The organism is Pectobacterium sp. F1-1 (assembly GCF_025643735.1).
Classification (GTDB): Bacteria; Pseudomonadota; Gammaproteobacteria; order Enterobacterales; family Enterobacteriaceae; genus Pectobacterium; species Pectobacterium colocasium.
Map to the genome: position 1 here is coordinate 1,730,144 of NZ_CP104733.1, position 57,671 is coordinate 1,787,814.

51 protein-coding genes, 2 tRNA genes, 4 pseudogenes and 1 riboswitch (2 of these 58 running past the window's edge) are annotated in these 57,671 nt (G+C 53.5%); of the genes and pseudogenes, 36 read left to right on the plus strand and 21 right to left on the minus strand.

Features of this window, described 5'->3' with window-relative positions; all coding sequences use genetic code 11:
- The 7 genes and pseudogenes from NAL19_RS07535 to NAL19_RS07565 form a co-directional block, all read left to right on the plus strand.
- Positions 1–605: the 3' portion of a DUF1365 domain-containing protein gene (locus NAL19_RS07535; RefSeq protein WP_263059296.1), read on the plus strand. The gene continues 133 nt to the left of window position 1, outside the view; only the last 605 of its 738 coding nucleotides appear in the window; its start codon lies off the left edge, out of view; its stop codon occupies positions 603–605.
- On the plus strand, positions 602–1,822 hold the full coding sequence (locus NAL19_RS07540) for an SAM-dependent methyltransferase (protein ID WP_263059297.1): 1,221 nt from the start codon (positions 602–604) through the stop codon (positions 1,820–1,822). The genes NAL19_RS07535 and NAL19_RS07540 overlap by 4 nt, the downstream gene beginning before the upstream one ends.
- Complete coding sequence (locus tag NAL19_RS07545) at positions 1,819–2,304, plus strand: DUF2878 domain-containing protein (RefSeq protein ID WP_263059298.1); 486 nt, start codon at positions 1,819–1,821, stop codon at positions 2,302–2,304. The genes NAL19_RS07540 and NAL19_RS07545 overlap by 4 nt, the downstream gene beginning before the upstream one ends.
- A complete protein-coding gene (locus NAL19_RS07550) occupies positions 2,301–2,828 on the plus strand; it encodes a hypothetical protein (RefSeq protein ID WP_263059299.1) in 528 nt (175 codons plus the stop codon). The genes NAL19_RS07545 and NAL19_RS07550 overlap by 4 nt, the downstream gene beginning before the upstream one ends.
- Positions 2,825–3,352 carry a DUF3833 domain-containing protein gene (locus NAL19_RS07555; protein ID WP_263059300.1) on the plus strand — a complete coding sequence of 176 codons (528 nt, stop codon included), beginning with the start codon at positions 2,825–2,827 and terminating at the stop codon, positions 3,350–3,352. The genes NAL19_RS07550 and NAL19_RS07555 overlap by 4 nt, the downstream gene beginning before the upstream one ends.
- A 13-nt stretch (positions 3,353–3,365) precedes the next feature.
- Positions 3,366–4,325, plus strand: a complete 960-nt coding sequence (locus tag NAL19_RS07560) for a YbgA family protein (protein WP_263059301.1) — start codon at positions 3,366–3,368, stop codon at positions 4,323–4,325.
- A gap of 92 nt (positions 4,326–4,417) precedes the next feature.
- Positions 4,418–5,226 (plus strand): annotated as a pseudogene (locus tag NAL19_RS07565) (IS5 family transposase).
- Between the two features lie 193 nt (positions 5,227–5,419).
- On the opposite strand, the gene NAL19_RS07570 reads toward NAL19_RS07565, so the two are convergent.
- Both NAL19_RS07570 and mtfA read right to left on the minus strand, forming a co-directional pair.
- Positions 5,420–5,495 (minus strand) — tRNA-Asn (locus NAL19_RS07570).
- A 110-nt stretch (positions 5,496–5,605) separates the two neighbouring features.
- Entirely contained in the window at positions 5,606–6,403 is a 798-nt protein-coding gene (mtfA, locus tag NAL19_RS07575; RefSeq protein ID WP_263059302.1) for a DgsA anti-repressor MtfA, read from the minus strand.
- Positions 6,404–6,512: 109 nt separating this feature from the next.
- Between mtfA and NAL19_RS07580 the strand changes: the two genes are divergently transcribed.
- A tRNA-Ser gene (locus tag NAL19_RS07580) sits at positions 6,513–6,602 on the plus strand.
- 57 nt (positions 6,603–6,659) lie between these two features.
- On the opposite strand, the gene NAL19_RS07585 is transcribed toward NAL19_RS07580, so the two are convergent.
- Positions 6,660–7,046 carry a lysozyme inhibitor LprI family protein gene (locus NAL19_RS07585; RefSeq protein ID WP_263059680.1) on the minus strand — a complete coding sequence of 129 codons (387 nt, stop codon included), beginning with the start codon at positions 7,044–7,046 and terminating at the stop codon, positions 6,660–6,662.
- Positions 7,047–7,289: 243 nt separating this feature from the next.
- On the opposite strand from NAL19_RS07585, the gene NAL19_RS07590 reads away from it, so the two are divergent.
- Positions 7,290–7,769 carry a hypothetical protein gene (locus NAL19_RS07590; RefSeq protein ID WP_263059303.1) on the plus strand — a complete coding sequence of 160 codons (480 nt, stop codon included), beginning with the start codon at positions 7,290–7,292 and terminating at the stop codon, positions 7,767–7,769.
- Between the two features lie 194 nt (positions 7,770–7,963).
- Here the strand turns inward: NAL19_RS07590 and NAL19_RS07595 are convergent, their stop codons facing one another.
- Positions 7,964–8,560, minus strand: a complete 597-nt coding sequence (locus NAL19_RS07595; protein WP_263059304.1) for a YolA family protein — start codon at positions 8,558–8,560, stop codon at positions 7,964–7,966.
- A gap of 442 nt (positions 8,561–9,002) precedes the next feature.
- Here NAL19_RS07595 and NAL19_RS07600 point away from each other — a divergent pair, with 442 nt between their 5' ends.
- A complete protein-coding gene (locus NAL19_RS07600) occupies positions 9,003–9,170 on the plus strand; it encodes a YqaE/Pmp3 family membrane protein (RefSeq protein WP_225087661.1) in 168 nt (55 codons plus the stop codon).
- A 90-nt stretch (positions 9,171–9,260) separates the two neighbouring features.
- Here NAL19_RS07600 and NAL19_RS07605 read toward each other — a convergent pair whose 3' ends face one another.
- Complete coding sequence (locus tag NAL19_RS07605; RefSeq protein ID WP_263059305.1) at positions 9,261–10,682, minus strand: anion permease; 1,422 nt, start codon at positions 10,680–10,682, stop codon at positions 9,261–9,263.
- 147 nt (positions 10,683–10,829) lie between these two features.
- Positions 10,830–11,303: pseudogene (locus tag NAL19_RS07610) on the minus strand (3-carboxy-cis,cis-muconate cycloisomerase); the annotation flags it as partial.
- 84 nt (positions 11,304–11,387) lie between these two features.
- Here NAL19_RS07610 and NAL19_RS07615 point away from each other — a divergent pair.
- The 3 genes and pseudogenes from NAL19_RS07615 (at position 11,388) to NAL19_RS07630 (ending at position 14,425) form a co-directional block, all read left to right on the plus strand.
- Positions 11,388–12,231, plus strand: a pseudogene (locus NAL19_RS07615) (IS5 family transposase).
- 212 nt (positions 12,232–12,443) lie between these two features.
- Positions 12,444–13,178: pseudogene (locus NAL19_RS07625) on the plus strand (GntR family transcriptional regulator).
- A 332-nt stretch (positions 13,179–13,510) separates the two neighbouring features.
- On the plus strand, positions 13,511–14,425 hold the full coding sequence (locus tag NAL19_RS07630) for a lipid kinase (protein ID WP_225087664.1): 915 nt from the start codon (positions 13,511–13,513) through the stop codon (positions 14,423–14,425).
- A gap of 223 nt (positions 14,426–14,648) precedes the next feature.
- Here NAL19_RS07630 and NAL19_RS07635 read toward each other — a convergent pair whose 3' ends face one another.
- The 3 genes from NAL19_RS07635 to moeA form a co-directional block, all read right to left on the minus strand.
- Positions 14,649–15,248 (minus strand): nitroreductase family protein, encoded by a 600-nt coding sequence (locus NAL19_RS07635; protein WP_225087665.1) that lies wholly within the window; start codon positions 15,246–15,248, stop codon positions 14,649–14,651.
- 70 nt (positions 15,249–15,318) lie between these two features.
- Positions 15,319–16,107, minus strand: coding sequence for a molybdopterin-synthase adenylyltransferase MoeB (gene moeB, locus NAL19_RS07640; protein ID WP_263059308.1), 789 nt, complete (start codon positions 16,105–16,107; stop codon positions 15,319–15,321).
- 2 nt (positions 16,108–16,109) lie between these two features.
- Positions 16,110–17,345: a molybdopterin molybdotransferase MoeA gene (gene moeA / locus NAL19_RS07645; protein ID WP_263059309.1), complete on the minus strand. Its 1,236-nt coding sequence runs from the start codon at positions 17,343–17,345 to the stop codon at positions 16,110–16,112.
- Between the two features lie 493 nt (positions 17,346–17,838).
- Here moeA and NAL19_RS07650 point away from each other — a divergent pair, with 493 nt between their 5' ends.
- The 4 genes from NAL19_RS07650 to gsiD all read left to right on the plus strand — a co-directional run bounded on the left by NAL19_RS07650 (position 17,839) and on the right by gsiD (position 23,254).
- Positions 17,839–19,740, plus strand: coding sequence for a dipeptide ABC transporter ATP-binding protein (locus NAL19_RS07650; protein ID WP_263059310.1), 1,902 nt, complete (start codon positions 17,839–17,841; stop codon positions 19,738–19,740).
- Between the two features lie 25 nt (positions 19,741–19,765).
- On the plus strand, positions 19,766–21,310 hold the full coding sequence (gsiB, locus tag NAL19_RS07655; RefSeq protein ID WP_225087669.1) for a glutathione ABC transporter substrate-binding protein GsiB: 1,545 nt from the start codon (positions 19,766–19,768) through the stop codon (positions 21,308–21,310).
- A 108-nt stretch (positions 21,311–21,418) separates the two neighbouring features.
- Positions 21,419–22,339 carry a glutathione ABC transporter permease GsiC gene (gene gsiC / locus NAL19_RS07660; RefSeq protein ID WP_015839762.1) on the plus strand — a complete coding sequence of 307 codons (921 nt, stop codon included), beginning with the start codon at positions 21,419–21,421 and terminating at the stop codon, positions 22,337–22,339.
- Positions 22,340–22,348: 9 nt separating this feature from the next.
- Positions 22,349–23,254 (plus strand): glutathione ABC transporter permease GsiD, encoded by a 906-nt coding sequence (gene gsiD / locus NAL19_RS07665; protein ID WP_225087670.1) that lies wholly within the window; start codon positions 22,349–22,351, stop codon positions 23,252–23,254.
- A 54-nt stretch (positions 23,255–23,308) separates the two neighbouring features.
- Here the strand turns inward: gsiD and NAL19_RS07670 are convergent, their stop codons facing one another.
- From NAL19_RS07670 to bioA, 6 genes are all read right to left on the minus strand, one after another.
- Complete coding sequence (locus tag NAL19_RS07670; RefSeq protein WP_263059311.1) at positions 23,309–25,006, minus strand: NAD-dependent malic enzyme; 1,698 nt, start codon at positions 25,004–25,006, stop codon at positions 23,309–23,311.
- Between the two features lie 211 nt (positions 25,007–25,217).
- Positions 25,218–26,108 carry a cytidine deaminase gene (cdd, locus tag NAL19_RS07675; RefSeq protein WP_263059312.1) on the minus strand — a complete coding sequence of 297 codons (891 nt, stop codon included), beginning with the start codon at positions 26,106–26,108 and terminating at the stop codon, positions 25,218–25,220.
- A 172-nt stretch (positions 26,109–26,280) separates the two neighbouring features.
- Positions 26,281–26,976, minus strand: coding sequence for a CidB/LrgB family autolysis modulator (locus NAL19_RS07680; RefSeq protein ID WP_263059313.1), 696 nt, complete (start codon positions 26,974–26,976; stop codon positions 26,281–26,283).
- Entirely contained in the window at positions 26,976–27,383 is a 408-nt protein-coding gene (locus NAL19_RS07685) for a CidA/LrgA family protein (RefSeq protein ID WP_015839768.1), read from the minus strand. Before NAL19_RS07685 ends, NAL19_RS07680 begins: the two co-directional genes overlap by 1 nt.
- 224 nt (positions 27,384–27,607) lie before the next feature.
- Positions 27,608–28,402: a GH12 family glycosyl hydrolase domain-containing protein gene (locus NAL19_RS07690; protein ID WP_263059314.1), complete on the minus strand. Its 795-nt coding sequence runs from the start codon at positions 28,400–28,402 to the stop codon at positions 27,608–27,610.
- Between the two features lie 314 nt (positions 28,403–28,716).
- A complete protein-coding gene (gene bioA, locus NAL19_RS07695; RefSeq protein ID WP_263059315.1) occupies positions 28,717–30,021 on the minus strand; it encodes an adenosylmethionine--8-amino-7-oxononanoate transaminase in 1,305 nt (434 codons plus the stop codon).
- Between the two features lie 95 nt (positions 30,022–30,116).
- On the opposite strand from bioA, the gene bioB reads away from it, so the two are divergent.
- The 6 genes from bioB to NAL19_RS07725 all read left to right on the plus strand — a co-directional run bounded on the left by bioB (position 30,117) and on the right by NAL19_RS07725 (position 37,036).
- Entirely contained in the window at positions 30,117–31,154 is a 1,038-nt protein-coding gene (gene bioB / locus NAL19_RS07700) for a biotin synthase BioB (protein WP_263059316.1), read from the plus strand.
- A 39-nt stretch (positions 31,155–31,193) separates the two neighbouring features.
- Complete coding sequence (gene bioF, locus NAL19_RS07705) at positions 31,194–32,351, plus strand: 8-amino-7-oxononanoate synthase (RefSeq protein ID WP_263059317.1); 1,158 nt, start codon at positions 31,194–31,196, stop codon at positions 32,349–32,351.
- Entirely contained in the window at positions 32,332–33,093 is a 762-nt protein-coding gene (gene bioC / locus NAL19_RS07710) for a malonyl-ACP O-methyltransferase BioC (protein ID WP_263059318.1), read from the plus strand. The genes bioF and bioC overlap by 20 nt, the downstream gene beginning before the upstream one ends.
- A complete protein-coding gene (gene bioD, locus NAL19_RS07715; RefSeq protein ID WP_263059319.1) occupies positions 33,086–33,766 on the plus strand; it encodes a dethiobiotin synthase in 681 nt (226 codons plus the stop codon). The genes bioC and bioD overlap by 8 nt, the downstream gene beginning before the upstream one ends.
- 797 nt (positions 33,767–34,563) lie before the next feature.
- A complete protein-coding gene (uvrB, locus tag NAL19_RS07720) occupies positions 34,564–36,576 on the plus strand; it encodes an excinuclease ABC subunit UvrB (protein ID WP_225087681.1) in 2,013 nt (670 codons plus the stop codon).
- Positions 36,577–36,604: 28 nt separating this feature from the next.
- Entirely contained in the window at positions 36,605–37,036 is a 432-nt protein-coding gene (locus tag NAL19_RS07725) for a glyoxalase (RefSeq protein ID WP_263059681.1), read from the plus strand.
- On the opposite strand, the gene yvcK is transcribed toward NAL19_RS07725, so the two are convergent.
- Complete coding sequence (yvcK, locus tag NAL19_RS07730) at positions 37,012–37,944, minus strand: uridine diphosphate-N-acetylglucosamine-binding protein YvcK (RefSeq protein ID WP_263059320.1); 933 nt, start codon at positions 37,942–37,944, stop codon at positions 37,012–37,014. The genes NAL19_RS07725 and yvcK overlap by 25 nt on opposite strands.
- A gap of 286 nt (positions 37,945–38,230) precedes the next feature.
- Positions 38,231–38,379, plus strand: a riboswitch (molybdenum cofactor riboswitch).
- Here yvcK and moaA point away from each other — a divergent pair.
- The 6 genes from moaA (at position 38,367) to NAL19_RS07760 (ending at position 41,960) form a co-directional block, all read left to right on the plus strand.
- Positions 38,367–39,356 (plus strand): GTP 3',8-cyclase MoaA, encoded by a 990-nt coding sequence (gene moaA / locus NAL19_RS07735; protein ID WP_225087683.1) that lies wholly within the window; start codon positions 38,367–38,369, stop codon positions 39,354–39,356. (Overlaps the previous riboswitch by 13 nt.)
- A gap of 34 nt (positions 39,357–39,390) precedes the next feature.
- Complete coding sequence (gene moaB, locus NAL19_RS07740; protein ID WP_263059321.1) at positions 39,391–39,909, plus strand: molybdenum cofactor biosynthesis protein B; 519 nt, start codon at positions 39,391–39,393, stop codon at positions 39,907–39,909.
- A gap of 18 nt (positions 39,910–39,927) precedes the next feature.
- Positions 39,928–40,443: a cyclic pyranopterin monophosphate synthase MoaC gene (gene moaC, locus NAL19_RS07745; RefSeq protein ID WP_263059322.1), complete on the plus strand. Its 516-nt coding sequence runs from the start codon at positions 39,928–39,930 to the stop codon at positions 40,441–40,443.
- On the plus strand, positions 40,440–40,685 hold the full coding sequence (gene moaD / locus NAL19_RS07750; protein WP_263059323.1) for a molybdopterin synthase sulfur carrier subunit: 246 nt from the start codon (positions 40,440–40,442) through the stop codon (positions 40,683–40,685). The genes moaC and moaD overlap by 4 nt, the downstream gene beginning before the upstream one ends.
- Positions 40,686–40,687: 2 nt before the next feature.
- Positions 40,688–41,140, plus strand: coding sequence for a molybdopterin synthase catalytic subunit MoaE (gene moaE, locus NAL19_RS07755; protein WP_263059324.1), 453 nt, complete (start codon positions 40,688–40,690; stop codon positions 41,138–41,140).
- Between the two features lie 112 nt (positions 41,141–41,252).
- Positions 41,253–41,960, plus strand: a complete 708-nt coding sequence (locus NAL19_RS07760; RefSeq protein WP_010280929.1) for a Bax inhibitor-1 family protein — start codon at positions 41,253–41,255, stop codon at positions 41,958–41,960.
- Positions 41,961–42,357: 397 nt separating this feature from the next.
- Here the strand turns inward: NAL19_RS07760 and NAL19_RS07765 are convergent, their stop codons facing one another.
- The 4 genes from NAL19_RS07765 to hlyD are packed head-to-tail and all read right to left on the minus strand — an operon-like array spanning position 42,358 to position 47,432.
- Positions 42,358–43,494, minus strand: coding sequence for an ABC transporter permease (locus tag NAL19_RS07765; RefSeq protein WP_263059325.1), 1,137 nt, complete (start codon positions 43,492–43,494; stop codon positions 42,358–42,360).
- 9 nt (positions 43,495–43,503) lie between these two features.
- Positions 43,504–44,679 (minus strand): ABC transporter permease, encoded by a 1,176-nt coding sequence (locus NAL19_RS07770; RefSeq protein WP_263059326.1) that lies wholly within the window; start codon positions 44,677–44,679, stop codon positions 43,504–43,506.
- On the minus strand, positions 44,672–46,414 hold the full coding sequence (locus NAL19_RS07775; RefSeq protein WP_263059327.1) for an ATP-binding cassette domain-containing protein: 1,743 nt from the start codon (positions 46,412–46,414) through the stop codon (positions 44,672–44,674). Before NAL19_RS07775 ends, NAL19_RS07770 begins: the two co-directional genes overlap by 8 nt.
- Positions 46,407–47,432: a secretion protein HlyD gene (gene hlyD / locus NAL19_RS07780; RefSeq protein ID WP_263059328.1), complete on the minus strand. Its 1,026-nt coding sequence runs from the start codon at positions 47,430–47,432 to the stop codon at positions 46,407–46,409. Before hlyD ends, NAL19_RS07775 begins: the two co-directional genes overlap by 8 nt.
- Before the next feature lie 516 nt (positions 47,433–47,948).
- Between hlyD and NAL19_RS07785 the strand changes: the two genes are divergently transcribed.
- From NAL19_RS07785 to rhlE, 7 genes are all read left to right on the plus strand, one after another.
- Positions 47,949–50,054, plus strand: coding sequence for a TonB-dependent receptor (locus tag NAL19_RS07785; RefSeq protein WP_263059329.1), 2,106 nt, complete (start codon positions 47,949–47,951; stop codon positions 50,052–50,054).
- Positions 50,044–51,063 (plus strand): ABC transporter substrate-binding protein, encoded by a 1,020-nt coding sequence (locus NAL19_RS07790; RefSeq protein ID WP_263059330.1) that lies wholly within the window; start codon positions 50,044–50,046, stop codon positions 51,061–51,063. The genes NAL19_RS07785 and NAL19_RS07790 overlap by 11 nt, the downstream gene beginning before the upstream one ends.
- Positions 51,060–52,049 (plus strand): FecCD family ABC transporter permease, encoded by a 990-nt coding sequence (locus NAL19_RS07795; RefSeq protein WP_263059331.1) that lies wholly within the window; start codon positions 51,060–51,062, stop codon positions 52,047–52,049. Before NAL19_RS07790 ends, NAL19_RS07795 begins: the two co-directional genes overlap by 4 nt.
- Entirely contained in the window at positions 52,042–53,073 is a 1,032-nt protein-coding gene (locus NAL19_RS07800) for a FecCD family ABC transporter permease (protein WP_263059332.1), read from the plus strand. The genes NAL19_RS07795 and NAL19_RS07800 overlap by 8 nt, the downstream gene beginning before the upstream one ends.
- A gap of 12 nt (positions 53,074–53,085) precedes the next feature.
- On the plus strand, positions 53,086–53,937 hold the full coding sequence (locus NAL19_RS07805) for an ABC transporter ATP-binding protein (protein ID WP_263059333.1): 852 nt from the start codon (positions 53,086–53,088) through the stop codon (positions 53,935–53,937).
- A complete protein-coding gene (locus NAL19_RS07810; RefSeq protein WP_263059334.1) occupies positions 53,927–54,733 on the plus strand; it encodes an IucA/IucC family C-terminal-domain containing protein in 807 nt (268 codons plus the stop codon). Before NAL19_RS07805 ends, NAL19_RS07810 begins: the two co-directional genes overlap by 11 nt.
- Positions 54,734–55,015: 282 nt before the next feature.
- Positions 55,016–56,452, plus strand: coding sequence for an ATP-dependent RNA helicase RhlE (gene rhlE / locus NAL19_RS07815; protein WP_263059335.1), 1,437 nt, complete (start codon positions 55,016–55,018; stop codon positions 56,450–56,452).
- Positions 56,453–57,028: 576 nt separating this feature from the next.
- Here rhlE and NAL19_RS07820 read toward each other — a convergent pair.
- Positions 57,029–57,671 carry the 3' portion of a hypothetical protein gene (locus NAL19_RS07820; RefSeq protein WP_263059336.1) on the minus strand. 449 nt of this gene lie beyond the right edge of the window, so only the last 643 of its 1,092 coding nucleotides appear in the window; the start codon falls outside the window, past its right edge — the gene reads right to left on this strand; it ends in the stop codon at positions 57,029–57,031.

Sequence of the window (57,671 nt, forward strand, 5' to 3'; positions counted from 1 at the left end):
GCCGTAACCGATTTGCCGCTGCCGCTTTCCACGATGCGGACTACCCGCTTGGCACGCCGCTCAAAGAGAACGTCCTTGACCGGCTTGAAAGCCTGACCGGCGAGCGACCTGATGGCCAGATTATGCTTCTGACCCAGTTGCGCTATTTCGGGTTCCACTTTAATCCGGTCAATTTTTACTACTGCTATGACCATAGGGGCATCCTGCGCTGGATACTGGCGGAGGTGCGCAATACCCCGTGGAACGAGCGCCATTACTATGCGGTCGATGGTCATGCGGTCGATGGTCAGGAGGCCCGCCCGCTGGAAAAGGCGTTCCACGTCTCTCCCTTTAACCCGATGGACATGGTTTATCACTGGCGTTTCAACAGCCCCGGTAAAACGCTGCATATGCATATCGAAAATCATCAGGAATCCAAAGTATTCGATGCTACGTTGGTGCTGCGCCGTGAACCACTGACGCGCGCAAACCTGGCGTCACTTCTGCTGCGTATACCGTTGATGACGCTGAAAACTGTGTTCGCTATTTATTGGCAGGCGCTGCGGCTATGGCTTAAGCGTGTGCCGCTGTACAACCATCCCGTCAGCAGGAGTAAACGCTCATGACCGATCCCGTCTTTGCGCTTGAACCCGACATCCCGCGCAACGCTCGTATCGCGCGCTGGCTGCTCTTTCGTTTGCTAAGTGGTATCCGCGAGGGGGCGATCACGGTACGTGAAGGGGCGCAGACTTTCCATTTTGGCGATGCTGCCGCCACACTGCGCGCCGACGTGCAGATCCTTGCTCCAAGTGTGTACTGGCGTTTACTGACTGGCGGTAGCCTCGGTGCTGCTGAAGCCTGGATAGACGGCGAGTGGGAGACGAATCAGCTCACCCCGCTGTTGCAGATTCTTGCGCTCAACAGCAAGGTGCTAGAGCAGATGGAAAGCGGCTTTCGTCTGCTGGGCAGGCCGGTTGAGCGGCTTCGCCATTGGACGCGGCGCAACCATCGGCAGCAGGCGCGGGAAAACATCGCTGCCCATTACGACCTGGGCAATGAGTTCTATGCACATTTTCTCGATGAGGAAATGCTCTATTCCAGTGCGCTGTTCACCGCCGACGAGCAGGATCTTACCCTGGCTCAGCGGGCAAAGATGACCCGTCTGTGTGAACAACTGACGCTGACGCCCAGCGATCACCTGCTGGAAATCGGCACCGGCTGGGGGGCGATGGCGGAGTTCGCCGCTCGTCATTACGGCTGCCGAGTCACCACTACCACGCTGTCGCAGGAGCAGTACGACTGGGCGAAAGCGCGGATTGCCCGCGCGGGGTTGCAGGATCGCGTGCAGGTTCTGCTGTGTGACTACCGCGATCTGACCGGCGAGTTCGATAAGCTGGTGTCGGTCGAGATGATAGAAGCGGTAGGACAACGCTACCTGCCAGCCTTCTTCCGCACCTGTCAGGCCCGTTTGCGTCCGGGAGGAAAAATGGTGATTCAGGCCATCACCATTCAGGATCAGCGCTACCGCGACTACAGCAAAAGCGTCGATTTTATCCAGCGCTACATCTTCCCCGGCGGTTTTTTACCAAGCATTACGGTGATGAGTGAGCTGATGATGCGACACACTGATTTTGTCGTCCGTAATCTGTTCGACATGGGGCCTGACTACGCTCGCACGCTGGCACAGTGGCGGCAGCGGTTTGTACACGCCTGGCAGGATATTGAACAGCTCGGGTTTGATGACCGGTTTCGTCGTATGTGGCTCTACTACTTTGGCTACTGCGAAGCCGGATTTAATGCACGTACTATCAGTGCGGTGCAACTGACCGCGGAGCGCGTATGAAGCGCTATGTGCAGGTCTTTCTGATGGCAATAGCGTTCGATCTCTACTGGACGTTGGTGGTGTTGTTTCGTGAACGAGGCCTATTTTTGTGGCTTGCGCTCGCGATACTGGCCTGCCTGATGCTGTCGTCTGCACACCGTCTTTATGCCCTCCTGCTCGCTGCGGCGGGGAGCGGCCTTGATGCGTTCTGGGTGTGGGTGGGGCTGATCGATTTTAACGGTGACGTGATGCTGCCGCTATGGATGGTGGCGCTGTGGTTGATGTTCGCTACCGTCTGGACTGAGCTGACCCGCACGACCACGCTGCCGGTGTGGCTACTGACGCTGATGGCGACTTTTGGCGGGCCAGTGGCGTACATCATCGGTGAACGTCTGGGCGCGATGACCTTCCTGAAACCTGACGTCATCGTCGTCAGTTGGATGGCGTCGGGCTGGCTGATTCTGATGCTGTTTTTCCAGATGTTGATGGGGAAGCAACAATGAGAACCGCGTTATTGATGTTGCTGTGGCTGACGGCCATCACGCCCGTCGCTCATTCCGCCGACTGGTTAAGCTGGCGCAAAGTGGGTGATGCAACCCTAACCTGGGGGCCGTTCACCGTCTATACCTCCCAGTTGCTCACGCCGGACGGCCGGTATAACGGTCTGGAGCAGGATCAGGCGTTGATTATTACCTACAAACGCAATATCGATCGCGGCGAGCTGGTTGAGGCCACTCGCGATCAGTGGCAGGCGCAGGGCGTTCTGGCGCGCGAACCGCAGAGTGAATCCTGGCTGCGTATGCTGAATTCCCTCTGGCCTGACGTCACTCCGGGGGCGCAACTGGCTTTTGTGTTTAACGGTAGGCAAGGGCAATTCTGGTACCGCGCCTCGGCGGCACAAAAAAGTTTTGTCCCGCTCGGTCCGAGCCAGCCTGCAACCTTCAGTACATGTTTTCTTGCCATCTGGCTCGATCCTCGCACGCAATATCCCGAACTGCGTCAGCAGTTGATCGGAGGTAAAAAATGAAACGTATTATGACACTGTGCCTGATGCTGGTAATGCTGACAGGATGCAGCACAGAGGTTACTGACTACCGACACCAACAGCCGTCGCTAGATATCTTCCAGTATTTTCAGGGGAAAACCGAAGCGTGGGGCATGGTGCAGGATCGCAGCGGTAAACAACTGCGTCGCTTCCACGTCGATATCACCGGTAACGTCATCGGTGACACGCTGATGCTTAACGAGCATTTCGTCTATGACGATGGTGAGCAACAGCAGCGCGTGTGGCATATCCGGCGCATCGCTGCCGATCGCTACGAGGGCGCTGCGGGCGATATTGAAGGTGTAGCGACAGGTCAGGCTGCGGGCAATGCTTTTAACTGGCGTTACAGTATGAACGTTAAAGCTGACGGCCGTACCTGGCTGTTACACTTTGATGACTGGATGTACCTACAGGATGGCACGCATCTTTTTAATAAGACAGAGATGAAGAAATTCGGGATCACTGTTGGGACGGTCACGCTTTTCTTCACCCGAAATACGCAGTAAAGAGGGGCGTGCCATGACTATTCAACCCGTCATTGGGATCAGCGGATGTTTAACCGGCTCAGCCGTACGGTTTGACGGTGGGCACAAACGGATGAACTTCGTCATGGATGACCTGGCGCAGTGGGTGACCTTCAAACCCGTCTGCCCGGAGATGTCCATCGGCCTGCCCGTGCCCCGTCCGGCTCTGCGTCTGGTACAGACGGCGGAAGGCGACATCCGCATGCGCTTCAGTCATGCTCCACACGACGATGTAACGGAGAAAATGGCTGGCTTCGCCGAGACTTACCTTTCACGTTTGGATCAACTGTCGGGTTTTATCGTCTGTGCCAAATCGCCGAGCTGCGGTATGGAGCGCGTGCGGCTGTATGACGAAAAAGGCAATCGCGGGCGTAAAGAGGGGGTTGGTCTTTTTACCGCTTCATTACTGGAGAAATACCCGTGGTTACCGGTTGAAGAAGATGGTCGCCTGCACGATCCGGTGCTGCGGGAGAACTTTGTCGAGCGTGTTTTCGCCCTGCATGAGCTGAACACTTTGCGTACCAACGGCCTCACGCGGCGCGCGCTGCTTGACTTCCACAGCCGCTATAAACTTCAACTGCTGGCACATCACCAGGCGGGCTACCGTGAGATCGGGCCGTTTGTCGCGTCGCTGCATGAATGGGAAGACCTGGATGATTTCTTTGTGGCCTATCGCGAAAAACTGATGACAATCCTGAAGAAACCCGCTTCGCGGAAAAATCACACCAACGTGCTAATGCATATTCAGGGTTATTTCCGTAATCAGTTGACTCTCCGTCAGCGTGGTGAACTGCGTGAGGTGATCCTGCACTATCGCGATGGACTGTTACCCATCCTCGCCCCACTTACGCTACTGAAGCACTATCTGGCCGAATACCCTGACCGCTATCTGCTAACTCAAAATTACTTTGACCCTTATCCGCAGAGTTTGGGTCTTCGCCTTCCGGTTCACTGAGGGAGAAAGAGGGAAAGGGCATGATAAATGGGGCAAAGGTTACTTAGAGCCTATCCCAATTATAAGTAACTGAGAATTTTTGAGGACGTAGCATGACTGGCAGCACGTGGCGGATTAGTGATGAACTCTGGGAAAAAATAGCGCCGCTTATTCCTGAACATAAAACTAACCATCCACTGGGAATGCACCGAAAGCGTGTTGATGACCGGGCTGCTATGGACGCCATTTTCTTTGTGCTACGCACCGGATGCCAGTGGAACGCACTGAATTAAACGGGGATCTGTTCGTCGAGTTCCGCACACCGCCGCTTTCAGGAATGGCGCGCAGCGGGGGTTTTTGAGCGTTTCTGGCAGAACGGATTGATGGTCAGTGAACAACTGAAAGTCATTGACTGGTCATGGTTGTCGATGGACGGCTGTATGACAAAATCCCCGCTGGCAGGCTCAAAAAAACAGGCCGCAATCCCACGGACCGGGGGAAACAGGGGGTAAAGTGTAGTCTGATGACCGATGGGAACGGGCTACCGCTCTCTCTGGTTGTCGCAGGGGCGAATACCCACGATATCAGGTTAGTCACAGATACCCTTGATGCCCTCCAGACGGGCAGGCTCGGCAGAAGGCTCAATATCTGTCTGGATAAGGGGTATGACGCGGAATGGCTGGAAAGCGAACTGAAAAATCGGCGTTATGAACCGCATATCGAGTCGCGTAAGGAAGAATCCGATGCCAGCAAAGAGAATATAAATTACAAAGCCCGTCGGTGGGTTGTGGAGAGAACGCACAGTTGGATGAATCGCTTCCGTCGGCTTCAGACTCGTTGGGAGAAAAAAGTCGAAAACGATGAGGCGATGCTGCATTTTTCCTGCGGCATTATTGTCTGGAATAAAATCCTATTGGGATAGGCTCTAAGTGACATGACGGTTCCCTCCGATTGTTGGTAAAAACGAAATCGAACCAGCTTTACCAGTATTTTTACCAGCAAAAGTGTATGGTTTCGAGTGTTTTTTAGTGAACGAGGGCGAACCTGAAGAAGGGGATAACCAATTGATAAAAAGCAAAAAAGCAGACGTCAGTGAACGTCTGCTTTCTTTAAATTGGCTCCTCTGACTGGACTCGAACCAGTGACATACGGATTAACAGTCCGCCGTTCTACCGACTGAACTACAGAGGAATCGTGTGAACGGGGCGCATAATATCCGCCACCTGCGGTACTGTCAACGGCAAAATCAGCTTTATTGTCTGACTGCCTAGGCTATGTACAATTCGCTGTTTTTTTATGAGTTAGTAGATGGATGGTGCACGGTAGTTGACGCTGCTTTGCCAGTTTTTTAGGCGGGCGAGCGGATCTTGTCGATAGAATTTTTGAAAGCAGAGGTACAGGTCGGGGAAACGATCGTCGAGAAGTTCGGGGGCGCTGAAGAAGTATTCCGACAGCACCGCAAAGCACTCTGCCGGATCGTGGGCGGCATAGGGATCCATACTGGTGGCGTCTTCACCGACCAGATCAATCTCTTCCTGCAAAGCATCCATCGCGCCACGCAGATGTTGTTCCCAGACAGCAATATCGCGCAGGGGAATTAGGGGAACGCCAGTTGCTTCGCCGCTGCTGCGAATATCCAGCTTGTGTGCGACTTCATGAATGATGAGGTTGAAACCGGAGAGATCGAAAGAGTCTTGCACTTCTTGCCAGTTGATGACAATCGGCCCCTGATCCCAGCTTTGCCCGGACTGTACCATTTTCCCCGTATGCACGAGTCCGATGTCGTCCTGCCACTCTTCTTCGACAATAAACGGGCCGGGATAAACCAGAACTTCGTGGAAACCATCCAGCGCATCCATTCCCAGCGACAAGACCGGCAGGGAAAACAACAGGGCGATGCGTTGCTGCATGATTTCCGTTAACACTAGCTCCTGCAACGGAATCAGGCGTTTTTGCTTCAGAAACTGATCGGCAAGTGCGACCAACTGCTGAAGTTCTTCATCGGTTAAGGGGGCGAGAAGTGGGATGGAGACCGCAGCTTGCCAGTGTTCAAGTGTCTGCACCTGAGGTTGAGTGTTTTTCCATGGCCATTTAATCATCGTTATTGCTCGTTCAGTCGTCACTTGAATTTAAAGGCGAGGGCGTGTGTTGTTAAACTAACTCGTTGTTAACATGCCGTAAAAGCGGGCATCATGGCAACTGCTAAACGGAGAGATGCCGGAGCGGCTGAACGGACCAGTCTCGAAAACTGGAGTAGGGGCAACTCTACCGGGGGTTCAAATCCCCCTCTCTCCGCCACTATTCAAACACTTACCGCGCGTTTAGTCTGTGACGCTTTCCACACTTGGCAGTGGCTTAAAGTGGGCAGCTCAAATCCCCTTCTTTACAACGTAGCATGCTTTTGAATTCTGTTACGCGCTCGGCGGTTTTCTGCGTCAGGCACTGGGAATACACCATGCCATGCACCGATCCTCCGGTTGTCGGGAAGGTCTGAAACTCACAGTCAGCGTCGCGGTACGCGATCCATTTTCTCTGGGCTGACTTGAGCAATGCCTTGTGTTCTTCAATCACCAGGCGTTTGACGACATCCTGATAGAGTCGATTAAGTTCGCCATCCACTTTTTTATACTCATCAGCCGCACATTGGCTCATGTCTAGCTGTGTGCTGGCGTAGCCACAGTCTGCTGCCGCGGCTTGAGCCAGGGGCAGTAGAACAAAGAGGGCAATAGCGAATTTTTTTATTCTTTATCCTTTATAAACAGACACTACGCATGAATATTGATTATATCCAGCCATGCTGTTCGCTGCATATAAACTGAGTGGGGAGGACGCTACGGTATCGCTGATCATTTGAGCAGGTTGACGTTTACGGTGATATTCCTCCGATCAAATAGGGATATTTTCATCGACAATCCTATACTGAATGCGCTGACATATCGTTTGCTTGGATGCATTGACTATTCACTACGACCGGGAGGGAAGGATATGAAAATTGAGACTGGAGAGAATGGCCTCTTTGCGCATCGCGCTTCGATCGCCAACTCAACGGCTCAGGCTGGTAATCAAGCCTCGTTTGCTGCTGTTTTAGCTGAAAAAACGCAGGAAGTGAGAGCCAATAACGCGGCCACCTTTGCTGCTCAGATTAAGAAATACGATTTCACGAATATGACGCCACAAGCGTTGACCGAGGTTGTAAATAACCTGATCCAAAGTGGACAGATGGATCTCGACGAATCGTCACCATTGTTGGGATTCATGGCTCCTACCGCGCTGTCTAAAGTCGTTTACGATGGCACCGCGCCCGCTTCATCGCCGCAGCCTATGAACGTGTTCTCCAAAATTCAGGAAGGGATTGACGGCGCGCTATCACGTAATGAAAGGGCGAGCGCAGAAAACCTGCAACGCGCTGCTGATGCGTTGCTTCGTTTTCAGGATAAAGCCGTAAAGGTTAATATGTTCGCGTAATGAAAAAGGCCAAGCGTGAATTGTAATGCCGATCGTTTAAAGATCGAGATACCGGGGGCTACCACGGTGCGAGGTATCCCTGCGGGAACCTCATCACCGTGTTTCCCCCTAAATCCATATTTAAGTGAACAGCATTAAAGTGTGAATTGGCCTTTATTTATTGATGGGGACGTATTGATGGGAACGGAAAGAGATTATTTAATGCTGATCTGAGTGTACAGTGTATTCCAGGGAGCGTTGATTGAGGTGTCCTGGAATTTAAATATACCGTTCTGCGAGCCGTCAAGGTTGTAATATTTCATCCAACCAACCACTGTGCCACCAACGGGACAAGGGAAAACGTAAGATGTCCCTACGACACAAATAGAATCATTCTGGTAATTTTTAGAATTTGCTAATTGGCCAGAGTTCATCCAGGCAATCGCATTACCGCCATAGCCAATTTCCTGTACGGCAACGCGAAGCTGTGCTCCTCCGTGATCGCACGTTGTTGAAAATTGACCAACAGTGGTCATATATTCCCAATTGCAGTTTGATGAACCGACAGCATAGATAGCAAGCCGGCTCAGCGGTGGCGCTGGTGCCCGCAGTGCACCGGTTTGTGCGGGGGCCTCTCCTGTTTCTGAAATGGATAATACGCTGTTGCTTCCATCAAGTTGGGCGAAGGCTGTTTCGGTAAGTTTAACTGGCGGGCCTTCTTTATCATTAAGGCTGGATGTTTCTGAATAAGCATACGCGCTGAAAATTGTAGTCAGTGAAAATAATAAAGGAAATGCAAATTTCTTTTTCATAACAATCTCCAATGTTAATTGCTGTTTTTAGATGCAAGTCCTTGCATCGCGATTAAGTTTAGAAAGTTAAATCGGTTTTTCAAGGTATTCAGGAAATATAAATCCAGAGCGTGATTAATTATTAATAGAGTTGTTTTTTCTCTGCTATGTATTTCAATAAATATATCTTGAAGGTTTTTCTTATTATTATGAATAATTGGTTGAATTAATAATGAGGAGAGGTAATACGTGGCGTAGCGTGTTCGGTCATCTTATCCATGGACTCAAACATGAGTAAGTATCATGAGACAATGCTCTGATGGATGACAGTGCGGTTCTGGTGTTCTGAAGCACAGGCCTTCATTTTCTCAGCAAAGATTAATCTCAATTGTTTTGGTGAATACTGACAAATCCCGGACCCTGAGCTAGTTTCATAAGTAATCATCACGTTACGGAGGTTGATATGGGATTTTGGCGCATCGTTTTTACTATTGTTCTTCCACCGCTGGGCGTGTTATTGGGGAAAGGTATTGGTGGGGCATTTATTCTGAACATTATCCTAACGCTGTTAGGCTATTTTCCTGGGCTGGTGCATGCGTTTTGGGTTCAGACGAAAGACGATGGCCTGTAATGGCTGGAGAGTCTGACCGACGATTATGATGAAATAACGGGGGAGGCAACGAGCCTCCCCTGATTTTTTGCGTATGGGTAGGGCAGGCGATTAATAATAGCCAATCAGTTTCCACCACGCTAAGCCGACGATAAAGATCAGGGCGACATTAAACGTGACGATGCAGAAGTTGATTTTATAGAAACGATGCCGCTCAAAATATCCCTGAGCAAAATAGATAGGGCCAGGGCCGCCGCCGTACTCGGTATTTCCCCACATCAGGTTGCTAAAAATGCCAAAACAGATGGCGACCATCATGGGCGGTGCACCCGCGGCTATCGCAGTGGCGGCGAAGGGCGCATAGAGTGCGGCCACGTGGCCAGAGGCGGTAGCAAACAGATAGTGCACATAAATATACAGGATGCCAAGAATCACAAAGGTTTCCATCGCGCCGAAACCTTGTATGGAGTTACCCAACTTAACGGTCATCCATTTAATGAAACCAAGGTCAGACAGCCCTGCGGCGAGGCTGATAATGACGCTAAACCAGATGACGGTATCCCAGGCGGAGCGATCGTTAAGAACCTCTTTCCACTGTACGGCTTGCGTCACGAACAGGTAGGCGACCAATGCCAGCCCGACGGAAGTGGCAGAGAAACCGGTGACAAGGCTGGTTCCCCAGCCAAGTAGCGCGAGAACAAAGCCAAAGGCTACTTTTTTCTCTGCTGGTTTCATGCTTCCCAATTCCGCCAGTGACCGACGTCCCATCTCTTTGGCTTCTGGCGTTTTTTTCAGTTCCGGATTCAGTATTTTGTAAACCAGCAGCGGCATCAGGCAGAAACAACACATGGCGGACACGACGGCGGCAACAAACCAGCCGCCCCAGGTGATATCCACGCCTAGTGAGGTTTTCGCCAGGCTGCCAACGAGCGGGTTGGCGGCCATGCCGGTGAGGAATATTGCACCGGTGATCGGGGTAAACTGAAAGCAGACCATGATCAGGAAGTCCCCGATCTTTTTACCGCTAACGCCGGGTGTTGAGCCTAATACTTCATTAATGGAACGCGCGATAGGAAAGATAATTCCCCCCGAACGCGCCGTGACGGATGGCATGGCGGGCGCCATGATGAGATCGGAAACGCCCAGTGAATACGCGATCCCCAGGCTGCTTCCGCCGAATAGCGACAGCATTTTGTAGGCGATGCGTTTTCCTAATCCAGATGTCACAAAACCCAGAGAAAGAATATAGGCACAAAAGATGAGCCAGACGATGCCCCTGGAAAAACCGGCCAGCGCTTTGGCTTCGGTTAAGGTGCCGGTGAAGATGGTCACGCAAAGGACAAGCAGCATAATGGCGCCCGACGGCAGCGGCTGCGTCAGTATTGCGGCAATGGTGGCGGCAAAAATCGCGAACATATGCCATGCCTGTGGCGTAAGGCCACCGGGAACCGGAGAAAACCAGATAATCAGGCCCAGCAGGAGAGGAATAATAGACGCGACTATTTTTTTCTTGGTGGATGATTCGGATGACATAATGCCTCCTTAATCGTGCAAATCATGGTTATCCGCCATCATTCCCGGCAACAGAGGGCCTGCCCAGAAGCGCTATTATCTAGCGTCTGGGAACGTCTTGAACTCAGTCTGTTAATAAGGGTGATACCGGATAATCACCGGTGATTATTATTTTCTTTCCGTTTTATTTAATACCTGATCCACCATTTCAGGGGCGCTCCCCAAATAATTGACGGGGTTAGTCAGGTCGTTGATTAATTTAGGATCGAGGCGGCTGGCGACGCCAGGCATGGCATTGAGAACATCGGCTAGCGTACCGCCTTTTTCATTTACGATGCGGCAGGCATCGTAGACGATGTCGTGTGCTTCCTGACGACCAATATAGGGTGCCAACCCCATCATTACGGCTTCTGCCACAATCAGGCCGTTGGTCATGTTGAGGTTTTTCAGCATCATTTTCTCATCGACAATCAGACCGTTTAACATGAATTTGGCCTGATTGAGCGCACCCGCGGAAAGAAGGAAACTTTCCGGGATGGCAATCCACTCTGCGTGCCAGGGGCCTGTAGCGCGTTCCAGGTCCTGCACCATTGCATCCAGCATCAACCCGGCCTGTTGGCGAACACCTTTGGCGCAGGCCAGCCTGAAGCGAAAGTATTAGGCTGTGTCCCGTAACTATTTTTTGTACAATACGAAGCATAGTTTAACCACAAAAAGTCCTTCAATTTGGCTCGTTACGATTTCCCTGATGATGCATGGTTTCTGATTGCACCGATGCTGCCACCTGAGAGAGGTTCTGCTAAAGGGGGCGGCCTTATCTTGCGCACAGGCATGTCATGAATGGAATATTTTGGGTTCTTTGTTCTGGAGCGCCGTGGAGGGATTTACCCGAACGCTATGGTCACTGGAAAACGATTTATAACCGCTTTAACCGGTGGTCAAAAACCGGAATAATGAACAGCCTTTTCAATAAGCTACTTCAAATTCTGGATGAAAAATCACTGATTGACTGGGATGTCATTGCGCTTGATGGCAGCAATATTCGAGCCCTGAAAGCCGCTGCAGGAGCTAAAAAAAACATCCCGATGAACTCGACGATCATGGGCTGGGTCGCTCTCGCGGCGGCTTTGGCACCAAGATCCATCTGGCGACAGATGGCACCGGATTGCCATTAAGTTTCTGTCTGAGCGGTGGGCAAGCCCACGAAAGCCAGTATGCAAAAGACCTGCTCAACCGAGTTGGTGTTATTCGTAAAAGTGGGTGCCTGAAATCGCGTCCAAAAGCTGTACTGGCGGATAAGGGATACTCAGGGAAAAGTCTTCGTATTTATTTGAAGGTTAAGGGAATAAAGTCAGTCATCCCTTTTAAACGGAATGAGAAAGCCAGTCAGGATAGACGCAGAAAACTCAATAGCCGGTTGTACAAAAAACGCAATGTTGTGGAGCGCTGCTTTGCGGGATTAAAGGAAAATCGTCGCATCGCTACACGCTCAGAAAAAACAGCAAGAAATTATCTGAGTATGCTTAAACTGGGGGCGATCCGGTTATTTTTGAAACGACTGTTAAGTTAAGGGACACAGCCTAGTGATAAGATGCAGACCATATCCGCGATAAGATAAAACGAGCTTACCTTTGTCGCGGCATGGCCTGAAAGGTCAAATATATGGACATGTTTAAATGTCCGTACATGCCGTGCATATAACAACATGTACGGACAAGTTAGGGGGCGGTTGAATGTCATTTTGTGATGCAGGGCATCAATATTGATTAAGAGCGTGAGCCGATGAAAGAACCCTTGTATAAGCGCATTGCCCGTGAACTCAGCCAAAACATTACATTAGGCAAATATCCGGCGGGGTCGTTGATCCCCTCCGAGCTGGAGCTCTGTGAGCAGTATCAAGTGAGCCGACATACTGTCAGGTAGGCACTGCGCGATCTGACGTAGGCGGGGTTAGTCTCTCGTCGCAAGGGGGTCGGTTCCGTTGTGGTCGATAATGATGAAAAGCGTGAACGTAATCATCCTCTGGCCAGTCTTGAAGATTTGTTCGTGCTGGCAAAAACCAACCTGCGCGTAGTGAAGAAGATTGATGAAGTCGTGGCGGATGTCGAGCTGGCACAGATTATTGGTGGCAAACCGGGCGATCGCTGGCTGCATATTGCCAGCATTCGTGAAGACAGCGAGAAAAAAGACGCCCCAATATGCTGGACTGACAGCTACGTTAGCCCGGATTATGCCAAGGTCAAAAGTCTGGTACGCAGCGATCCGTTTGCTCTGATTAGCGATTTGATTGAAAAGCATTACGGCGTGCAGGGTGAAGAAGTGCGCCAGACGATTTCTGCTGTTGGCGTGCCGGCCAAGATAGCGAAAACGCTGGGTGTTGACGCAGGCTATCCGGCATTAAAAATAGTTCGCCATTATCTGGACCGCTCGGGGAACGTCTTTGAAACCACGGTATCGATTCATCCGGCGGACCGATATACCTGTTCTATTACGCTGAAACGCCAAACACGAAACTGAGCATAATCCGGTCAATGCCTGATTGACGGTGACTATTTCCTGTCGACATGTGCCTGCATGATGAAGGCAGGCACATGCCTTGTGGCTACTGTGTGCTTACCACTTAATAGTGGTGCCTGTGTTACTGGAATAACGGCTTAACAAAACGGGCAAAGGTATTGCTGACTCGTAGGGTTCAGTATAGTGGTTTCAGTGTGGAAGTATTAGCGCAGAATGTTAGAACGTAATGTTTTGTATTTTATTGTGGGCTTGTTAAAGCTCCCTTGTCGGTTTGATTACCCCTATGGTTAGATTTCATCAAACAAATTTCATCAAAAAATAACGTTGGGTGAATGACCATGAGCCATTATTCAGCAGTGAAGGAATCAGGCCCAACAGCGCTTTTATTGATTAATAAGCAGGCGCGGAATGGCGATTCCTCTGCGCGCTATGTGAAACAGCTATTACAGGAAAGCCGGATTAGCATCGTCGAACCGGATGAAAACGCGTCGGGTTCATGCAGCGATATGATACGCGCATATGCGGATCGGGTGGATTTTGTCATTATCGGCGGTGGCGATGGGACGTTAAACTCCGCCGCGCCCGGTCTGGTGGATACCGGCTTGCCGCTGGGTGTGCTGCCGTTAGGGACAGCGAATGACTTTGCCCGTACGGTGGGGATCCCCAGAGAGATCCGGCAGGCGATTCAGGTTATTGCCAACGGACAGCGGCGCGCCGTTGATTTAGGCGAGGTCAACGGACATCTGTTTTTTAACGTTTCCAGTATTGGGTTTTCTGCGGCATTGGCACGCGGGTTGTCGGCGAAATCCAAGAAACGCTGGGGAACATTAGGCTATGCGCTGGCGGCCTTTAAGCTCTTGAAGCAAAGCCGTCCTTTCCGCGTTGAGATCGAGCATGACGGCATTAAAGAACGGGTGAGAACCGTGCAGGTGTCGGTGGGGAACGGCCGTTTCTATGGTGGTGGTATGGCGGTAGCAGACAGCGCCGCGCCCGATGATGGTCGGCTGGATGTGTACAGCCTGGAGGTGTCTCACTGGTGGGAAATGGTGGCGCTGATTCCTTTTATCCGCAAGGGAACGCATGGCCGCTGGCGCAAGGTTCGCGCCTTTTCCGCCAGACAGCTGACGTTAAGTACCCCGAAGCCGCACGATATCAATGCGGATGGCGAGCTGATTGGCAAAACGCCAGCGGTATTCGGAATCAGAGAAAAGGCGATTCAGGTTTTTGCGCCACCGGTGCCTGATTAAAATTTGAGGTTGCTGGCAAAGTCCGTATGGCGGTAGTAACGGATAGATCGTAAAGACGCTGTAAATACATCCCTGTACGCTCGGATTGCGCCATCCCTGGCGCAAACGCTTTACTCTTCTATTCCGTTACTCCCGTTCTCGTTCAATAAATAGGTTTGTCAGCAGTTTGAAACAGGGACACCGCATGGTGTCCCTGTTTGTTTATAAAGAATGAGTCAGCGAATTATTTAAATACGCGGAAACGTTCTTCAAACGAAATATAGGTTTTCTCACCAGCTGGTTGCTCGATGGAGCCAAATGGCATTTGAGCACGCAGCTTCCAACTGGCTGGCAGCTTCCACTGTGCTTTCACATCATCGTCAATCAGCGGATTGTAGTGCTGGAGAGAGGCACCAATTTTTTCCTGTGCCAGCGTAGACCACACGGCAAACTGCGCAATACCGGTTGAATGTTCAGACCAGACTGGGAAGTTATCGGCATAAAGTGCGAATTTTTCCTGTAGTGCTTCAATCACGGCGGTGTCTTCAAAGAACAGGACGGTCCCCGCGCCAGCAGCGAAAGAGGCCAGTTTATTTTCTGTCGGAGCAAAGGCGTCCGCAGGCACAATTTTCTTCAACTGCTGCTTAACAATATCCCACAGTTTGTGATGCTGCTCGCCGAACAGAATCACAACGCGTGAGCTTTGCGAATTAAAAGAGGAGGGGCTTTCATTAACGGCTTCGGTAATGAGGGCGGTAACCTGATCTTCTGATATCGGTAATTTATTGCCGATGGCATAGATTGAACGACGAGCCTTGATTGACTGCAAAAAAGCATTACTCATGGTGTGTTCCTCAGTTTACGTGATGACTAACCTTAATACTGTGTCACCGATTTTTCCTGTGTTCAATGGCTTATCGTGCCGGAGTCGTATCTTTTCCTTCTGCGCCTCGCTCGCCGCAAACCTCGCAGTGCGGGTTTTTCGGCAGCATGATTTCACGAAATTGCAGCGTCATCGCATCGAACATCAGCAGTCGTCCAACGCTCAGCTTGCCGTAACCAGTCAGCAGTTTAATGGTTTCCATTACCTGCAAACTTCCGATGGTGCCCACCAGCGGCGACATCACGCCTGCTTCGACGCAGGTTAGCGCATTGGCGCCGAACAGACGGCTGAGGCACTGATAGCAAGGTTCACCAGGATGATAGGTAAAGACGCTGAGTTGGCCTTCCATCCGAATCGCTGCCCCAGAGATCAGCGGCTTCTTAAGCTGAAAGCCAATGCGGTTTAGACGATTGCGAATAGCGACATTGTCGGTACAGTCCAACACGGCGTCGTGTTGGCTGACCAGTGCGCTCAACGTCTCGTCATCAAGATCGTCATCAACGGTATCGAGCGAAAGATGCGGATTCATATCGGATAGCGTCAGACGCGCCGATTCAACCTTCGCCATACCGATACGGGCATCACGATGCAGCACCTGGCGTTGCAGGTTAGACAGAGAGACGGTATCAAAGTCCAGCAGCGTCAAATGGCCAACGCCAGCGGCGGCCAGATACTGTGCGGCGGCACAGCCTAGCCCACCCAGCCCGACAATCAGCAGGCGTGACGCTTTGAGCTTTTCCTGTCCGTCAAAATCAAAGCCGCGCAGCACAATCTGTCGATTGTAGCGCAGCATCTCTTCATCGCTCAGTTCCGGCAACATACTCAGTGTCCCAGCAGCGCGTTGAAGGGCTCGATGTCGACCCATTCGCCTGCGGCGACATGGCCGCGATCCTGCTCAAGCACGATGAAACAGTTACCGAGGCTGAAAGAGCTGAAAACGTGCGAACCCTGATGCCCGGTGGTTGTGACTTCCAGCTCACCCAGAGCGTTACGGCTGAAAATGCCGCGTTGGAAATCGGTGCGCCCCGGCGTCTTTTTCAGGGCGCTGGTCGTTTTGACGCGAATGCGAGGCGGCTGGTGCCACTGCGTATAGCCAGACAGGCGCGCCAGCAGCGGTTGAACCAGTTGATAGAATGTCAGCGCAGCGGAAACGGGATTTCCCGGCAGGCCGCAGAACCAGGCATGGTGCAATTTACCGAAGGCGAAGGGTTTGCCGGGTTTGATCGCCAGTTTCCAGAAATGGATATCGCCCAGTTCATCCAGCATCTGCTTGGTGTAATCCGCTTCGCCAACGGAAACGCCGCCGCTGCTAATCACCAGATCGGCCAGCCGATCAGCCTCATGGAACGCGGCACGCAAGGCCGCCGGATCGTCACGAATAATCCCCAGATCGTGCACATCGCAGCCCAGTTGTTCCAACATCAGGCGGACGGCGAAACGGTTGGTGTCATAAATCTGGCCGTCTTCCAACGGTTTGCCGACAGGTTGCAGCTCATCACCGGTAGAAAACACCGCGACTTGCAGACGGCGTACTACATCAATCTGCGCAATCCCCAGCGAGGCCAGCAGCGGCAGCTCCGCCACGCCCAGCTTGCAGCCCGCAGGCAGTACGCTGGCTCCTGCCTGAATATCTTCTCCCGCCAGACGAATATTCTGACCGGGTTTGACCTTGTGGGGGAAACGGATGCCACCGTCGCTGACGTCAGCCTCTTCCTGCATGATGACGGCGTCGGCGCCTGTGGGAATCGGCGCGCCGGTCATAATGCGAATGCAGGTTCCGACAGGCCATTCACCAGTGAATGGGGCGCCAGCGAATGCTTTTCCTGCCAGCGGCAGCGTCGTGGCAACGGCCAAATCCGCACTGCGTACGGCATAACCGTCCATCGCGGAATTGGCGAAAGGTGGGACATTAATCGGAGAGGCGATGGCATGGGCGGCGATCCGGCCTGCGGCGTCGAACAGGGATACACACTCTGTCTCGGTGAGTGAAGGAACCTGAGAAAACATGTTTTCCAGGGCTTGTTCAAGAGTCAGTAAACCTGAGGTAACGCTTTCCATCTTCACTCCACCGTTTTTTCATCAATACAGTTTATTTTATCAATAAGGCTGGTTTCATTAATGAGTCTGGTTTCATTAATAAAAAGTGTTCCGCCACTACGTCGTTCATGGGCGAAAACCTGTTTCCTATGCCACTATTAATTATGTCAGAGTTCGTAACGGGGGTGAATGTATGCAGGTCAAGGAATGTGCCTTTTGGCGCATGAATCCTCGTTAGGCACGGAACGGCAGGGTCATGGTGAAAAACAGAGGCCTTCAGCCCACAACTCGAACCATTTCGGGCAGAAATGGGCGAATTTGCATGGAATATCATGCCTGATTGCACGTCTTTATTGCGATTAACTTGATGTTATAAAAGAAATTTTTCACTGTGTTGATTTCAGTTTCCGCTTTACATCATACCTTGCGCTAAATATAGTCGAAAATCGCTGATAATTTGTCCCTGACCGCGTTGCGCTGATTCCAGCCGCATTTATATGGAGATTCGCCGTTCATGTCGCCCACACAGGATCATTATGCCTCGCTGTCTTCCCCCATTCCGGGGCTTGTTTTGCCTGAAAAACGGGTGGTGGAAGTACGCAACCTGAGCGTGTATTTCGAACAGCAGGGGCTGCGGACGGACGCGGTGCGTAACTTGACGTTCTCTGTCGATCGGGGCGAAACGCTGGCCATCGTCGGGGAGTCCGGGTCGGGTAAATCAGTGACGTCGCTGGCATTGATGCGGTTGGTTGAGCATGCGGGCGGTGTGATTCATCAGGGAGATATGCTCTTCCGCCGCCGTGATGGGCAAGTGCTGGATCTGCGCGGCGCGCGCCAGCGGATGATGCGCACATTGCGTGGCGCGGATTTGGCGATGATTTTTCAGGAGCCGATGACGTCGTTGAACCCGGTTTTTCCCGTCGGCGAACAGATAGCCGAGTCGATTCGTTTGCATCAGAGGATGGACAGGCGTGCCGCGCGTGCAGAAACGTTACGCATGCTGGATCTGGTCAGAATCCCGGAAGCGCGCAACGTGCTGGATCGCTACCCACACCAGTTGTCCGGCGGTATGCGACAGCGAGTGATGATTGCGATGGCGCTCTCTTGTAAACCGTCCTTATTGATTGCCGATGAACCGACGACCGCACTGGATGTCACCATTCAAGCGCAAATTCTGCAACTGATTCGCGTGCTACAGCGTGAAATGGAAATGGCCGTCATTTTCATCACCCATGATATGGGCGTGGTGGCGGAAGTGGCCGAACGCGTATTAGTCATGCACCGAGGAGAAAGCGTCGAGGCGGGAAGCGTTGGGCAGATTTTTACTGCGCCGCAGCACCCGTATACGCAGGGGTTGTTAGCCGCGGTACCCACATTAGGGGCTATGCGCGGTCAGCCGTTTCCGGAAAAATTTCCGTTGCTGGATCAAAACGCAGTCCGTATTGCGGATAACCTGCCGCAGGATACGGTGCTCGTGGATGCGGCTCCGATCTTACAGGTTAGCCATCTGGTGACGCGTTTTCCGATTCGTAGCGGTTTGTTGAATCGCGTGACGCGGCAGGTACATGCGGTGGAAAACATCAGCTTCGATCTCTGGCCGGGCGAAACGCTGTCGCTGGTTGGTGAATCGGGATGCGGCAAGTCCACGACGGGCCGTGCGCTGCTCAAACTGGTTGAAAGCCAGCAGGGCGACATTATCTTTAATGGGCAGCCTATTCATCAGTTGAAAGGGGCTGCGCTACAGCGCCTGCGGCGTGATATTCAACTGATTTTTCAGGATCCCTATGCGTCACTGGATCCGCGTCTGACGGTCGGTTTTTCGATTATGGAACCGCTGCTGGTGCACAACATTTGCCGTCGGCAGGAAGCGGAGAAGCGGGTGGAATGGCTGTTGGCGCGCGTAGGGTTAGAACCGGAACACGCCCGGCGCTATCCGCATGAGTTTTCCGGCGGCCAGCGTCAGCGCATTTGCATCGCCCGAGCGCTGGCGTTGAACCCGAAAGTGGTGATTGCGGATGAGGCGGTATCCGCGCTGGACGTGTCGATTCAGGCTCAAATCATTAATCTGATGCTGGAACTGCAACGTGAATTCGGCATCGCGTTTTTGTTCATTTCACATGATATGGCGGTGGTCGAGCGTATCAGCCATCGCGTGGCGGTGATGTACATGGGGCAGATTGTCGAGATTGGCTCACGGCAAGACGTCTTCGAGCGGCCTCGCCATCCTTATACCCGCAAGCTGATGTCGGCAGTCCCGATTGCCGATCCCTCATGCCGCCAGCGTGAGCAGGTGCTGCTGGTTGATGAAATACCCAGCCCGATTCGGGCACTTGGCGACGAGCCGATCACGGCGCCACTGGTGCAGGTAGGTGTACGACATTTTGTTGCGCACCATCCGATAGCCGGCGCTTATTGACAGGGATTCACAAGGAGAACGTAGCATGAGCGTAATGACGATAAAACGGCGCTGGTTCGTCGCCGCAGGGGTAACCGCTGCTATGGCGGCGTCACCCGTCTGGGCAGCCAAAGATGCGGTGATCGCCGTGGGTTCCACTTTTACCAGCCTGGATCCGTACGATGCCAACGATTCGCTATCGCAAACGGTCGCGAAGTCCTTCTATCAGGGGCTATTTGGCTTTGATAAAGACATGAAGCTGGTGAACGTGCTGGCGGACAGCTATGACGTAAGCCCAGATGGCCTGACGTATACCGTTAAGCTGCATCCTGGCGTTAAATTTCACGATGGGTCGGCGTTTAACGCCGCCGCAGTAAAAGTGAATCTGGATCGCGCCAGTAATCCAGACAACCGACTGAAGCGATATAACCTGTTCAAAATGATCGAAAAAACCGATGTGGTTGACGATTTAACGGTGAAAATCACACTGAAGACGCCATTCTCGGCATTCGTTAACAATCTGGCGCATCCGGCGGCGGTGATGATCTCACCGGCGGCATTAACGCAGTACGGCAAGGAAATTGGTTTCCATCCGGTAGGCACTGGACCGTATCGTTTTGTGACCTGGAATCAGACCGATTTTGTTAAAGTCGAGAAATTCAGCGGCTACTGGAAGGCGGGTTTACCGAAGCTGGACAGCATTACCTGGCGTCCGGTAGTGGATAACAACACGCGCGCGGCACTGCTGCAAACCGGCGAAGCACAGTTTGCTTATCCAATACCGTTCGAGCAAGCCAAGGTGCTGGAGAAAAATGACAAGCTGACGCTGGTGGCATCGCCGTCGATTCTGCACCGCTACATCAGCATGAACGTGACGCAGAAACCGTTTGATAACCCGAAAGTGCGGCAGGCACTGAACTACGCAATCAACAAAGAGGCGTTGATTAAAGTCGCGTTCTCCGGCTATGCGACGCCAGCCGAAGGGCCACTGCCAGGCAGCATTGATTATTCAGTAAAATACCAACCGTGGCCTTACGATCCGGCGAAGGCGCGCGAACTGCTGAAAGAAGCAGGCTACCCTGACGGTTTCACTACAACGCTCTGGTCGTCACATAACCACAGTACGGCGCAGAAAGTCTTGCAGTTCACACAGCAACAGCTGGCGCAAGTTGGCGTGAAAGTGCAGGTGACCGCCATGGATGCGGGGCAACGCGCTGCGGAAGTGGAAGGCAAAGGCGTGAAAGAAACGGGTGTTCGTCTGTTCTATACCGGTTGGTCAGCCTCGACGGGGGAGGCGGATTGGGCGCTGTCGCCGCTGTTTGCGACGGCTTCCTGGCCACCCGCACAGTTCAACACGGCGTTTTACAGCAACCCGCAGGTTGATGCGGATCTGGCGAATGCCCTGAAAACCACGGATCGGACGGAAAAGCAGAAACTGTATCAGGATGCACAGGACAAAATCTGGGCGGACGCGCCGTGGATTTTCCTGGCGACAGAGCGTTTAGTCTCGGCCAACAGCAAAAAACTGAGCGGGTTTTACGTGATGCCGGATACCTTGTTCAGTTTTGAAGAGGCCGATCTCAAGGAATAATTCGCCGCAAAAGAATGACCAGGGAGTCGGGTGGCCGTAAGGCTGCCCGCAGTGGTCAATACTCGTCCACTTATAGGGAGTCTGACGCATGTCTGTGGAAAACCGTTCATGCTGAATTATTTTATTAAACGACTACTGGGACTGATTCCCACGCTCCTGATTGTGATGGTGCTGGTGTTCCTGTTTGTTCATTTGCTACCCGGCGATCCGGCGCGTTTAGCCGCTGGGCGGGAGGCGGATGCCGCCGTCATTGAGATGGTTCGGCAGGATCTGGGATTGGATAAATCGCTGCCGCACCAGTTCTGGCACTTTTTCACCAATATCCTGCAAGGGGATTTGGGGACGTCGATGGTCTCGAAGCGCCCAGTCACGGAAGAGATCGCTATGCGCTTTATGCCGACCTTTTGGCTGACGGTATGCAGCATGGTGTGGGCGGTGATTTTTGGTATGGCGATCGGCATCGTATCGGCCGTGTGGCGCAACGGCTGGCCGGACAGAATCGGGATGACGCTGGCGGTCTCTGGCCTCTCTTTTCCCGCTTTTGCACTCGGCATGCTGCTAATGCAGATTTTTTCTGTCGAACTGGGGTGGCTGCCGACGGTGGGAGCGGATACCTGGCTGCACTACATTTTGCCTTCGCTGACGCTGGGCGCGGCGGTGGCGGCGGTGATGGCGCGTTTTACCCGCGCGTCGTTTGTCGATGTGTTGCAGGAAGACTACATGCGCACGGCACGGGCAAAAGGCGTGCGTGAATCGTTGGTTGTGGTGAAGCATGGGCTGCGCAATGCGCTGATTCCCGTGGTGACGATGATGGGGTTGCAATTTGGTTTCTTGCTCGGCGGTTCCATTGTTGTGGAGAAGGTTTTCAACTGGCCAGGGCTTGGGCGGCTGCTGGTGGATGCGGTGGAGATGCGTGACTATCCGGTGATTCAGGCCGAGGTGCTGCTGTTTTCGCTGGAGTTTATTCTGATCAATCTGCTGGTGGATATGCTGTATGCCGCGATTAATCCAGCCATTCGTTATAAATAAGGAAAGGGAATGAGACACTGGCGACGTAAAGCGATGCTGGCGACGCTCCCTGTCATGAGGGATAAACCTGTGCGTATGCCGTGGCGTGAGTTCTGGCGGCGCTTTCTTCGGCAGCACGTTGCGGTCACCGCGGGCGTGTTTGTACTGTTGCTGGTTGCGATCGCGTGTCTGGCACCGTATCTGATGCCCTATGATGCCGAGAATTATTTCGATTATGATCGCCTGAATGAAGGTCCGTCGTCGGCACACTGGCTGGGGGTGGATTCATTAGGACGTGATATTTTCAGCCGGATCCTGATGGGAACGCGCATTTCGCTGGCTGCGGGCATCCTCTCGGTGCTGGTGGGGATGATTATCGGCACGATGCTGGGCCTGCTGGCAGGCTACTACGAAGGGTGGACAGACCGTATTATCATGCGCATTTGCGATGTGCTGTTTGCTTTTCCCGGTATTTTGCTGGCGATTGCCGTTGTGGCAATTATGGGCAGTGGCATGGCGAATGTGGTTGTCGCCGTCGCGATTTTCAGCATTCCGGCGTTCGCTCGTTTGGTGCGAGGCAATACGTTGGTGCTGAAACAGCTGACCTACATTGAATCCGCCCGCAGTATTGGCGCCAGCGACTGGACGATCCTGTTTCGGCATATTCTTCCCGGCTCGGTGTCTTCCATCGTGGTGTTTTTCTCGATGCGCATTGGAATGTCGATCATCACGGCAGCCAGCTTGTCATTTTTAGGGCTTGGCGCACAGCCGCCGATGCCGGAGTGGGGAGCGATGCTGAATGAAGCGCGATCGGATATGGTGATCGCACCGCACGTTGCGATATTCCCAAGTTTGGCAATCTTTCTGACGGTACTGGCGTTTAATTTATTGGGCGACGGCCTGCGCGATGCACTCGACCCGAAATTGAAAAGCTGAATAAAAAAAGCGCGACAACACGTGCCGCGCTTTTCAGCTGTAAGCCGTTAATGCTTAGAACGATGTGCGTTTGTAGCTGCGGTACTGCGGCTGCCAGAAGTTGTGCTCAATCGCCTTTTGCAGCGCATCCGACGAGGTCACGACGGCAGCGCCTTGCAGCTGTGCGGCTTTACCCACTTCCAGTGCAATACGTTTGGACACCTGCTGGATATCGGCCAGATCCGGCAGCAGAGCGCCTTCACCGTTATTCGCCAGCGGTGAACAGTCAGCCAGCGCACGGCTGGCGGCCATCAGCATACCATCAGTGATACGCTTGGCGCCTGACGCCAGTACCCCTAACCCGATACCTGGGAAAATATAGGAGTTGTTGCACTGCGCGATAGGGAAGACCTTATCCTGATAGTTAACCGGAGAGAACGGACTACCTGTTGCGACCAGCGCAGCACCTTCCGTCCAGCGAATGATGTCTTCCGGACGGGCTTCCACGCGGGATGTCGGGTTAGACAGCGGCATCACGATAGGACGCGCACAGTGTTTGTGCATTTCACGGATGATTTCTTCCGTGAACAGACCCGGTTGGCCGGATACGCCGATCAGGATGGTTGGCTTGGCATTGCGTACCACTTCCAGCAGGGAAATGGCGTCGCTGTTGCAATCCCAGCCCGCCAGCAGTTCGCTTTTCTGCACCAGCTTGCTTTGGAAATCGAGCAGGTTCGGCAGTTTGTCCGTCAGCAGACCAAAGCGGTCAACCATGAAGACACGTGCACGCGCTTCTTCATCGCTCAGCCCTTCAGATTTCATCTGGGCGATGATTTGTTCAGCGATACCGCAGCCTGCGGAACCGGCGCCCAGGAAGGCCACGGTCTGATCGCGTAACTGTGTGCCTGCTGCACGGCTGGCGGCAATCAGGCTGCCCAGCGCAACCGCCGCGGTACCCTGAATGTCATCGTTAAAGCTACAGATTTCATCGCGATAGCGGTTCAGCAGTGGCGTCGCGTTTTTCTGCGCGAAGTCTTCAAACTGCAACAGCACGTTTGGCCAGCGACGCTTAACAGCCTGGATGAATTCATCAACGAACGCATAGTATTCGTCATCGGTGATACGTGGATGACGCCAGCCCATGTACAGCGGATCGTTCAGGCGCTGCGGGTTGTTGGTGCCGACATCCAGAACCACTGGCAGGGTGTAGGCCGGGCTGATACCGCCACACGCGGTGTACAGAGAAAGTTTACCGATTGGAATCCCCATGCCGCCAATGCCCTGGTCGCCCAGACCCAGAATACGCTCACCGTCGGTCACAACGATGACTTTCACGTTCTGCTTGGTGGCGTTTTGCAGCATATCGTCGATATGTGCGCGGTTAGGGTAGGAGATAAACAGGCCACGGGCGCGACGATAGATATCGGAGAAGTGTTCACAGGCTTCGCCAACGGTTGGGGTGTAGATGATAGGCATCATCTCACTGAGGTGTGCGTCCAACAGGCGGTAGAACAGGGTTTCGTTGGTATCCTGAATGTTGCGTAGGTAAACGTGTTTTTCAATATCGTGTTTGAATTCCTGATACTGACGCCAGGCGCGTTCTGCCTGTTCTTCGATGGTTTCGACGGCTTCAGGCAGCAGACCATGCAGGTTAAAGTTAGCGCGTTCTTCTTCGCTAAATGCGCTGCCTTTATTCAGCAGGGGGAATTCAAGCAAGATTGGACCAGCGTAGGGAATATGGAGAGGACGTTTGCTTTCGTATTCTAATTCCATGGCTTTTTACTCTTCGGATAGCAAAAAAAGAAACTCAGGTGTTGTCGATAAGAAACTGCTGCGAATCTTAAATTACACAGAGAATATGTACAGAAATTGTTAATTAAAATAGTTACAGATGGCTTGCATCTTAGGTGAAATGCAGGCTTTATCGATTCACCTCTCGTTTTTCATCCTTCCCTTTGCTGAAAGTCTGCGCTTACCGCTGTTGCTATTCCTCAATAAAGTGGTGTTCAACATCGGTGCAGCCCAATTCGGCCAGCATAATTTGCGAAATTGCCCAGTGGCTGACAACCGCATTGCGACGTTCAACGACAACGGCATGTTTCACAGTGCATAGATCTTCGCCGGCAAGATTCATCAGATTTAACGCAGCTTGCAGAGGTGGCAGGCTAGGATTGAACGCCGCATTTTCTGCATAGCGGCCGGTATAGGTGTTGCCGCCTGATGTCTCCAACGCAATACCGCTAATGGCTTTGCTATAGGGCGCATGGCTACGGTTGGCGGCATCCAGCGCCTGACGCGCAAGTGCATTCACATTCTGCAAGGTTGCACCGTGGTTGATGTCATCCATCAATAAAGTATCGATGTGCAGATCGACGGGGCCAAAAGAATCCGGCAGATAGTGGCTGAGCACGGCGGGCTGGCGACCCGGTAGTTGTATCCGCAGCGACGCCGCATTGCGCAATTCGTTCATAAACTGGCGGCAGTGTCCGCATGGCGTGTAGTTCACGGTGACGGCTTGTAATCCGCGCTCATTGCGCAGCCAGGCATGGCTGACCGCGCTCTGCTCGGCGTGTACCGTTTGCTGAAGCTGAACGGCGCTGAACTCCATGTTGGCACCAAAGTAGAAATTGCCGCTCAGCCCTTGCGCAATCGCGCCAACCTGAAAATGAGAGATAGGCGCTTGTGCGCAGGCGGCTGCCAGTGGCAATAGCGCAAAGGCTAAGGCATCGGTGTCTAACTTGCTGGCTTCACAGACGGCATTCACCTCGTCTGCGGTTAGCATGGCAGCGAAATCTGCTTTATCGAGCAATGGGCGGATCGCAGCTTGCAGACTGGCAGGTAATTGCTGGAAGGCGTTTTCAAAACGTGGATGCATAGTGGCTTACTCTCTTTACCCGTCAATAACGTCATGTTAGGTAGCAGAGTAGCAATAATTTGTGATCAAAATCTCTTTTTAGGGTGAAATCGCTGCAAATTAACTTCTAAATGCGAGATGTATCTCAATTTTATAGTGGACGATGCGAGATACACACCGTCCCTCTCTGATCTCAACTAACGATGTGCAGCAGTACGGGAAAAACAAACGGCGCAATCAGCGACGTGATGATTCCGCATATGACCAGCGCCAGCGAGCTGAATGCGCCTTCCTGATAATCGACCTCCGCGCAGCGCGCCGTACCGAGGGCATGCGAAGCGGTGCCCATCGACAACCCGCGAGCAGCTTTGGTTTTGATGCCCACACGGTTGAACAGGCTGTGGCCTAATACGGCACCGAGAATACCAACAAAAATGACGCAGACAGCGCTGATAGCCGGAATACCGCCAATAGCGCTGGCGACGGCCATCGCAATTGGGGTGGTGACCGATTTCGGCAGTACGGAGGCGGCGATTTCCGGTGAGGCCCCCATCCATAACGCCACCAGCGTGCCGGAGATAATGGCGGTCAGGCTGCCGATGAAGCACACGCTGATGATCGACTTCCAGCGGGCGCGAATTTGGTGCAGCTGTTCATAAAGCGGGAACGCCAGCGCGACCACCGCCGGTTGCAGTAGATCGTTAAGGACTTTGCTGCCTTGAAAATAGTGCTCATAGGGAATCTTCAACACCAGCAGCAGCGGAATAATAATCGCCATTGACACCAGCAGCGGGTTCAACAGGGAGATCCTGGTCAGCACGGCCAGTTTACGCGCGGCGAAAAAGACAATCAGGGTGAGAGGCAGAGACCACCACAAATAGCTGAACATTATTCGTTATCCTTCGGCGGCGTGCGATCGCCAGCCATGGCGCGTTCACGCTGCATTATCTGGGTACTGAAACCCACAACCAACATCACAATAAAGGTACTGATCAGGCAGGAAACCACGATGGGGCCAAATTGTTGGCTGACCAGATCGTAATAATTCATCACGCCGACGCCGATAGGGACGAACAGCAGCGCCATATGACGAATAAGAAGGTGGCAGCCCGGTTTCACCCACTGCGCGGGCAGGATTTGCGAGGCGAGAAGGGTGAACAAGACCAGCATGCCGATGATACTGCCGGGGATAGTGAACGGAAGTAACGCGGATACCGCATTGCCTGCCAGCAGGCAGAGATAAATCAATGCGAAAGCGCGTAAATACTGCCAGCAAACGATGAACGTATTACGCATGGGAAATTCCTGATTAGCTGAGGGGATTATCATAACGCTAATGGAATTGACGTGCCACAGCTCACGAATCTTGTTGATGAAGGGAAAGGGGCTTGCTTAAAGGATGAACAAGACCGTCCAGACTGAAAATGAAAGGCGTGTCGCGTGGAGTAAATTCGGTTCAGCCCTGCGCCAGAGCGAGTGTCGGGGCTGAACCGGAAGGAATGAAGGCGACGACTGAAGCGTTATTTAACGTCGACACTCCACTTGGTGATATCGATCTGCCCGTCACCGCCAAAGATCTCGGTGCCAAACTCAACGCTGCTGATATATTTTGTATTGCTCATCCAATTCTTGGTTCCCACCAAATAGTTGGTGAAATGGCGAATATTGAGCGATGCACTGTTGGTATTGGAGGTACGGACAAAGGAAAAGACATTCCAGCCTTTACCATTCCCCGCATTGATCCAACCTTTGAATACGTTCCAACTGCTGCCGCCGAGGAATACTGTTTCAATATAATCCCCTGCGGGGCCAGCATTGGTATTATTTAGCCAGATCATTAATTCGTCGGTCGGCGTTGAATCCCAACTGGCTTTATCGGTAGTGTGGAACCATACATCATAAGCGGCATTATAAGTGCCGGTAGATTTGATAGAATAAGTGACATTACTGGTAATACTTTTATTACTGGATAATTTTATCGGCAACCCACTATTTTCCGTATAACCCGCAGTCCAGTGCCAGCCGCTTACCAGCGATGGATAAGCTTTAACGCTGGAACTGCTGCTTGGCCAGTGCCAGTTCCACCCCATACTGGTAGGGCTATTATAGAAAACGGTTTGCTTCCATCCGTTTACTTCATCTTTTCCCCATACGTTATTGAATACATAATATTTATTATTCTCAAAATAGAGTTTATCTGCGTCCTTTGAGGAACTGGCGGCAGAAACCGTTAATGGGGCGAGTAATAAAGCAGATAAGAGTACGGGGAACCATGTGCGGAATGTATGCGATGGACGGGTATTCATAATAAGCATAATAAATCTCCTTTTAATATATGCTCTGGATGCTGCACTCTGAAATTTAGCACGTATTGAGTCAGTGTCTATGGCTGATTAAATATAAACTGTGGTGTGCTTAACAGTTTGTTGTTATTTCATCCGATACCAGAGTAATTCAACGCATCACTCATGAATAAAATGAAAATCTTATTCATTAAATAATTATAAGAGCGGTAATAAATAGTGGTGATACGAAATAAAATAGGAAAAATGATGCTGAGGCGCACGGACGTGTGCGCCTTGAGTTGTCGACTAGTGAAATAACTGTCTATTAGTTAAATAATGGTCGATTAGTTAAATAGCTGTTCGTCACGGATAGCGGAACAGACGGCCTCGGTCAGCTTATGCAGTTCATCAGGCTGAATGATAAACGGTGGCATCAGATAAATGAGCCGGCCAAAGGGACGAATCCAGACGCCGCGCTCGACGAAGAAACGCTGTAGTCGCGCCATATTAACCGGACGCTTTGTTTCCACTACGCCGATAGCGCCCAGCACGCGAACGTTCGCCACCAGCGGAGAATCCGCGCAGGGTTGCAGCGCTTCTCGCAGCTGCCGCTTAATCTGCTGTACCTGCTGCTGCCATCGGTTCTCCGCCAGTAGCGACAGGCTGGCGCTGGCCGCCGCGCACGCAAGCGGATTACCCATAAATGTGGGGCCGTGCATAAAACAGCCTGCTTCGCCGTTACTGATGGTTTCCGCTACCGCTCGGGTAGTCAGCGTGGCTGAGAGCGTCATATAACCGCCGGTCAGCGCTTTGCCCAGACACATAATGTCGGGCGAAATTCCCGCGTGTTCGCAGGCAAACAGTTTGCCGGTGCGGCCAAATCCGGTCGCGATCTCATCGGCAATCAGCAGAATGCCCCATTGGTCGCACAATTTCCGTACCCGACGCAGGTAGGCTGGGTGGTAAAAACGCATTCCGCCAGCGCCCTGCACGATGGGCTCCAGAATCACGGCAGCGACTTCATGCGCGTGCGCTGACAGCATCGCCTGTAGCGGCGCGATCTCGGCTTCCTGCCACTCGTCGGCAAAAGCGCCTGCGTTGATAGCGGCGCAGGGCGGCGCATCGACAAACAGGTGGGTGGGCAGATAGCCCTGATACAGACTGTGCATCGAATTTTGCGGATCGCACACAGACATCGCCCCGAAGGTGTCGCCGTGATAGCCATGACGGAGGGTGAGAAAGCGCTGACGGGACTCACCACGTGCCTGCCAATATTGCAGCGCCATTTTCATCGCCACTTCGACAGCCACTGAACCGGAATCCGCCAGAAAAACACATTCCAGCGCATCCGGCGTGATGTCCACCAGTTGGCGGCACAGCGCTACGGCTGCCGGATGGGTGATGCCGCCGAACATCACGTGCGACATCTGGCTGAGCTGGGTCTGTACCGCCTGATTGATTGCCGGATGATTGTAACCGTGAATCGCCGCCCACCATGATGACATGCCGTCGATCAGGCGACGTCCGTCATCCAGATGAAGTTCGACGCCGCTTGCGGCTACCACCGGATAGCAAGGCAGCGGCTCGGTCATCGAGGTGTAGGGGTGCCAAATATTGCGTTGGTCAAACGTGATGTCTTCCGGGCTCATGATGATCTTTCGTAAACTAAAATGGCTTATATTTGGTTGACAGTATATCGGGTTAATTTACACTGGCGAAACGTTTTTAGTTTGGAGATGCCGAGATGGCTGACCGCATTTACTGGACGCTTGAGCAAGCGCAAGACTTATTTAATAAACCTTTTCTGGAACTGATGTTTGAAGCGCAGCAGGTCCACCGCCAGCATTTTGACCCCCGTCAGGTGCAGGTAAGTACGCTGCTGTCGATAAAAACCGGTGCCTGTCCTGAAGATTGCAAATATTGCCCACAGAGCTCCCGCTATCGTACCGGGATTGACACCGAACGCCTGATGCAGGTTGAACAGGTGCTGGAGTCGGCCCGTCAGGCGAAAGCGGCAGGATCGACGCGTTTTTGTATGGGCGCAGCGTGGAAAAATCCGCACGAGCGCGATATGCCGTATCTGGAACAGATGGTAAAAGGCGTTAAAGAGATGGGGATGGAAACCTGCATGACGCTGGGGACGCTGCATAACGATCAGGCCGAGCGTCTGGCCTCTGCCGGGCTGGATTTCTATAACCATAACCTCGATACCTCGCCGGAGTTTTACGGCAGCATCATCACGACTCGTACCTATCAGGAACGTCTGGATACGCTGGATAAAGTGCGCGGGGCGGGCATTAAAGTCTGTTCCGGCGGTATTGTTGGGCTGGGGGAAACCGTACGCGATCGCGCCGGGCTGTTGGTGCAGTTGGCTAACTTGCCGACGCCGCCGGAAAGCGTGCCGATCAACATGTTGGTTAAGGTGAAAGGAACGCCGCTGGCGGAGAATGAGGATGTTGACCCGTTTGATTTCATCCGTACGATTGCCGTGGCGCGCATCATGATGCCTGCTTCCTATGTGCGTTTGTCGGCCGGACGCGAGCAGATGAGTGAACAAACGCAGGCGATGTGCTTTATGGCCGGCGCGAACTCTATTTTCTACGGCTGTAAGCTGTTAACCACACCCAACCCGAAAGAAGACAAAGATCTGGCGCTGTTCCTCAAATTAGGTTTGAACCCGCAGCAGACGGCGACCGAATACGGGGATAACCAACAGCAGCAGCGGCTGGCAGAACAGCTGATTAATGCCGATAGCGAGCAGTTTTATAATGCTGCGGTATAACGCCCTGCGCGTGTGCCGTCAGGTAAGGCGTGTTGCATCATGAGTTGGCAGCAACGTATTGAAGCCGCGCTGGCACAACGCCAGCGTGATGATGCTTATCGCGTGAGGTTGGCGAATCAAGGCGGCAGCGGGCGCTGGCTGATGCAGGGCGATCGCTGTTATCTGAATTTTTCCAGCAACGACTATCTGGGGCTGAGTCACCACCCGGAGATTGTGCGTGCCTGGCAGCAGGGGGCAGAGCAATACGGCATTGGTAGCGGCGGTTCCGGGCATGTGACGGGGTACACCGATGCCCATGCCATGCTGGAAAGTCAGCTTGCCGACTGGCTGGGCTATCCGCGTGCGCTGCTGTTTATTTCCGGCTATGCCGCGAATCAGGCTGTCGTCGCTGCACTGGCGCAGGCGGAAGACCGTATTTTGGCCGATAAACTCAGCCATGCGTCGCTGCTGGAAGCCGCAGCACAGTCACCTGCTACCTTGCGACGCTTTAAACATAATCAGGCCGATAGCCTGCAAACGCTGCTGGAAAAGTCTGCCGACGGCCAGACGCTAGTCGTGACCGAAGGTGTTTTCAGCATGGATGGCGATACTGCGCCGTTAGCGGCGCTACAGGCTCAGTGCAGAACGCACGATGCCTGGCTGATGGTGGACGATGCACACGGGATTGGCGTGCTGGGTGAGGAAGGTCGTGGGAGCTGCTGGCAGCAAGGCATTAAACCTGAGCTGCTGATTGTCACGTTTGGCAAAGCGTTTGGCGTGAGCGGCGCGGCGGTGCTGTGCGCTGAAGCGCTGGCCGAATACTTCCTGCAATTTGCCCGTCATTTGATTTACAGCACCTCAATGCCCGCGGCGCAGGCCTGTGCGCTGAGCGCGGCACTCCACTGTGTCCGGCAGGGCGATGCGCGGCGTGAGGCACTACGGCGTAACGTTGCGCAGTTCCGCGCGGGCTTTTCCAACTCGTCCTATCAACTGATGGATTCACAGAGCGCGATTCAGCCGCTGATTGTTGGCGAGAACGTACGAGCGCTGGCGCTAACGAACCACCTACGTGAACAGGGCGTGTGGGTTAGCGCCATGCGACCACCGACGGTGCCGCCCGGCAGCGCACGCCTGCGGATTACGTTAACGGCGGAACACCAGCCGGAAGATATCAGCCGCTTGCTTACGGTATTACACCATGCTGACAGAAAACTATAACAAGCAGGCGATTGCGCAGGCGTTTGGGCGTGCGGCAGGGTGCTACGACCGCTTTGCCGAACTGCAACGCACTAGCGGAGAACGCCTGCTGGCGCTGATGCCGTCGCACAGCGGTTTACAGGTATTGGATGCGGGCTGCGGAACTGGGCACTTTAGCCGCCGCTGGCGCCAGGCTGGTAAATCGGTGACTGCACTGGATTTGTCGGCGGACATGCTGGCGTATGCACGTGAGCAGCACGCTGCCGATCGCTATCAGGAAGGGGACATCGAAAACCTGCCGCTGGCGGATTGCTGTGTAGACATCAGCTATAGCAATCTGGCCATACAGTGGTGCGACTCGTTACCGCGTGCGCTGGCAGAGCTGTATCGGGTTACGCGACCGGGGGGCGTGATTGCCTTTGCGACGCTGGCGGACGGCTCCTTAAGCGAACTGTCGCGGGCGTGGCAGCGGCTGGACGGCACACAGCGGACAAATCGCTTTCTGCCACTCTCCGCCATTGACGCGGCTTGTCAGCCTTATCGGCATCATCTGGTACAAGAACGTGAAGTCTGCCTTTTCCCCGATGTATTGGCGTTAATGAAATCGCTGAAGGGAATTGGGGCGACCTGGCTGCACGAAGGGCGAACGCCGGGGCTGTTGAGCCGGGCACGTCTGGCGGCGCTGTCTGCCCACTATCCGCAAGAGCAGGGCGGCTACCCGCTCAGCTATCAACTGGTTTATGGAGTGATTTATCGTGATTGAGCGCTGGTTTGTGACAGGTACGGATACCGAAGTCGGGAAAACGGTCGCGAGTACGGCGCTGCTTCAGGCGGCGAGTCAGGCTGGATACCGTACCGCAGGCTATAAACCTGTGGCGTCTGGCTGTGAAATGACGGCCGATGGCATTCGTAACAGCGATGCGTTGGCGCTTCAGGCCAATAGCCGCGTCCGGTTGGATTATCAGGCGGTGAACCCGCTGGCGTTTATGGAGCCGACCTCGCCGCACATTATCAGTGCGGTGGAGCAGCGGCCTATTCATCTCTCTACGCTATCTACCGGTCTACGGGCATTAGAAACGCAGGCGGATTGGCTGCTGGTCGAAGGCGCGGGCGGATGGTTTACGCCGCTGTCGGCGCAAGAGACGTTCGCCGACTGGGTGGTACAGGAACAGCTTCCCGTGATTTTGGTCGTCGGCATCAAGCTGGGTTGTATTAATCACGCAATGTTGACCGCCCACGCGATTCAACACGCTGGCCTGCGCCTGGCTGGCTGGATCGCAAACGACATCACGCCACCAGGAAAATGGCACCAGCCGTATCTGCAAACGCTGCAACAGCGCCTGCCCGCCCCGATGCTGGGCGAAATTCCTTATGTATCCGATCTTCAACAGCACAATTTGGGGCAATATATTGATATTGGATTATTAGCGGAGTAGTCATTTTTCTACCCCTCGACTGTCTTTAATAATCGCAGTAGGTTTTATTGTTTTTTGCCAGTATCTGTCTCATGAATGTAAAACCTACATTTTCATGCTTATTAATAGCTAAAATCTTCTTGAATTTTCCCCTGAATCCCCGCCATACCTGAATTATTGCGATGTCGTCCTCCTCTTTTTTTAGTCTTTTTACGTCTAATACTTATGCGATAAATCACAGAAAGAGTGTGAAGAAAATCCATATCAGAGGGAATCACGAATGAAGCGGGTATTTCTCTAACTCAGTGCTGATGCGGGGTTGTGGGAGTTATCCACCATTTCTGTGGATAACTATGTGTATTATGGATAGACAACGCGCCCTAACCGAGAGCTGGCGCGGGTTTTCGCCAGGTTGGCGCTATTCTCCACGGTTTTGCTAATCTATTTGTTATCATATGCTTAAGTAAAATCAAGCATCTTAAACATCAACGGTGCGTAGTTGCATAAATTAACGTCACTGCGGATCCCGACATGTTACGTATTTACCCAATCTGGGGATAAATCATGATGATTTTATCTGGTAGATTGAAGATGGATGTGCTAGCAAACTCATTTGTCGATTAATCATCCGATCCAGCGATAATTTTCTTGATGCTGTTTTTATATCCAGTATCATTGCGGTGGCGAATTTCGTCATTGGCATTCAGAATAACATTCCCAGCGTCCACCCACGGCCATCGTCTTGAGCGATGCGTAATAACGACTAATACGTAATTAACGACTAATACGTAATTAACGACTAAGTAGCGTGCTTAACGATGAGTAAAGTATTTACACTGAATTCCGACTTTAAACCGGCAGGCGATCAGCCTGAGGCCATTCGTCGTTTAAAAGAGGGCCTGGAAGACGGGTTAGCGCACCAAACGCTGCTCGGGGTAACTGGTTCAGGTAAGACGTTCACGATCGCCAACGTGATTGCCGACCTCAATCGGCCGACGATGATGCTGGCGCCAAATAAAACGCTGGCCGCTCAGCTGTACGGCGAGATGAAAGAATTCTTTCCCGATAATGCCGTGGAGTACTTCGTCTCGTACTACGACTATTATCAGCCGGAAGCTTATGTCCCCAGTTCCGACACTTTCATCGAAAAGGATGCATCAGTTAACGAACATATCGAACAGATGCGTCTTTCCGCGACAAAAGCGCTGCTGGAGCGGCGTGATGTGATCGTCGTGGCTTCCGTATCCGCTATCTATGGCTTGGGCGATCCCGATCTCTATCTAAAAATGATGCTGCACCTGACGCAGGGGATGCTGATTGACCAACGTGCTATTTTGCGGCGTCTGGCGGAATTGCAATATTCCCGCAACGATCAGGCGTTCCAGCGCGGTACGTTCCGCGTGCGCGGTGAGGTGATCGATATCTTCCCAGCGGAATCTGACGAAATCGCCCTGCGTGTTGAACTGTTCGATGAAGAAGTGGAGCGGCTGTCGCTGTTTGACCCGCTGACAGGGCACGTGCTCCAGACGGTGCCGCGCTATACCATCTACCCGAAAACGCACTATGTCACGCCGCGTGAGCGTATTTTACAGGCGATGGAAGAGATCAAGGTGGAACTGGCCGATCGCAGGAAAATGCTGCTGGCGAATGATAAGTTGGTGGAAGAGCAGCGGCTGAGTCAGCGCACGCAGTTTGACCTGGAGATGATGAACGAGCTGGGCTATTGCTCCGGTATCGAAAACTACTCGCGATTCCTTTCTGGCCGTGGCCCCGGCGAACCGCCGCCGACGCTGTTTGATTATTTGCCAGCGGACGGGCTGCTGGTCATTGATGAATCCCACGTGACCGTGCCGCAGATCGGGGGGATGTATCGCGGTGACCGCGCGCGTAAAGAGACGCTGGTCGAATATGGTTTCCGGCTGCCTTCGGCGCTGGATAACCGTCCGATGAAATTTGAAGAGTTTGAAGCGCTGGCTCCGCAGACGATCTACGTGTCTGCGACGCCGGGTAACTATGAACTGGAAAAATCGGGCGGTGAAGTGATTGATCAGGTGGTGCGTCCTACCGGGTTGCTCGATCCGCTTATTGAAGTTCGGCCTGTTGCGACACAGGTGGACGATCTGCTGTCCGAGATTCGTCAGCGTGCGGCGGTTAACGAACGTGTGCTGGTCACGACGCTGACCAAGCGAATGGCGGAAGACCTGACGGAATACCTGGAAGAACACGGCGAGCGGGTGCGTTATCTGCACTCGGATATTGATACCGTCGAACGTGTCGAAATCATCCGTGATTTACGCCTTGGCGAGTTCGACGTGCTGGTGGGGATCAACCTGTTGCGTGAAGGGCTGGATATGCCTGAAGTATCGCTGGTAGCGATTCTGGATGCCGATAAAGAGGGCTTCCTGCGTTCCGAACGTTCCCTGATCCAGACGATCGGTCGTGCGGCACGTAACCTGCGTGGCAAAGCGATTCTCTACGGTGACAAAATTACGCCATCCATGGCAAAAGCGATTGGTGAAACGGAACGCCGTCGTGAGAAGCAGGAAGCCTACAATACCGAGCACGGGATTGTGCCGCAGGGGCTCAATAAGAAAATTTCCGATATTCTGCAACTGGGGCAGCCGACGAACAGAGGCAAAGGGCGAGGCAACCGTAAAGCAGCAGAATCGGCCGCACCTTATGAGCTGATGACGCCGAAGGCGCTGGAGCTGAAAATTCGCGAACTGGAAAGCAAGATGCTGACACATGCGCAGAATCTTGAATTTGAAGAGGCTGCGGCTTTGCGCGACGAGGTGCAGGCACTACGTGCACAATTTATCGCTGCATCCTAACGATGCAAGCACTCACGGAGGATCAATGATCGACCCTATTATACAGGGTGTTGAAGTGCTGTTTGTGGCAGGTTTCGGGCCGATCGTGAAATCGCTGTCTGCTAGCCATGCGCTCTATGTCGATACGCTGAAGTTACCGCTGAAGCCTGTTGCGGAAGGGAGCGACTATCTGGTGAGCGATGAAATGGGTGGCGTAAAACATTTCGCGCTGTGGCCGCTGTCACAGGCCAGCGAATCCTGCTTCGGGAATGAGAACTGGCCTACGGATCTGCCTGAACCGCAAAGCTGGCTGGAATTTGAAGTGGCGGATATGGCGGAAGCGACTGGTACGCTAAAAGCGCAAGGCTATGTGCTGCTGGTCGAGAATCGCCTTGAACCCTGGGGACAGCAGGTCACGCGTTTTCTGAGTCCCGAAGGGATTCTGATTGGCGTGACTTATACGCCGTGGCTGCGGGATTGAGAACCGAGCAGTTGTAGCGCCCGATCGATAGCCTGGCGCAGTAGCTCACGGTCATGATGGTGAGGCACATCTGCGGCGGCCAGTTCTTGCTGCACGATCAGGCGGTCGCCGATCTGACTGATATCTACTTTCGGACCGACGATCGCCACGTCCACCACCGATTTACCCACTTTGCGTTCAATCCAGGCGAGTTTCTCCGCCAATGTCAGACGGGCGGCGGGATTACTCTGCTCGCTGCCCAGATTGCCGATGTAGACCATCGGTGCGGGCGTGCGCCGGATCGCCTGTGTCAGATCGTCCAGCAGCAGTAGCGGCATCAGGCTGGTCAGGAAACTACCGGGGCCAATCAAAATCAGGTCGGCTTTGGCGATGGCATCAATTGCCTCGCGTGTGGCCTGCACCGTCGGGTACAGCATCAAATCTTGCGGTAAAGCCGCCAGTTGATCGATCTCGACTTCGCCATAAACGGGGTTGCCCTGTTCATCAATCGCCATTAAATCGACCGGATGCTCGGACATCGGAATTAAAAAGGCATCCACCTTGAGCAGGTTGCGAATCAGATTGATGGCTTCCAGCGGGCGCACGCTCAGGTGATCGAGCGCTTTTAGCATCAGATTACCCAGATTGTGTCCGGCAAGTTCACCGTTACCGTTAAACCGATACTCAAACATCGCAGACGCCACGCTGGGCGTAGTAATGAGTTGATTCAGGCAATTGCGGGTATCGCCCCAGGCAATGCCGCCTTCGGAACGCCGGATGCGGCCAGTAGATCCACCGTTATCCGTCGTCGTGACAATGCCGGTTAGCCGTGAACCCAGGGAAGAGAGTGAAGACATCACACGACCTAAGCCGTGTCCGCCTCCTAGTGCGACAACCCTGTCGAGGTCGGCCAACGTGCGATTGCGCATAGAGAACCTTATGAATGAGCCAGAGAAATATGAACTACGTGTGACAATCGTCGCTAAGGTAGCTGATTTCAGCTTAAAACGCGAAAAATCCTCACACGCGCATGACCTGAGACAATTTTCGTCGCGCATTTTTCCGTATGCTGTGCATCATAAGGTATTGAATATTCGTTATGTATTTAATTATATACCGATTTTGAGAGTGGTTGACTGTGCTTTTTCGCAGTAGACTATTCAATGAAATCACGATTCTTTATCGGCGGTTTTGTCGTTGTCTGACGGATAACCGATAGGAATCAAACTCCTAGCCTTGGTGCCTAAGTGATGCGCGTCGTGCGCGTGATACGGTGCCCTGGCCGTGGCCTTCGCGGTCACCAGGGTGCGAGGTAGAAATGCCTGCATCTCCCGTATTTGGAAAGGTGTTTATGGTGAGTCAACTGACTGATGCGTTTGCGCGCAAGTTCTACTATTTGCGTCTGTCTATCACAGACGTCTGCAATTTTCGTTGTACCTACTGTCTGCCGGATGGCTATCAGGCCAATGGCACCAATCCGCATCGCTTTTTGTCACTTGATGAAATTCGTCGCGTCAGCCGCGCTTTTGCCGAATTGGGGACGGAAAAAGTCCGCCTGACTGGCGGTGAACCGTCTCTGCGTCGTGACTTTGTCGATATCATCGGCGCAATCCGCGAAAATCCTGCAATTAGCACGCTGGCAGTGACCACCAACGGCTACCGTCTTGCGCGGGATGTCGCGCGGTGGCGTGATGCTGGGCTAACGGCGCTGAACGTTAGCGTGGACAGTCTGGATGCACGCCAGTTTCATGCGATTACCGGGCAGGATAAATTCCGCCAGGTGATGGACGGCATTGATGCCGCCTTTGAGTGCGGCTTCGCCAAGGTTAAAGTCAACACGGTGCTGATGCGCGATGTGAACGCAGGTAGCCTGCAAACCTTTCTCGACTGGATTAAGCATCGCCCGATTCAACTACGCTTTATTGAACTGATGGAAACGGGAGAAGGGGGCGATATGTTTCGTCGTCACCATGTTTCCGGTGAGGTCATTCGCCAGCAATTGCTGCAACAAGGTTGGCAGCAGCAGCAGCGTGCTCGCAGTGATGGCCCGGCGCAGGTGTTTTGCCACCCAGACTATCAGGGCGAGATCGGGCTGATTATGCCGTATGAGAAAGATTTCTGCCTGAGCTGCAACCGTCTGCGAGTTTCTGCCGTGGGGAATCTTCATCTGTGCCTCTTTGGCGAACAGGGGATTCCACTGCGCGATTTACTGGCTGACGATCGCCATCTCGATGATTTGAAAATGCGCATTTCGGGCGGGCTGCTGGCGAAGAAACAGACCCATTTCCTGCATGAAGGGAATAGCGGCATCACGCAAAACCTGTCATTTATCGGCGGTTAATCCGCGACATCACTGATTCTTAAAGGAGCCTGACATGAGCAAAGTCAGCAGCGAATTCGTTTCTCTCAACCTTGCGGTACTGACCGTTTCCGAGCGCCGCACGGCGGAAGATGACACCTCCGGCGACTATCTGCGTGAAGCGGCGCAGTCAGCAGGGCATCGTATTGTCGAGAGTGCCATTGTGAAAGAGAACCTGTACCAGATTCGGGCACGGATCTCGGCGTGGATTGCCAGTGACAACGTGCAGGGCATTCTGATTAACGGTGGAACGGGCTTTACCGCAGGGGACGTGGTTCCGGAAGCCATTGGCGTGTTGTTCGATCGGGAAATTGAAGGTTTCGGCGAGCTGTTCCGCATGGTGTCGTATGAAGATATTGGTACGGCGACGCTGCAATCCCGTGCGCTTGCCGGTCTGGCGAATCAGACGGTGATTTTCGCGATGCCGGGGTCGACACGCGCCTGTCGAACCGCATGGGAACGCATCATTCAGGAACAGCTGGATGCGCGCCAGAAGCCGTGCAATTTTTACCCGCACTTGAAAAAATCCTCTTAACGATAAGTCTTATTCACTATGTCATCCTCTAAATCCATGGCGCCATCCTCTACGCCACCGTTGACCCACATTAACGCCGCAGGCGAAGCTGCAATGGTGGATGTTTCCGCCAAAGCGGAAACCGTGCGTGAAGCCCGCGCGGAAGCCTTTGTTGAAATGGCACCGCAGACGCTGGCGATGATTATTGCCGGTAGCCATCACAAGGGGGACGTGTTCGCCACCGCACGCATTGCCGGCATTCAGGCCGCGAAACGCACCTGGGAACTGATTCCGCTTTGTCACCCGCTGTTGCTGAGTAAGGTGGCTGTCGAGCTGGAAGCACAGCCGGAGCACAATCGGGTACGTATTGAATCCCTCTGTCGCCTGACGGGGAAAACGGGCGTGGAGATGGAAGCGCTGACGGCAGCCTCTGTCGCCGCGCTGACCATCTATGACATGTGCAAGGCCGTGCAGAAAGATATGGTGATTGGTCCGGTGCGCCTGCTAGCGAAAAGCGGCGGCAAATCCGGCGATTTTACGGCGGAGGGCGCATGATTAAGGTGCTGTTTTTTGCGCAAGTGCGCGAACTGATTGAGACAGACAGCCTGTCGCTGCCTGCTGAGTATGCCACCGTAGAAGACGTGCGACAGGCGCTGTGCCAGCGCGGTGCGCGCTGGGCGCTGGCGCTGGAATCGGGCAAACTGCTAGCTGCGGTTAATCAGTCGCTGGTTGAGTTGACTCATTCGCTACAGGACGGCGATGAAGTGGCGTTTTTCCCTCCGGTAACAGGGGGCTGATCGTGACAGAAACGCGTATTCGAGTTGGCGAAGAGAGCTTCAACGTTGGGGATGAATATCAGTGGCTGGCACAGTGTGATGAAGACGGCGCGGTGGTGACGTTCACGGGTAAGGTGCGTAATCACAATCTGGCGAAAGACGTCAGCGCGTTGACGCTGGAACATTACCCCGGCATGACGGAAAAGGCGCTGGCGGAGATTGTCGCTCTGGCGCGTGAGCGCTGGGAACTGCCGCGGGTGAGCGTGATTCATCGTGTGGGGGCACTCTATCCGGGCGATGAAATTGTGTTCGTTGGCGTGAGTGCGGCCCACCGTAGCGCGGCGTTTGATGCCGCCCAATTCATTATGGATTATCTGAAAACCCGCGCGCCGTTCTGGAAACGCGAAGCGACGCCGGAAGGTGAACGCTGGGTGGAATCACGCGACAGTGATAAACAGGCCGCGCAGCGCTGGTAGTCCATTTCTGTGTTAGGATAAAAGGATGGCGGGGAGAGAATATTCAGTCTCGATCCCCCAAACAGGCGGTTCGCGCCGCGTTAATCAGACAACTTTATGCAAAGGTAACATCATGGACAGATATCCACGCTCGGGTTCAATTGTTGAGCGCTCGCAGTCTGGTCTCCAGGCCTATATGGCACAGGTTTACGGCTGGATGACCTGCGGCTTGCTGCTAACGGCGTTCGTCTCCTGGTACGCGGCGAATACGCCTGCCGTACTGAATTTTGTTTTCTCCAGCCAGATCACGTTCTTTGGACTGATCATCGCCCAACTGGGGCTAGTCTTTGTCATCTCCGGCATGGTGCAGCGCCTGAGCGGTGCGGTCGCCACATCGCTGTTTATGCTTTATTCCGCACTGACGGGGCTAACGCTCTCCAGCATCTTCATTATGTATTCCGGTGAATCCATCGCCAGCACCTTTGTGATTACGGCGGGGATGTTTGGGGCGATGAGCCTCTACGGCTACACTACAAAGCGGGATTTGAGCGGTTTCGGCAGTATGCTGTTTATGGCGCTGATCGGTATCGTGCTGGCTTCGCTGGTGAACCTGTGGCTGAAGAGCGAAGCGCTGATGTGGGCGGTAACCTATATTGGCGTGGTGGTGTTTGTCGGGCTGACGGCATATGACACCCAGAAGCTGAAAAACATCGGCGAGCAACTGTCCGTTGATGACAAAGACAGCTTCCGCAAATACTCCATCGTCGGCGCGTTGACCCTGTACCTCGACTTCATCAACCTGTTCCTGATGCTGCTGCGTATTTTCGGTAACCGTCGTTAAGGACAAGGCTATAACCTAAATGCTTTACTGCGTTATGTGAGTCAGTGCAAAAGGTTTCGGGCGTGTCAAACATAGCGTTTTTTGTGCCTCATCACACGCCCGACAAGGAGCGCTCAGTTGCCGCAGCTCCTTGACCTATGGCTGTTTGGCGTTAATTGTGCCGCTACGCGGTACCTTCGGCGCTCGTGACCGCTATTCGTGCCGCCAGTGACGCGTTTACTCGCCCCATAAATGGGGCTCACCCTTCGGGTCAGCACAAGTGCCTGTTCAAAAACGGCTATTGCGTTTTTGTCCGACGCGGCACTGGCTTTCGCGGCGTCCTGCCGCTCACTCGGCGGTCACGTTACCTCAGCACAATTTTTTACGCCACCTGGTTATCTTTTTTCCTTACCTGCTATTACGCAATATTTCGCCTAAAAATGGCGTAAGCGGCTGAACCGGTGGTCAGCGTGATGATAAGCAGCGGCCAGAGACTGCCCCAGATAATGCTGAAATCCGCATCCTTGAGGTAAATCTGTTTGGTGATGTCGGTAAAGTGGCGAATCGGGTTAATCCAGGTCAGATCCTGCAACCAAATCGGCATGTTCTCAACTGGTGAAACATAGCCGGAAAGCAGAATCGCGGGCATCAGGAAAACGAACACGCCGATAAACGCCTGCTGCTGCGTGGCGCAGAGCGAGGAAATCAGCAACCCAAAGCCCACCAGCGACAGACCGTAGATGAGCATTGCGGTGTAAAACAGCAGTAGCGATCCGGCGAAGGGAATATGGAAAATCAGTATGCCCGCCAGCAGTACGATCGTGGCCTGAAAGGTGGCGACAATCAGCGCAGGTATGGCTTTGCCAATGAAAATCTGGCTGGTGGACAGCGGCGAAACCAGCAACTGTTCCAACGTACCCTGTTCCCGCTCGCGCGCCACAGAGAGCGCCGTCACAATCAGCACGCCGATGGTGGCGATCATCGCAATCAGCGATGGCACCACAAACCATTTGTAGTCCAGATTCGGGTTATACCAATGGCGCACCACCTGCTCGCTATTGTTTGAATTTGAATAGTTCTGACTGGTGGTGTTTTGAGTGGGTCTGGCCGCCAGCAATGCCAACTGATAATCCCGCACGATGTGCTGCACATCGTTGGCGGCGATCTGCGCGCTGTTGGAACGTCTGCCGTCCAAAATAAGCTGAAGCGATGTGGTGTTCCCGCTAGCGATATCGCGAGAGAACTGCGGCGGGAAGCGCAGGATGAGAAGCGCACGCTGATTATCCAGCGTCGGAGCCACGTCCTGCGGGCTATGCAGCATCAGCACGTGAGAAAAAGACTTCGCCTTGGCAAAGCGCTGCGTCAGCTCAATCGCATGAGGGCCGTTATCTTCGCTGTAAATCGCAATGGTCGCGTTGGTGACGTCGAGTGTCGCGGCGAAAGGAAACAGGGAAACCTGAAGGATAACGGGCAACACCAGAATAGCGCGCGTTTGTGGATCGCGCAGCAGCGATTGCAGTTCCTTAATAATCAGCGTCCACAGGCGATGCAGCATAGTCGCTCCCTAATCCAGTCTGCGCCGGGTTTGCCAGGCCGTCAGGCCAATAAAGACCATCGCGGAGAGAATGAGAAACAGCAAGTTAGTGATCAGCACCGTGCCGATATTTCCCGCGAGAAACAGCGTTTGCAGCGTGCTGACGAAATAGCGTGCCGGGATAATGTACGACACGCCACGGACAAATTCCGGCATGCTGTCGATTTCAAAAATAAAGCCGGACAGCATGATGGCTGGCAGAAAAGCCGCATTCAGCGCCACCATCGCGGCGTTGAACTGGTTGCGGGTGAGGGTAGAGATCAGCAGCCCCATACCCAACGTGCTGGCCAGGAACAAACTGCTGATCACAAACAGCAACAGCAAGGAGCCGCGATAGGGCACCTGCATGATGAAGGTTGAGACCAGAATACACAGCGTCATGGCGATCATGCCAAGAAAGTAATACGGGATGAGCTTCGACAGCAGCAGCTCGGCACGGGTGACCTGCGTAGAGAGCAGCGCCTCCATTGTCCCGCGCTCCCACTCGCGTGCGATGACCAACGACGTGAGAATCGCACCAATCACCGTCATGATGATGGTAATCGCACCGGGAATGATGAAATGCTGGCTGATGGCGGCCGGGTTAAACCAGTAGCGCGATTGCACCTCGATAAGTTGTTCGAACGTGCCGCCGCGATCTTCCGCCCGCTGCTGCTGCCACAGCAGCCAGATGCCTTCCGCATATCCCTGCACAAAATTCGCCGTGTTGGGTTCGCTGCCGTCGGTGATGACCTGGATCGGCGCGCGATCGCCCGGCCGCGCCAGCCGTTCGGCAAAATCGGTAGGGATGACGATCAGACCGCGAATGCTGCCAGCCTGCATCTGTTGAATCAGGTGCTGACGATTATTGCTGATGGTCGGTTCAATAAACGGCGAGGCCGCGAAGGTCTTCGCCAGATCGCGTGCGTCTTCACTCTGCTGCTCCAGCAGGATGCCAACATGGAGACGGCTGGAATCCAGATTGATGCCGTAACCGAAGATAAACAGCAGCAGCAGCGGAATCACGAACGCGATCAGCCCGCTGCTGGGATCGCGCAAGATTTGGCGTGTCTCTTTCAGGCATAACGCCCGCAGGCGACGCGTGGAGAAATGTGTGCTGCCGTGCTGGTTGGTTTTATCTTGCTCAACGCTATTCTGTTCAACCATGTTCCGCCTCCCCGTCGTACGCCTGAATCAGTGCGATAAACGCTTCTTCCATGGTGGGGGAGGGCGTCTGTGTGCTGGCCGCCTGATGCTTCAGTTCGTCCGGCGTGCCGCTGGCGATCAGCTTGCCACGGTACACCAGCCCGATGCGATCGCAGTATTCTGCTTCATCCATGAAATGCGTGGTGACCATTACCGTGACGCCGCGATTGACCATGCCGTTGATGTGAATCCAGAATTCGCGCCGGGTCAGTGGATCGACGCCGGAGGTGGGTTCGTCGAGAAACAGAATATCGGGTTCATGCATCAGCGCACAGGCCAGCGCCAGCCGCTGCTTAAACCCCAGCGGCAGGGCATCCGGCGTCTGGCGATAAATGGGCTTGAAGTTGAAGGCGTCGGTCATCCCCGCCATTTTATCGCGCTGCGCTTTGCCTCTGAGACCATAGACGCCGGAGAAAAACCGCAGATTCTGTTCGACGGTCAGATTGCCGTACAGCGAGAACTTCTGCGCCATGTAACCTAAATGCTGGCGGGCTTTGCCTGAGCTGGTTTTCAGATCCATATCGAGCACCAGCGCTTTGCCGTCAGTCGGCACCAACAGGCCGCACATCATCTTGAAGGTGGTCGATTTTCCTGCACCGTTTGGGCCAAGCAGACCGAAGATTTCTCCGCGTTTCACCTGAAAACTGACATGATCGGTCGCGGCGAAATCACCAAATTTTTTCGTCAGCGCCTGAGCTTCAATCACCGTTTCACCACCGCTGACGTCAATCTGCGGCATGATGCTTGCCAATGATGAATCACTGGCCGGACCGCCACCCAGCAGGTCGATAAAGGCATCTTCAAAGCGCGGATCGGTGTCGTGCAGACAGCCTGCTTCCAACTGCAAAGCGGAGAGCAGCGATGATCGATCCGCGTCGGGTCTTAGCATCAGCCTGACGTATTGCCCCTGAATCACACCGTCGCTCACCTGTGGTAAACGCAGCGCGTCCTGCAATACATCCCGATGTCGGCGATCGCCGGTATCAATCAGGATACAGCGCCCCGCCATACGGGCAGTCAGATCGCGTGGCGCGCCGCGGTACAGCAGCTCGCCTTCGTTCAGTAACAGCACATCCCGACACTGTTCCGCTTCATCAAGATACGACGTACTCCATAGAATCAACATGCCGTCGTCGGCCAGTTCGTGCACCATATGCCACAGTTCACGGCGAGAAATCGGGTCGACGCCCACGCCCGGTTCATCCAGCAGAAGTACCTTGGGCTGCCCGAGCAGCGTACAGGCCAGCCCCAGTTTCTGTTTCATGCCGCCGGAGAGTTTGCCCGCCAGCCTGTCGGTAAAGCGGGTCAGGTCGGTAAACGACAGTAGGCGCTCGAAGGTTTCTTTGCGTACCTCGCCGGTGATACCGCGCAAGTCGGCATACAGCGTCAGGTTTTCCATGACCGTCAGATCTTCATACAGGCCGAATTTTTGCGGCATGTAGCCCAAAATGGCATGGAGCTGGCGATCGTCTTTGATGGGATCCAGATTCGCCACGCGCAGTGTCCCCTTGCTGGGGGTTAATAATCCCGCCAGCATACGCAGCAAGGTGGTTTTACCTGCGCCGTCTGGGCCAACTAATCCGGTTACGGCACCGCTACGTATCTCGGCAGTAAGGCTGGCGAGTGCGGGCTTTTCCTGTCCGGCAAAGCGCTTTTCCAGTCCGTCCAGCGCGATCTGCGCGGGAGCGTTAGTCATGGCGCACGGGCTCTTGAGTGCGATTGGCCTCTTCCGCCACCTCTTCAAAGCGTAGTGTAACCGGCATCCCCTGACGTAACCCGTCATCGGGATCGTTAACGACGATGCGCAGGCGGTAAACCAGGTCGGTGCGAAGATCTTCGGTTTCGACGCTTTTCGGCGTGAATTCGGCGCTGGGTGAAACAAAACCGACTTTGCCACGATAGGGCTGATTGGGGCGCCCATCGGTGTAAATCAGCATGTGACTACCGGGTACGACGCGGCCGAGATCTTTCTCGCTCACGTAGGCGCGTACCCAAACCGGGCGAGTGAGAGAAAGGGTGAAAACGGTACTGCCCGCCGCCAGCATGCTGCCTTTTTCAGCGGCGCGGGTGAGGATTACGCCGGGAGACGGAGCCAGCAATTCGGTATCCTGTTTATCCAATTCCGCCTGTGCCAGTCCGGCTGCGGCTTGCGCCACCGCTGCCTGCGCGGCGGCGATTTCCTGTGGTCTATTGCCACGCTCGAACTGGCTCAGCTTGTCTTTTGCCGCCTGTAACGTCGCCAGCGCCTGGCTACGTGCCGTTCTGGCATCATCCAGCATGTTGGCAGAAATAGCGCGTTTATCCCACAACCCCTGCTGACGCTGGTAGAAACTGTTGGCGTAATCATAGGCCGCTTGACTCTGGGCAACCTGAGAGCGCACCTGCGCGATCTCTTCCTGTCGGTAACCCTCCTGTGCCAGTTGGAGCTGTGCCTGAGCGCTGGCAAGGTTCGCCTGCGCCTGATGCTGTGCATTCAGATAGGGCGCGGCATCAAGCGTTGCCAGCGGCTGGCCTGCCTGCACCGTATCACCTTCATCAACGTTCAACTCAGCCACTCTGCCGCCAACACGGAAGGCCAGATTTACGGTGCGAATATCCACATTGCCGTAGAGCGTTAGCGGTTTTTCCTGCTGTTGCTGGTGGTGATAAAAACCATAACCCGCACCGAGCAGGACAAGAACGAGGGCAGCGAACGCCAGTTTTTTCTTGTTCATCACGCATGATTCCTTTGTTGGCAAGCGGCAGGGGATACGGCAGCAGCGATCCCGCAGGCCGTTAAGCGGTGTCGGCGTCTCTTATTGATCTAAGTGATTAATAATATGACGAGTTACAGGTCTTTATGGTGATTTAGCGTGATCTGTTTCACAAAAATGCACGGCATCTGGCGAATACCTTCAGACATACCCGCCCCTATCTGGCACAACACCTTCATTTTGTTAAAAAAGTGAAAATAAATCGGCGCTATTGTAATTTATTTTATTGAATGATAATAATTGTTATTAGCAATTACATAGTGAGCTGGTGGCATTGATGCAGCGCATAGGGTGGAAAACCTCTGTGTTTAATGCCTGAGCCGGTAATAACCCGCCAAGATGTTTCGCGTGAAGCGCAGCATTTTGGCGTTTTTTTGTCTGTGCCGAGGTGGTTGTTTTCAGCTAAGCGCCTCGTCACAAGCGGTGATTTTTATTCACGACGGGATACATAACCAAAGGGGAAGGACAGTGAACCAGATGCGCACTTTACTCGCATTGATGCCATGCGTGCTGATTGCTCCGGCGTATGCACAGGATGACACGACGAAAAAGGATGAGGCGAGCGGTGATGAGATGGTGATTACCGCCTCACGCTCTAACATCCAGCAGCAGAAAGCGCCGCAGGTGGTCACGGTGATTACCAAAGAGCAAATTGAGCAGCAGATGCAGGTCACCTCTGACTCGTCGCAAATTCTGAGTAATCTGCTGCCTTCGTTCTCCCCCAGCCGTCAGAAAATGAGCGGCAGCGGTGAAACCTTCCGCGGCCGTGCTGCATTGGTGATGATCGACGGTATTCCGCAATCTAATCCGCTGCGTCCGACCGGGCGTGAAATGCACACTATCGATTTTTCGATGGTGGAACGCGTAGAAGTGATTCACGGCGCGAACGCCACCAACGGGATGGGCGCGACGGGCGGGGTGATCAACATCATTACCCGTCGGCCGGAAAACGGTTCATTTAATCAACATGTCAATGTGCAAACCACGCTTCCGACGGAAAAGATTCGTGGCGAAACCGCCAGCTATAAAACCACTTATCGAGTCGATGGACGTGAAGACTATCTCGATTACCTGTTCTCGATTGGCTATGAGAATCAGGGGTTGTATCTGGACGGCAATAATCGGCCTGTCGGCGTGGATAACACACAGGGCGACACGATGGATTCGCGAGCCTACGATTTTATGGGGAAAGTGGGTTACTGGCTGGATGACTATCAACGTATCCAACTGAGCGTGAACCGCTATAACATTAAAAATGAGAATAACTATCTGAGCGTGGATGGTATCCGTAGCCAGGGGCTCCCGACGACGTCAGTTCGGGGTACTCCACGGGGTGAAGCACCCCATAACAGCATATGGACGACCGGCTTTACTTACGAAAACCATGATCTTGCAGGAATGAAACTGTCGGCTCTGCTTTTTAACCAGCGCTATGAAGCATTATTTGGTGCGACGAACTCGAGTACGTTTCAAGATCCTGCGATAGCGCCTAGAGGGTCGCTGTATGATCAATCTCGCTCCGTCGCCAATAAGTACGGCACCAAGCTGGCGTTGACCAAGGACGATTTACTGGACGATACGCTGAAAATTACGGTCGGTTTCGATACCCTGTACGATAAAGGGAAGCAGGATCTCTACCTGACCCAGCGTACCTATGTACCGGAAACAGAATACACCAACTATTCCCCTTTTATTCAGGGGGAGTATCAACTGCTGGATAATGTCACGCTGCATGCTGGCATTCGTCATGAAATCGCCAAACTGAAGGTCGGCGACTACCAAACGCTAGCGTCTAACAATGGTGTGACGGTACAAGGCGGTAGTCCGAAATTTAATGAAACGCTGTATAACGCGGGTATCATCTATGCGGCGACAGATTCGCTGAGTCTGTTTGCCAACTACTCGGAAGGGTTCGGTATGCCGGATGTGGGTCGTGCGTTGCGGACCATCAAACGTTCAGGCGTTAGTCTGAAAAACTTTGACGGTTTTAAGCCTATTGTGACGGATAATGTAGAGACAGGGTTCCGTTTTAAGCGGGATAAGTTTGATTTTGAAGCCAGCTATTATGAGTCCAAATCGAAACTGGGCGAAAACGTGACGGAGAGTGGTGGCGTATTTTTGTCCGAACGCCAGCGCACACAGATTCGTGGTGTTGAAGTGACCGCGGGCTATCAGATCAACGAACAGCACAAAGTTAATGCTTCCTATGCGCACAGCGAAGGAAAATATGACGACAATAAAGACGGCAAAGTGGATACAAAATTCAACGGCCTGAATATTGCGCCGGATCGGGTCATCGCCAGTTGGTCGGCGAACTGGAATGATCAATGGAGCTCGTTTGTACAGGCGAATTATGCTTTCAGTCGCAGCTTTGACGATGCGGGATTGGCGTTTGACGGCTACCTGCTGATGGATGCGGCGGTGGGGTATAAATTGCCATATGGCCGCCTCAATGTCGCGGTGGCTAACCTGCTGGATAAGCAATACATCACCTACTATTCGCAGGCTGGACTTAATAACAACACGCGCTATTTCTCCGGGCGCGGTCGTACGGTGACACTGGGTTATTCGATTGATTTCTAAGCGTAACTACTTTAATCACGTCCTCCATTCAGCAACAAGGCAGCGTCTTACGCTGGCCGTCCTGTCGTGCTTTCTGTTGGTGGCGTTGGTACAAGCGGCTGAACCGCCGCGTCAGATTCGCCATGCGTTGGGCGTGACCACCGTGACGGGGACGCCGCTACGTGTCGTGACGCTGTTTCAGGGGGCGACGGATTCTGCCGTGGCGCTGGGAATCCAACCGATTGGCGTCGTGGAATCGTGGACGGAGAAACCGATTTATCGCTACCTTCGCCCCGCATTGCAGGGCGTGACGCTGGTTGGGCTGGAAACGCAGCCCAGTCTGGAAACCATCGCGTTACTCAAGCCCGATCTCATTGTGGCATCGGCGTTTCGGCATGAGAAGATCTACGGCCTGCTAGCGCAGATCGCGCCGACGATTGCGCTGGATAAGGTCTCTGAATTTAAAGAAACGGTACAGATGATGGGCGTGGCGCTGAACCGGGAAGATAAGGCGCGCGAGATTTTATCCCACTGGAATCAGCGCGTGGATGCGCTGCGCGATCGGCTAAAAGCGCGATTCGGTGAACGCTGGCCGCTCAGCGTTTCCATTCTCGAATTCCGTGAAGATCACATGCGCAGCTACCTGCCCGCCAGCTTTGCCGGATCGGTGCTGTCGGAGATCGGCTTTGTCTGGTCGCGGCCGGAAAGCTACACAGCAGGTGTGATGCAAAAGCTCACCAGTAAAGAGAGCATTCCGGTGGTGGATGCCGATCTGTTCTTTGTGCTGCTGCGTTCAGGCAAGCCCGCGGTCGAGCAGAATTACCGGGATTGGCAGGCGCACCCGCTTTGGCAACGGCTGCATGCGCCTCAGCAGCAACAGGTGTATCCGGTGGATAACGTAGCCTGGAGCCTGTCTGGCGGTATTTTGGGCGCGAATAACATGCTGGACGATATTGAGCGGCAGTTCGCTGGCAACATGGAGCCTGCTGGCAAAAAAACCGATGGCACAAAGGAGAGTCAGACGCGATGAGAAAGTGCATCGTGACGGCAGCGGGTATTGCATTACTGTTGCTGAGTATCATCGCCAGCCTGATGCTGGGGCAAACGACGATTTCATTTGGCACCGTGTTTAACTCGCTGTTCCATTACGATCCGCAGCAGATCGACCAAATACTGGTGTTGACGACTCGCCTGTCGCGAACGGTGATTGCCATCGTCGTCGGTGCCAGCCTTGCCGTAGCAGGAGCCTTAATGCAGGCGTTGACGCGTAATCCGCTGGCCTCGCCGGGGATATTCGGTATTAACGCCGGAGCCATGTTTTCTGTTGTCCTGTTGTCTTCGCTGTTGACTTTTTATTCGCAGATCGCGCTGGCGTGGACGGCCTATCTGGGCGCGGCCGTTGCGGGCGTGATGGTGTACGTGCTGGGAACGCTGGGCAATGCGCGTTCCAGCCATTTACGCATTGTGCTGGCCGGTGCCGCGATTAGCGCACTGTTTATTTCGTTCACGCAGGCGCTGCTGGTGATCAATCAGGACGGACTGGACAGCATGCTGTTCTGGCTGGCCGGTTCGGTGTCTGGGCGCAACCTGTCGATGCTGTTACCGCTCCTGCCGTACTTTGTCATAGCGCTATTCCTTACGCTGCTGCTGGCGCGTCACCTGAATATTCTGGTGGCGGGCGACGAGATCGCCAAAGGATTGGGGCAACGAACGGCGCTGGTGCGAGGATTGTCCGGGCTGTGCGTGATCGGGCTGGCAGGTGGTGCTGTGGCGATAGCCGGGAATATTGGTTTTATCGGGCTGATTGTGCCGCATATTGTGCGTCGCGTGCTGTCAACCGATCACCGCTGGCTGTTGCCCGGTTGCGCCATTTTTGGTGCCTCATTGCTGCTACTGGCCGATGTTGTTGCACGTTTACTGATCGTGCCACAAGAAGTACCGGTTGGTGCAATGACGGCGCTGTTGGGTGCGCCGTTCTTCATTTATCTGGCGAGAAAGGGGATGCGGCATGGGTAAGGTGTGGACCGTGCGCGTAGGGGCGGTGTCGCGCCAGATTGATCGCCGTACCTCTGCGGTGGCGCTCTCGCTCCTGCTGGTGGTGTTAGCCGTCATGTTTCTCTCGCTGTCGCTGGGTGAGGTGGTGATGTCTCCTGCGCAGGTGGCGTCGGCGCTGCTGGGAAAGGCAGACAGCGGCGTGCATTTTATCGTCAACGACCTGCGTTTGCCGCGTGCGCTGCTGGCGCTGTTGGTAGGCGGCGCGTTGGCGATATCCGGCTTGATTCTGCAAAGCATTGTGCGTAACCCGCTGGCCTCGCCGGATATTCTGGGCATCACCAGCGGCGCCTCGGCGGCGGCAGTCTTCTTCCTCTCGTTTCTGGCAACGGCGATCAGCCAGCGTTGGCTGCCGCTGGCGGCCATGGGCGGGGCGTGGATCACTGCTGTCGTTATTTATCTGCTGGCGTGGAAGCAGGGCGCTTCGCCGCTGCGGCTGGTGCTGGTTGGCGTTGGGCTGTCCGCTATTATGGGTGCGGCGGTGACGATGATGCTGGTGTTTAGCCCGATAGGCACCACGCTGACAGCCTACGTGTGGCTGACGGGCAGTATTTATGGCGCGCAGTGGCAGCAGGTATCGGCGCTGGCGGGTTGGCTGCTACTCGGTGCACCGTTTCTGGTGGGGCTGGCGCGGCACGTTAACGTGCATGAGCTGGATGATGCGCTGGCCTGCGGTGTCGGCCAGTCTGTCGGGCGCATTCGGCTGGCGTTGCTGACGCTGAGCGTTGCGCTGGCAGGCGCGGCGATTGCCTATGCGGGCGCGATGGCGTTTGTCGGCCTGCTGGCACCGCATATTGCGAAAAAGCTGGCGAGCCGTTCATTTCCCGGTCTGGCGCTGGTATCGGCACTGACGGGCGGCTTATTAGTGATGGTGGCTGATTTACTTGGCCGCACGGCGTTCCTGCCGTTGGATCTGCCTGCCGGCATCTTTATCTCCGTACTTGGGACGCCTTTCTTTATCTATTTATTGCTTCGGCAACGCTATTGAGATTGCAAGATTATGCCAGAGAATGTGCAGCCAACATGCATCCCCCATACTAACTGCGATGCGATTGCCAGCCAGTCGCTGACGCTGAGCTACGAAAGGCAGGTTGTGATCGATGCGCTGGATATCACGCTGCCAGCTCGGAAGATTTCGGTGCTGGTGGGTAGCAACGGCTGCGGTAAGAGCACGCTATTGAAGTCGTTTGCCCGTCTGCTGAAACCCGCGAGCGGGACGATTATTGTCAACGGAGCGGATATCCATCGGCAATCCACTGTTGAGGTAGCGAAATCATTGGCGATTCTTCCGCAAACGCCGACCGCGCCGGAAGGCCTGACGGTCTACCAACTGGTGAAGATGGGGCGTTACCCGCACCAGTCGTGGCTAAAGCAGTGGTCGACAACGGATGAAGAAAAAGTGCTTCAGGCGTTGCGCAGCACCGGTGTGCTGGCATTAAAGGATCGTGCGGTGGATTCGTTGTCTGGCGGGCAGCGCCAGCGCGTCTGGATCGCGATGACGCTGGCGCAGGATACGGATATCGTCCTGCTGGATGAACCCACGACTTATCTCGATCTGGCGCATCAGATGGAGGTGTTGGACTTGCTACGGGAGTTGAACCTTCAACAGCAGAAAACCATCGTGATGGTGCTGCATGATTTGAATCTGGCGTGTCGCTATGCGCATCATATGGTGGCCGTCCATAATCGAACGGTGTTTGCGCAGGGCAATCCGCGTGACATTCTCACCGAAGCCACGGTAAAAACGGTGTTTAACCTGAACTGCCGCATCATTGACGATCCGTTCTTCGGTACGCCGCTGTGTATTCCGTTTGGGCGTGAAGCGGTGGATACGGTAGCCGATGTCGGCTAATCGTCTGACGCCGCAGCAGTGGACGATGCTCTCCGGCACACTGCAATTAACGGATGCCACACAGCGGACAGGGCAGGAGAGCTGCCCGAGTCGCAGAGTGTTAGATCCTGATTATTGCCGCGGGTTATTGGCAACGCTGACGCCGTTACTGCTGTCGCCATCGATCACGATTACCGCCTCGCTGCTGGCAAAGCGGATCGGGTTCTTAACCACGGCCTCCAGTTTGTACGCTATGTCGGTATATAACAAAGGGCTGAATATGACGCTGGATAACAGCGTGCTGGAATTCGGACACGATCGCCTATGGACGTCAACCATGCCGCTTTACGATCTCACGGTGTCCCAGCCGGAGTGGGGAACGCGGGAGGCATGGCGCGATAGCCTGTTCGACACGCTGTTTGCTCAGCATTTGTCACCGATTCTGCATACGCTGTCGGCGGTGTCGGGCGCGCCGCTGCGCATCCTGTGGGAAAACGTCGCAGTGCGGGTGTTTTCATTATATGAACAGCGTATTGAGTGGGACGATCCGGCGGCTGTGTGTGCACCGGGAATGACGCTGGCACAGCAGGTGCAGCAGGACTTTGACGCCTTACTGGCTGCGCCCGGTGAACGTTTCGGCTGCGATGAGAATCCGCTAAGACCGTTCTTTCGGGCGAAAACGCGGGTTCCGGTGGCGGGGCGCTCGGTGCGCTTTCGCCGCACCTGCTGTTTTTATTACAAGGCGTCGCAGCCACAGGAATACTGCCAAAATTGCCCCTTATTGCGCCCAGAGAAACGCGGGCAAAAGCGCATTTAACGCGCTCATTCATACTCTTGCCGCGGCGACGGGCTGCCGATAGCGAAAAAGTGCACTACCGTAGATAAAAATCCCTTAGTGCTCATAATCTCTGCTACAATCGTCGGCAGTCATGCACCGTAGTTGTGCCCGTTCATCGTGGTTGTTGCGTATGTCGTTGTTTTACGTAAATGGTTATATGAGTTGTTACGTTAATAGTGGCCCGTCAAACCCGCCTTACTGACCCTCTGAAAACTACACCGGCTGCTGTCCGGTCAGAGCGGATCTGGAGTTGTTCTTTTTATGTCATTTGATTCTCTCGGCTTGAGTGCCGATATTCTGCGCGCGATTGAAGAGCAGGGTTATCGCGATCCTACCCCTGTACAGCGTCAGGCGATTCCTGTGGTGCTGGAAGGACGCGATTTAATGGCCAGCGCACAAACGGGTACGGGTAAAACGGCGGGCTTTACGTTGCCGTTATTGCAACTGCTGACCAGCCGTGAAGCGCTGCATAAAGGGAAAGGCCGCCGTCCGGTACGGGCGCTGATCCTGACGCCAACCCGTGAGCTGGCCGCGCAGATTGATGAGAATGTGAAGGCGTACAGCAAGTATCTGCGCCTGCGTTCACTGGTCGTATTTGGCGGTGTGAGCATTAACCCGCAGATGATGAAACTGCGTGGCGGCGTGGATATTCTGGTGGCGACACCGGGGCGTCTGCTCGATCTGGAGCATCAGAACGCCGTTGACCTGTCACAGATTGAAATTCTGGTGCTGGATGAAGCGGATCGCATGCTGGACATGGGCTTTATTCACGATATTCGTCGTGTACTGGCGAAGCTGCCAGCTAAACGCCAAAATCTGCTGTTCTCCGCCACCTTCTCTGATGAGATCAAAGCGCTGGCGAACAAATTGCTGACCAATCCCGCCTCGGTTGAAGTCGTGCGTCGTAATACGCCGTCTGAACTGGTGACGCAGCACGTGCATTTTGTCGATAAGCGCCGCAAGCGTGAACTGCTGTCACAGCTGATTGGTGAAAACAACTGGCAGCAGGTACTGGTCTTTACCCGGACTAAACACGGCGCTAACCACCTCGCTGAGCTGCTGGAAAAAGACGATATTACCGCTGCGGCTATCCACGGTAATAAAAGTCAGGGGGCGCGTACGCGTGCGCTGGCGAACTTCAAAGATGGTAGTATTCGCGTGCTGGTTGCCACGGATATCGCCGCACGCGGTCTGGATATCGACCAACTGCCGCACGTGGTGAACTATGAGCTGCCAAACGTGCCGGAAGATTATGTTCACCGTATTGGCCGTACCGGTCGTGCGGAAGCGACGGGTGAAGCCTTGTCGCTGGTCTGTGTGGATGAGCACAAGCTGTTGCGTGACATTGAACGCCTGCTGAAGCGCGAGATTCCGCGTATCGCTATTGAGGGCTATGAGCCGGATCCGTCTATCAAGGCCGAGCCGATTGTGAATGGCCGTCAGGGCAACCGTGGCGGCGGTGGAGCGCGTAACGGGTCTCCTCGTGCGCAGTCTGGTGCGCCGTCCGGGCAGTCTGAGCGTAGTCAAGGTCAGAGTGAACGCCGCTCGGCCGATGGCAATCGTCAGCCGCGTAAAGCAGGCGGCAATAGCGACAGCCCTTGGGGTGGTAATAGCGGCAATAAAAGTAATAAGGGCAATGGCGAAGGACAACGCCGCGCGCCACGTCCGCAAAACCGCAGTAAGCCAGCGGACAAGTAAAAACGATAGGGAGCCAGACGGCTAATGCCGAACGTTTAAGAATCAAGATACCGAGGGGTACCACGGTGACAGGTATCCCTTCGGGTACCTCATCACTGTGTTTCCCTCTAAATCCACACTTAAATAAACAGAATTATTGTCAAACTAAGAGCATTGTTGAACATGTTCCACCTAATCATTTTTCTTCATAATCGAGAAATACAGAAATGACAATACTCATAATTTGTCCAGTCTACTATTTTTGTTGCCCATCGACTGTCATCACATAATGTAGAGATAACTGGCTACTCAATAGCTTCGCCAGCCAATAATTCCCTTCAACAGTTCGACTATTATGCAAAACTATTTGACAACAAACTCTTAATGCTATTATTAGCATTTCCGGTGATCGCCTGAACGATCACCTTTAATGGAATGAACACTCTACCCTAAATAATTCTAGTTTCAGGAAGGCTGCAAGCGAGGGAATCCCGATGAGCTTACACGGGTAAATTATTCGGGTGACTGAACGCGGCCAACACATGCAACTTGAAGTATGACGGGTATATACTGGATTATTTAGAGTCTAGCGTTTATTTACTTATTATTTCCATCATCTTTTATATTCCCAATGAACCCACCAGTGTTTGACCAATTTGTTTTTTTAACCTCATAAGGTTCCACTAATTCACCTTGCAATTGTTCAGAAAATAACTCTTTTATTGGAATATTGTTTTTTTCCAATGCAGGGCGCTCTTTAGCGTTCCATGTATTTTTCTGGAAAGCATCACTTTGAACATAGGGATCGTTTTCTGATACAGCATGTATCGATGTAGCTTCCCCTGTAACTTTATCTGCATAACGCATTGACATTATGTCCCAAAGAATATGTGGAGTGGAATGTTTTGATGATGAGATGTACTCCTTAGCATCTGTCTTGTTTAGTCCCGTTTCTGCCATCATGTCAATTCCAGTGCTATTGACACCTTTTTCTATAATATCCTTTTTGACTGAATAACTATCATTGCTTGATGCTGTCCCATCAGTATATTTAAATCTTTCTTTTATAAAAGAAAAGCTATCTTCCTCACCGCTATAGTTATGCAATGCATGGCCTCCTTCCGTCATTTCTAACGTCACTCCCCCCGTCTTTTTTGCCATCTCCTGAGCCGTCAGCATTGCAGAATGCACAACTTTACCGTCCTGCATGCTGCTACCACTCCAGAAATGTGCTCCATTG

Excerpts from the sequence above, each read along its gene's own strand:
- NAL19_RS07540 (WP_263059297.1), top strand. The coding sequence starts at position 602 with ATGACCGATCCCGTCTTTGCGCTTGAACCCGACATCCCGCGCAACGCT.
- NAL19_RS07545 (WP_263059298.1), top strand. The coding sequence starts at position 1,819 with ATGAAGCGCTATGTGCAGGTCTTTCTGATGGCAATAGCGTTCGATCTC.
- NAL19_RS07550 (WP_263059299.1), top strand. The coding sequence starts at position 2,301 with ATGAGAACCGCGTTATTGATGTTGCTGTGGCTGACGGCCATCACGCCC.
- NAL19_RS07555 (WP_263059300.1), top strand. The coding sequence starts at position 2,825 with ATGAAACGTATTATGACACTGTGCCTGATGCTGGTAATGCTGACAGGA.
- NAL19_RS07560 (WP_263059301.1), top strand. The coding sequence starts at position 3,366 with ATGACTATTCAACCCGTCATTGGGATCAGCGGATGTTTAACCGGCTCA.
- mtfA (WP_263059302.1), bottom strand. The coding sequence starts at position 6,403 with ATGATTAAATGGCCATGGAAAAACACTCAACCTCAGGTGCAGACACTT.
- NAL19_RS07590 (WP_263059303.1), top strand. The coding sequence starts at position 7,290 with ATGAAAATTGAGACTGGAGAGAATGGCCTCTTTGCGCATCGCGCTTCG.
- NAL19_RS07595 (WP_263059304.1), bottom strand. The coding sequence starts at position 8,560 with ATGAAAAAGAAATTTGCATTTCCTTTATTATTTTCACTGACTACAATT.
- NAL19_RS07600 (WP_225087661.1), top strand. The coding sequence starts at position 9,003 with ATGGGATTTTGGCGCATCGTTTTTACTATTGTTCTTCCACCGCTGGGC.
- NAL19_RS07605 (WP_263059305.1), bottom strand. The coding sequence starts at position 10,682 with ATGTCATCCGAATCATCCACCAAGAAAAAAATAGTCGCGTCTATTATT.
- NAL19_RS07630 (WP_225087664.1), top strand. The coding sequence starts at position 13,511 with ATGACCATGAGCCATTATTCAGCAGTGAAGGAATCAGGCCCAACAGCG.
- NAL19_RS07635 (WP_225087665.1), bottom strand. The coding sequence starts at position 15,248 with ATGAGTAATGCTTTTTTGCAGTCAATCAAGGCTCGTCGTTCAATCTAT.
- moeB (WP_263059308.1), bottom strand. The coding sequence starts at position 16,107 with ATGTTGCCGGAACTGAGCGATGAAGAGATGCTGCGCTACAATCGACAG.
- moeA (WP_263059309.1), bottom strand. The coding sequence starts at position 17,345 with ATGGAAAGCGTTACCTCAGGTTTACTGACTCTTGAACAAGCCCTGGAA.
- NAL19_RS07650 (WP_263059310.1), top strand. The coding sequence starts at position 17,839 with ATGTCGCCCACACAGGATCATTATGCCTCGCTGTCTTCCCCCATTCCG.
- gsiB (WP_225087669.1), top strand. The coding sequence starts at position 19,766 with ATGAGCGTAATGACGATAAAACGGCGCTGGTTCGTCGCCGCAGGGGTA.
- gsiC (WP_015839762.1), top strand. The coding sequence starts at position 21,419 with ATGCTGAATTATTTTATTAAACGACTACTGGGACTGATTCCCACGCTC.
- gsiD (WP_225087670.1), top strand. The coding sequence starts at position 22,349 with ATGAGACACTGGCGACGTAAAGCGATGCTGGCGACGCTCCCTGTCATG.
- NAL19_RS07670 (WP_263059311.1), bottom strand. The coding sequence starts at position 25,006 with ATGGAATTAGAATACGAAAGCAAACGTCCTCTCCATATTCCCTACGCT.
- cdd (WP_263059312.1), bottom strand. The coding sequence starts at position 26,108 with ATGCATCCACGTTTTGAAAACGCCTTCCAGCAATTACCTGCCAGTCTG.
- NAL19_RS07680 (WP_263059313.1), bottom strand. The coding sequence starts at position 26,976 with ATGTTCAGCTATTTGTGGTGGTCTCTGCCTCTCACCCTGATTGTCTTT.
- NAL19_RS07685 (WP_015839768.1), bottom strand. The coding sequence starts at position 27,383 with ATGCGTAATACGTTCATCGTTTGCTGGCAGTATTTACGCGCTTTCGCA.
- NAL19_RS07690 (WP_263059314.1), bottom strand. The coding sequence starts at position 28,402 with ATGCTTATTATGAATACCCGTCCATCGCATACATTCCGCACATGGTTC.
- bioA (WP_263059315.1), bottom strand. The coding sequence starts at position 30,021 with ATGAGCCCGGAAGACATCACGTTTGACCAACGCAATATTTGGCACCCC.
- bioB (WP_263059316.1), top strand. The coding sequence starts at position 30,117 with ATGGCTGACCGCATTTACTGGACGCTTGAGCAAGCGCAAGACTTATTT.
- bioF (WP_263059317.1), top strand. The coding sequence starts at position 31,194 with ATGAGTTGGCAGCAACGTATTGAAGCCGCGCTGGCACAACGCCAGCGT.
- bioC (WP_263059318.1), top strand. The coding sequence starts at position 32,332 with ATGCTGACAGAAAACTATAACAAGCAGGCGATTGCGCAGGCGTTTGGG.
- uvrB (WP_225087681.1), top strand. The coding sequence starts at position 34,564 with ATGAGTAAAGTATTTACACTGAATTCCGACTTTAAACCGGCAGGCGAT.
- yvcK (WP_263059320.1), bottom strand. The coding sequence starts at position 37,944 with ATGCGCAATCGCACGTTGGCCGACCTCGACAGGGTTGTCGCACTAGGA.
- moaA (WP_225087683.1), top strand. The coding sequence starts at position 38,367 with ATGGTGAGTCAACTGACTGATGCGTTTGCGCGCAAGTTCTACTATTTG.
- moaB (WP_263059321.1), top strand. The coding sequence starts at position 39,391 with ATGAGCAAAGTCAGCAGCGAATTCGTTTCTCTCAACCTTGCGGTACTG.
- moaC (WP_263059322.1), top strand. The coding sequence starts at position 39,928 with ATGTCATCCTCTAAATCCATGGCGCCATCCTCTACGCCACCGTTGACC.
- moaD (WP_263059323.1), top strand. The coding sequence starts at position 40,440 with ATGATTAAGGTGCTGTTTTTTGCGCAAGTGCGCGAACTGATTGAGACA.
- NAL19_RS07760 (WP_010280929.1), top strand. The coding sequence starts at position 41,253 with ATGGACAGATATCCACGCTCGGGTTCAATTGTTGAGCGCTCGCAGTCT.
- NAL19_RS07765 (WP_263059325.1), bottom strand. The coding sequence starts at position 43,494 with ATGCTGCATCGCCTGTGGACGCTGATTATTAAGGAACTGCAATCGCTG.
- NAL19_RS07770 (WP_263059326.1), bottom strand. The coding sequence starts at position 44,679 with ATGGTTGAACAGAATAGCGTTGAGCAAGATAAAACCAACCAGCACGGC.
- NAL19_RS07775 (WP_263059327.1), bottom strand. The coding sequence starts at position 46,414 with ATGACTAACGCTCCCGCGCAGATCGCGCTGGACGGACTGGAAAAGCGC.
- hlyD (WP_263059328.1), bottom strand. The coding sequence starts at position 47,432 with ATGAACAAGAAAAAACTGGCGTTCGCTGCCCTCGTTCTTGTCCTGCTC.
- NAL19_RS07785 (WP_263059329.1), top strand. The coding sequence starts at position 47,949 with ATGCGCACTTTACTCGCATTGATGCCATGCGTGCTGATTGCTCCGGCG.
- NAL19_RS07795 (WP_263059331.1), top strand. The coding sequence starts at position 51,060 with ATGAGAAAGTGCATCGTGACGGCAGCGGGTATTGCATTACTGTTGCTG.
- NAL19_RS07800 (WP_263059332.1), top strand. The coding sequence starts at position 52,042 with ATGGGTAAGGTGTGGACCGTGCGCGTAGGGGCGGTGTCGCGCCAGATT.
- NAL19_RS07805 (WP_263059333.1), top strand. The coding sequence starts at position 53,086 with ATGCCAGAGAATGTGCAGCCAACATGCATCCCCCATACTAACTGCGAT.
- NAL19_RS07810 (WP_263059334.1), top strand. The coding sequence starts at position 53,927 with ATGTCGGCTAATCGTCTGACGCCGCAGCAGTGGACGATGCTCTCCGGC.
- rhlE (WP_263059335.1), top strand. The coding sequence starts at position 55,016 with ATGTCATTTGATTCTCTCGGCTTGAGTGCCGATATTCTGCGCGCGATT.